Origin of the sequence: Psychrobacter sp. R86515, assembly GCF_042466315.1 — a bacterium.
Taxonomy (GTDB): Bacteria; Pseudomonadota; Gammaproteobacteria; order Pseudomonadales; family Moraxellaceae; genus Psychrobacter.
In genome coordinates this window covers 3,114,259-3,171,929 of record NZ_JAXHCC010000001.1, presented here as the reverse complement: position 1 = coordinate 3,171,929, position 57,671 = coordinate 3,114,259, and the positions used below count along the sequence as shown (strand labels likewise).

The 57,671-nt window shown below is 43.0% G+C and carries 51 protein-coding genes and 3 tRNA genes (2 of these 54 only partly in view); 35 read left to right on the top strand and 19 right to left on the bottom strand.

Translation table 11 applies throughout. The features are described 5' to 3' along the window. The 3 genes from fba to ruvB form a co-directional block, all read left to right on the top strand. On the top strand, positions 1 to 629 hold the 3' portion of the coding sequence (gene fba, locus SJY28_RS13000) for a class II fructose-bisphosphate aldolase (RefSeq protein WP_057760953.1). It extends 409 nt beyond the left edge of the window; the window shows 629 of its 1,038 coding nt (coding positions 410-1,038); its start codon lies beyond the left edge, outside the window; it ends in the stop codon at positions 627 to 629. Between the two features lie 78 nt (positions 630 to 707). Beyond that, positions 708 to 1,328 (top strand): Holliday junction branch migration protein RuvA, encoded by a 621-nt coding sequence (ruvA, locus tag SJY28_RS12995; RefSeq protein ID WP_191113941.1) that lies wholly within the window; start codon positions 708 to 710, stop codon positions 1,326 to 1,328. Between the two features lie 175 nt (positions 1,329 to 1,503). Then, the gene (ruvB, locus tag SJY28_RS12990) at positions 1,504 to 2,487 is read left to right on the top strand and encodes a Holliday junction branch migration DNA helicase RuvB (RefSeq protein WP_057760949.1); all 984 of its coding nucleotides are present in this window, start codon (positions 1,504 to 1,506) and stop codon (positions 2,485 to 2,487) included. Between the two features lie 112 nt (positions 2,488 to 2,599). Here the strand turns inward: ruvB and SJY28_RS12985 are convergent, their stop codons facing one another. The 4 genes from SJY28_RS12985 to SJY28_RS12970 form a co-directional block, all read right to left on the bottom strand. Further along, a complete protein-coding gene (locus SJY28_RS12985) occupies positions 2,600 to 4,261 on the bottom strand; it encodes an ABC1 kinase family protein (protein ID WP_379544791.1) in 1,662 nt (553 codons plus the stop codon). 102 nt (positions 4,262 to 4,363) lie between these two features. Then, positions 4,364 to 5,068 carry an SCP2 domain-containing protein gene (locus SJY28_RS12980; RefSeq protein WP_379544790.1) on the bottom strand — a complete coding sequence of 235 codons (705 nt, stop codon included), beginning with the start codon at positions 5,066 to 5,068 and terminating at the stop codon, positions 4,364 to 4,366. 118 nt (positions 5,069 to 5,186) lie between these two features. Then, a complete protein-coding gene (ubiE, locus tag SJY28_RS12975; protein WP_379544789.1) occupies positions 5,187 to 6,287 on the bottom strand; it encodes a bifunctional demethylmenaquinone methyltransferase/2-methoxy-6-polyprenyl-1,4-benzoquinol methylase UbiE in 1,101 nt (366 codons plus the stop codon). Between the two features lie 90 nt (positions 6,288 to 6,377). Then, a complete protein-coding gene (locus SJY28_RS12970; RefSeq protein WP_379544788.1) occupies positions 6,378 to 7,091 on the bottom strand; it encodes a hypothetical protein in 714 nt (237 codons plus the stop codon). A 318-nt stretch (positions 7,092 to 7,409) separates the two neighbouring features. On the opposite strand from SJY28_RS12970, the gene SJY28_RS12965 reads away from it, so the two are divergent. Both SJY28_RS12965 and SJY28_RS12960 read left to right on the top strand, forming a co-directional pair. Beyond that, positions 7,410 to 9,101: an ATPase gene (locus tag SJY28_RS12965; RefSeq protein ID WP_379544786.1), complete on the top strand. Its 1,692-nt coding sequence runs from the start codon at positions 7,410 to 7,412 to the stop codon at positions 9,099 to 9,101. Between the two features lie 569 nt (positions 9,102 to 9,670). After that, a complete protein-coding gene (locus SJY28_RS12960; RefSeq protein ID WP_101206393.1) occupies positions 9,671 to 11,278 on the top strand; it encodes an inorganic phosphate transporter in 1,608 nt (535 codons plus the stop codon). Between the two features lie 116 nt (positions 11,279 to 11,394). Here SJY28_RS12960 and SJY28_RS12955 read toward each other — a convergent pair whose 3' ends face one another. Continuing rightward, positions 11,395 to 13,047, bottom strand: coding sequence for an aminotransferase class I/II-fold pyridoxal phosphate-dependent enzyme (locus SJY28_RS12955; protein ID WP_379544785.1), 1,653 nt, complete (start codon positions 13,045 to 13,047; stop codon positions 11,395 to 11,397). Positions 13,048 to 13,491: 444 nt separating this feature from the next. On the opposite strand from SJY28_RS12955, the gene msrB reads away from it, so the two are divergent. The 4 genes from msrB to SJY28_RS12935 all read left to right on the top strand — a co-directional run bounded on the left by msrB (position 13,492) and on the right by SJY28_RS12935 (position 14,954). Continuing rightward, complete coding sequence (msrB, locus tag SJY28_RS12950; protein ID WP_057760931.1) at positions 13,492 to 13,917, top strand: peptide-methionine (R)-S-oxide reductase MsrB; 426 nt, start codon at positions 13,492 to 13,494, stop codon at positions 13,915 to 13,917. A 137-nt stretch (positions 13,918 to 14,054) separates the two neighbouring features. Beyond that, positions 14,055 to 14,540: a glutathione peroxidase gene (locus tag SJY28_RS12945; RefSeq protein WP_341609663.1), complete on the top strand. Its 486-nt coding sequence runs from the start codon at positions 14,055 to 14,057 to the stop codon at positions 14,538 to 14,540. 224 nt (positions 14,541 to 14,764) lie between these two features. After that, positions 14,765 to 14,840, top strand: a tRNA-Val gene (locus SJY28_RS12940). A gap of 37 nt (positions 14,841 to 14,877) precedes the next feature. After that, positions 14,878 to 14,954 (top strand) — tRNA-Asp (locus SJY28_RS12935). Between the two features lie 267 nt (positions 14,955 to 15,221). Here SJY28_RS12935 and SJY28_RS12930 read toward each other — a convergent pair. Further along, positions 15,222 to 16,571 (bottom strand): rhodanese-like domain-containing protein, encoded by a 1,350-nt coding sequence (locus tag SJY28_RS12930; protein ID WP_379544784.1) that lies wholly within the window; start codon positions 16,569 to 16,571, stop codon positions 15,222 to 15,224. Between the two features lie 356 nt (positions 16,572 to 16,927). On the opposite strand from SJY28_RS12930, the gene SJY28_RS12925 reads away from it, so the two are divergent. From SJY28_RS12925 to SJY28_RS12910, 4 genes are all read left to right on the top strand, one after another. After that, positions 16,928 to 17,278, top strand: a complete 351-nt coding sequence (locus tag SJY28_RS12925; protein WP_379544783.1) for an ArsR/SmtB family transcription factor — start codon at positions 16,928 to 16,930, stop codon at positions 17,276 to 17,278. A 56-nt stretch (positions 17,279 to 17,334) separates the two neighbouring features. Further along, complete coding sequence (gene arsC, locus SJY28_RS12920; RefSeq protein WP_101206398.1) at positions 17,335 to 17,742, top strand: arsenate reductase (glutaredoxin); 408 nt, start codon at positions 17,335 to 17,337, stop codon at positions 17,740 to 17,742. Next, positions 17,729 to 18,502, top strand: a complete 774-nt coding sequence (arsH, locus tag SJY28_RS12915; protein WP_379544782.1) for an arsenical resistance protein ArsH — start codon at positions 17,729 to 17,731, stop codon at positions 18,500 to 18,502. Before arsC ends, arsH begins: the two co-directional genes overlap by 14 nt. Positions 18,503 to 18,586: 84 nt before the next feature. Beyond that, positions 18,587 to 19,894: an arsenic transporter gene (locus tag SJY28_RS12910; RefSeq protein WP_379544780.1), complete on the top strand. Its 1,308-nt coding sequence runs from the start codon at positions 18,587 to 18,589 to the stop codon at positions 19,892 to 19,894. A 563-nt stretch (positions 19,895 to 20,457) separates the two neighbouring features. On the opposite strand, the gene SJY28_RS12905 is transcribed toward SJY28_RS12910, so the two are convergent. Next, positions 20,458 to 20,533: transfer RNA gene (locus tag SJY28_RS12905), tRNA-Asn, on the bottom strand. A 256-nt stretch (positions 20,534 to 20,789) separates the two neighbouring features. Next, positions 20,790 to 21,992 carry a pyridoxal phosphate-dependent aminotransferase gene (locus tag SJY28_RS12900; RefSeq protein ID WP_057760918.1) on the bottom strand — a complete coding sequence of 401 codons (1,203 nt, stop codon included), beginning with the start codon at positions 21,990 to 21,992 and terminating at the stop codon, positions 20,790 to 20,792. Positions 21,993 to 22,543: 551 nt separating this feature from the next. On the opposite strand from SJY28_RS12900, the gene SJY28_RS12895 reads away from it, so the two are divergent. The 4 genes from SJY28_RS12895 (at position 22,544) to SJY28_RS12880 (ending at position 27,746) form a co-directional block, all read left to right on the top strand. Next, positions 22,544 to 23,281 (top strand): SDR family NAD(P)-dependent oxidoreductase, encoded by a 738-nt coding sequence (locus SJY28_RS12895; RefSeq protein ID WP_379544778.1) that lies wholly within the window; start codon positions 22,544 to 22,546, stop codon positions 23,279 to 23,281. Positions 23,282 to 23,359: 78 nt separating this feature from the next. Next, the gene (locus tag SJY28_RS12890) at positions 23,360 to 25,078 is read left to right on the top strand and encodes an NAD(P)/FAD-dependent oxidoreductase (protein ID WP_379544777.1); all 1,719 of its coding nucleotides are present in this window, start codon (positions 23,360 to 23,362) and stop codon (positions 25,076 to 25,078) included. Between the two features lie 84 nt (positions 25,079 to 25,162). Further along, positions 25,163 to 26,176, top strand: a complete 1,014-nt coding sequence (locus SJY28_RS12885) for a DUF1365 domain-containing protein (protein ID WP_379544775.1) — start codon at positions 25,163 to 25,165, stop codon at positions 26,174 to 26,176. 115 nt (positions 26,177 to 26,291) lie between these two features. Continuing rightward, positions 26,292 to 27,746, top strand: coding sequence for a class I SAM-dependent methyltransferase (locus tag SJY28_RS12880; protein WP_379544774.1), 1,455 nt, complete (start codon positions 26,292 to 26,294; stop codon positions 27,744 to 27,746). 125 nt (positions 27,747 to 27,871) lie between these two features. Here the strand turns inward: SJY28_RS12880 and SJY28_RS12875 are convergent, their stop codons facing one another. Beyond that, positions 27,872 to 29,035 (bottom strand): MFS transporter, encoded by a 1,164-nt coding sequence (locus SJY28_RS12875; protein WP_379544772.1) that lies wholly within the window; start codon positions 29,033 to 29,035, stop codon positions 27,872 to 27,874. Between the two features lie 108 nt (positions 29,036 to 29,143). Between SJY28_RS12875 and SJY28_RS12870 the strand changes: the two genes are divergently transcribed. The 4 genes from SJY28_RS12870 (at position 29,144) to SJY28_RS12855 (ending at position 32,484) form a co-directional block, all read left to right on the top strand. Continuing rightward, positions 29,144 to 30,046, top strand: a complete 903-nt coding sequence (locus SJY28_RS12870) for a LysR substrate-binding domain-containing protein (protein ID WP_379544771.1) — start codon at positions 29,144 to 29,146, stop codon at positions 30,044 to 30,046. Positions 30,047 to 30,085: 39 nt separating this feature from the next. Then, positions 30,086 to 30,496, top strand: a complete 411-nt coding sequence (locus SJY28_RS12865) for a DUF2177 family protein (RefSeq protein ID WP_379544770.1) — start codon at positions 30,086 to 30,088, stop codon at positions 30,494 to 30,496. Between the two features lie 151 nt (positions 30,497 to 30,647). Beyond that, the gene (locus SJY28_RS12860) at positions 30,648 to 31,208 is read left to right on the top strand and encodes an acyl-CoA thioesterase (protein ID WP_379544768.1); all 561 of its coding nucleotides are present in this window, start codon (positions 30,648 to 30,650) and stop codon (positions 31,206 to 31,208) included. 187 nt (positions 31,209 to 31,395) lie between these two features. Next, the gene (locus SJY28_RS12855; protein ID WP_379544766.1) at positions 31,396 to 32,484 is read left to right on the top strand and encodes a cation diffusion facilitator family transporter; all 1,089 of its coding nucleotides are present in this window, start codon (positions 31,396 to 31,398) and stop codon (positions 32,482 to 32,484) included. A 158-nt stretch (positions 32,485 to 32,642) separates the two neighbouring features. On the opposite strand, the gene dps is transcribed toward SJY28_RS12855, so the two are convergent. Further along, positions 32,643 to 33,125 (bottom strand): DNA starvation/stationary phase protection protein Dps, encoded by a 483-nt coding sequence (gene dps, locus SJY28_RS12850; protein ID WP_379544764.1) that lies wholly within the window; start codon positions 33,123 to 33,125, stop codon positions 32,643 to 32,645. A gap of 482 nt (positions 33,126 to 33,607) precedes the next feature. Between dps and uvrB the strand changes: the two genes are divergently transcribed. The 3 genes from uvrB to SJY28_RS12835 all read left to right on the top strand — a co-directional run bounded on the left by uvrB (position 33,608) and on the right by SJY28_RS12835 (position 37,759). Then, positions 33,608 to 35,719 (top strand): excinuclease ABC subunit UvrB, encoded by a 2,112-nt coding sequence (gene uvrB / locus SJY28_RS12845; protein WP_101206411.1) that lies wholly within the window; start codon positions 33,608 to 33,610, stop codon positions 35,717 to 35,719. Positions 35,720 to 36,030: 311 nt separating this feature from the next. Further along, positions 36,031 to 37,083 (top strand): pyridoxal phosphate-dependent aminotransferase, encoded by a 1,053-nt coding sequence (locus SJY28_RS12840; protein WP_379544763.1) that lies wholly within the window; start codon positions 36,031 to 36,033, stop codon positions 37,081 to 37,083. A gap of 298 nt (positions 37,084 to 37,381) precedes the next feature. Then, complete coding sequence (locus tag SJY28_RS12835; protein ID WP_379544762.1) at positions 37,382 to 37,759, top strand: hypothetical protein; 378 nt, start codon at positions 37,382 to 37,384, stop codon at positions 37,757 to 37,759. A gap of 97 nt (positions 37,760 to 37,856) precedes the next feature. Here the strand turns inward: SJY28_RS12835 and SJY28_RS12830 are convergent, their stop codons facing one another. After that, complete coding sequence (locus SJY28_RS12830; protein ID WP_201567403.1) at positions 37,857 to 38,246, bottom strand: hypothetical protein; 390 nt, start codon at positions 38,244 to 38,246, stop codon at positions 37,857 to 37,859. Positions 38,247 to 38,430: 184 nt separating this feature from the next. Then, positions 38,431 to 38,946 carry a hypothetical protein gene (locus SJY28_RS12825; RefSeq protein WP_057760892.1) on the bottom strand — a complete coding sequence of 172 codons (516 nt, stop codon included), beginning with the start codon at positions 38,944 to 38,946 and terminating at the stop codon, positions 38,431 to 38,433. A gap of 317 nt (positions 38,947 to 39,263) precedes the next feature. On the opposite strand from SJY28_RS12825, the gene recJ reads away from it, so the two are divergent. After that, positions 39,264 to 41,102, top strand: coding sequence for a single-stranded-DNA-specific exonuclease RecJ (gene recJ, locus SJY28_RS12820; protein ID WP_379544760.1), 1,839 nt, complete (start codon positions 39,264 to 39,266; stop codon positions 41,100 to 41,102). 82 nt (positions 41,103 to 41,184) lie between these two features. Here recJ and SJY28_RS12815 read toward each other — a convergent pair whose 3' ends face one another. From SJY28_RS12815 to SJY28_RS12790, 6 genes are all read right to left on the bottom strand, one after another. Next, the gene (locus SJY28_RS12815; RefSeq protein ID WP_057760888.1) at positions 41,185 to 41,850 is read right to left on the bottom strand and encodes a trimeric intracellular cation channel family protein; all 666 of its coding nucleotides are present in this window, start codon (positions 41,848 to 41,850) and stop codon (positions 41,185 to 41,187) included. 71 nt (positions 41,851 to 41,921) lie between these two features. Continuing rightward, a complete protein-coding gene (locus tag SJY28_RS12810; protein ID WP_379544758.1) occupies positions 41,922 to 42,557 on the bottom strand; it encodes a trimeric intracellular cation channel family protein in 636 nt (211 codons plus the stop codon). Between the two features lie 100 nt (positions 42,558 to 42,657). Beyond that, entirely contained in the window at positions 42,658 to 43,809 is a 1,152-nt protein-coding gene (locus SJY28_RS12805; RefSeq protein ID WP_379544757.1) for a multidrug resistance efflux transporter family protein, read from the bottom strand. A gap of 61 nt (positions 43,810 to 43,870) precedes the next feature. Continuing rightward, positions 43,871 to 44,602: a 7-carboxy-7-deazaguanine synthase QueE gene (gene queE / locus SJY28_RS12800; RefSeq protein ID WP_379544756.1), complete on the bottom strand. Its 732-nt coding sequence runs from the start codon at positions 44,600 to 44,602 to the stop codon at positions 43,871 to 43,873. Positions 44,603 to 44,827: 225 nt separating this feature from the next. Next, complete coding sequence (gene dapD, locus SJY28_RS12795) at positions 44,828 to 45,649, bottom strand: 2,3,4,5-tetrahydropyridine-2,6-dicarboxylate N-succinyltransferase (RefSeq protein ID WP_057760881.1); 822 nt, start codon at positions 45,647 to 45,649, stop codon at positions 44,828 to 44,830. 224 nt (positions 45,650 to 45,873) lie between these two features. Next, the gene (locus SJY28_RS12790; protein ID WP_379544754.1) at positions 45,874 to 46,830 is read right to left on the bottom strand and encodes an alpha/beta fold hydrolase; all 957 of its coding nucleotides are present in this window, start codon (positions 46,828 to 46,830) and stop codon (positions 45,874 to 45,876) included. A gap of 377 nt (positions 46,831 to 47,207) precedes the next feature. Here SJY28_RS12790 and SJY28_RS12785 point away from each other — a divergent pair, with 377 nt between their 5' ends. The 7 genes from SJY28_RS12785 (at position 47,208) to SJY28_RS12755 (ending at position 53,196) form a co-directional block, all read left to right on the top strand. Next, positions 47,208 to 48,410, top strand: a complete 1,203-nt coding sequence (locus tag SJY28_RS12785) for an FAD-dependent oxidoreductase (RefSeq protein WP_379544753.1) — start codon at positions 47,208 to 47,210, stop codon at positions 48,408 to 48,410. Positions 48,411 to 48,641: 231 nt separating this feature from the next. Beyond that, the gene (gene arsS / locus SJY28_RS12780; RefSeq protein ID WP_379544752.1) at positions 48,642 to 49,634 is read left to right on the top strand and encodes an arsenosugar biosynthesis radical SAM (seleno)protein ArsS; all 993 of its coding nucleotides are present in this window, start codon (positions 48,642 to 48,644) and stop codon (positions 49,632 to 49,634) included. A 90-nt stretch (positions 49,635 to 49,724) separates the two neighbouring features. Further along, positions 49,725 to 50,546 carry a DUF547 domain-containing protein gene (locus SJY28_RS12775; protein ID WP_379544751.1) on the top strand — a complete coding sequence of 274 codons (822 nt, stop codon included), beginning with the start codon at positions 49,725 to 49,727 and terminating at the stop codon, positions 50,544 to 50,546. Between the two features lie 30 nt (positions 50,547 to 50,576). Further along, positions 50,577 to 51,296, top strand: a complete 720-nt coding sequence (locus SJY28_RS12770) for a TIGR04283 family arsenosugar biosynthesis glycosyltransferase (protein ID WP_379544750.1) — start codon at positions 50,577 to 50,579, stop codon at positions 51,294 to 51,296. An 84-nt stretch (positions 51,297 to 51,380) separates the two neighbouring features. Next, on the top strand, positions 51,381 to 51,614 hold the full coding sequence (locus SJY28_RS12765; RefSeq protein ID WP_379544749.1) for a hypothetical protein: 234 nt from the start codon (positions 51,381 to 51,383) through the stop codon (positions 51,612 to 51,614). Further along, on the top strand, positions 51,574 to 52,044 hold the full coding sequence (locus SJY28_RS12760) for a TIGR04282 family arsenosugar biosynthesis glycosyltransferase (protein ID WP_379544748.1): 471 nt from the start codon (positions 51,574 to 51,576) through the stop codon (positions 52,042 to 52,044). Before SJY28_RS12765 ends, SJY28_RS12760 begins: the two co-directional genes overlap by 41 nt. Positions 52,045 to 52,152: 108 nt before the next feature. After that, the gene (locus tag SJY28_RS12755) at positions 52,153 to 53,196 is read left to right on the top strand and encodes a methyltransferase domain-containing protein (protein ID WP_379544747.1); all 1,044 of its coding nucleotides are present in this window, start codon (positions 52,153 to 52,155) and stop codon (positions 53,194 to 53,196) included. A 156-nt stretch (positions 53,197 to 53,352) separates the two neighbouring features. On the opposite strand, the gene mtnP is transcribed toward SJY28_RS12755, so the two are convergent. Continuing rightward, entirely contained in the window at positions 53,353 to 54,246 is an 894-nt protein-coding gene (gene mtnP, locus SJY28_RS12750) for an S-methyl-5'-thioadenosine phosphorylase (protein WP_379544746.1), read from the bottom strand. Between the two features lie 482 nt (positions 54,247 to 54,728). On the opposite strand from mtnP, the gene SJY28_RS12745 reads away from it, so the two are divergent. The 3 genes in view from SJY28_RS12745 to SJY28_RS12735 are tightly spaced (at most 10 nt apart) and all read left to right on the top strand, a layout consistent with a single transcriptional unit that may run on beyond the window. After that, complete coding sequence (locus SJY28_RS12745; protein WP_057760864.1) at positions 54,729 to 55,748, top strand: TAXI family TRAP transporter solute-binding subunit; 1,020 nt, start codon at positions 54,729 to 54,731, stop codon at positions 55,746 to 55,748. After that, positions 55,726 to 56,304, top strand: coding sequence for a DUF1850 domain-containing protein (locus tag SJY28_RS12740; protein WP_379544744.1), 579 nt, complete (start codon positions 55,726 to 55,728; stop codon positions 56,302 to 56,304). The genes SJY28_RS12745 and SJY28_RS12740 overlap by 23 nt, the downstream gene beginning before the upstream one ends. Positions 56,305 to 56,314: 10 nt before the next feature. After that, positions 56,315 to 57,671 carry the 5' portion of a TRAP transporter permease gene (locus tag SJY28_RS12735; RefSeq protein WP_238050775.1) on the top strand. 647 nt of this gene lie beyond the right edge of the window, so 1,357 of the gene's 2,004 nt are visible here — the first part of the coding sequence; its start codon is at positions 56,315 to 56,317; its stop codon lies beyond the right edge, outside the window.

Genomic DNA, 57,671 nt, shown 5'->3' with positions numbered 1-57,671 from the left:
TCTCTGTAGAAGGCGAAATCGGTTGCTTGGGCAGTCTTGAAACTGGTATGGCAGGCGAAGAAGACGGCTCTGGTGCAGAAGGCGTATTGGATCATGAGCAGCTCTTGACCAGTGCTGATGAAGCTGAGCAGTTTGTAAAAGATACCAATGTCGATGCGTTAGCAATTGCTATCGGTACGAGTCACGGTGCCTATAAGTTCACACGTCCACCGACAGGCGATATTTTATCTATTGAGCGCGTAAAAGAGATTCATGCTCGTATTCCTAATACTCACCTTGTCATGCATGGTTCTTCATCAGTGCCACAAGAATGGCTGAAAGTTATTAATGAAAATGGCGGTGATATTGGCGAAACTTATGGCGTGCCAGTTGAGCAAATCGTTGAAGCGATTAAGCATGGTGTGCGTAAAGTAAACATCGATACGGATTTACGTCTGGCATCAACTGGTGCTATCCGCGAATTCCTTGCAAAAAATCCAAGTGAATTTGATCCACGCAAATACTTTAAAGCGTCTATGGTAGCGATGTCAGATATCTGTACCAATCGTTTTGAAGCGTTCGGCTCTGCAGGTCAAGCACACAAAATTCGCCCAACCAGTCTTGAAGGTATGGTGAACTTTTACCAATAAGACTGTGTTGGAGAACGTAGTTGTTAATCATGAAGTAGCAGCTTATTTTATAATATTCCACATAAGAGGTCGTAAATAATGATTGGATTGATTACCGGACAGGTGCAGTATTTGATGGCACCGACGGCTTGTATCATGACGACCTCTGGTGTGGGTTATGATATCGAACTGCCATTGCCTTCGTTTTGTCAGTTACAGCTGAATGAACAAGCTAGCATTTGGACACATTTCCATGTTCGCGAAGATGCCCAATTGCTATACGGCTTTATCGATCGAAAAGAACGTGATGTCTTTCGCCAGTTAATTAAAATTAACGGGGTTGGGGCAAAAATGGCCTTGGCTATGCTGTCTGCAATGTCAGCAGCTGAGCTAAAGATGCACGTCGAGCAAGAGTCGGAGACGGCATTAACTCGTATCCCAGGCATCGGTAAAAAGACGGCGCAACGTTTATTGATTGAGCTAAAAGACAAGTTAAAGAATATCGACGTTGATAATGGTGCGTTTGAATTGACGCCTCAGGAAACTACGATTTCTCACGAAGGTAGTATCATCGCTGAAGTAGAAGGCGCATTGATTAGCTTGGGTTACAAAGAAAAAGAAGCTCAGCTAGCGATCAAGGCTGCTAAGAGTAAAGGAGATACTTTTGCTGATACTCAAGGCTTATTAAAAGCCACTTTACAGCAATTATCTGGCTTTTAATTCATATTAATTAGCCGTCTATCGATGACAACCACATAATGTATTAAATTAATAAGCGACATTAAATGTCGCTTATTTTCGTTTTAGTGCTCGCTTAATAAGGTTTTACATGACTTATGCGCAGCGTTTGGTTATGCTATTTGTTAACTAATTTTTTAATATAATGATAAATTCTATGACGCAAGATCGTTTAATTAATCCGCTAGAAGGCGCAAGTGATGCTCCTGATGCCAATATCCGACCAGCATTATTGGCCGAGTATATTGGTCAGCCGGTGGTACGTGAGCAGATGGAAGTGTTCATCGGTGCTGCTCGTGGCCGTGACGAAGCGCTAGATCACACACTTATATTTGGTCCACCGGGTCTGGGCAAGACGACCCTTGCCAATATCATCGCTCGTGAGATGGGTGGTAATCTGCGTTCTACTTCAGGGCCTGTGCTTGAGCGCCCAGGAGATTTGGCAGCCATGCTGACCAACCTAGAAGCGGGTGATGTGCTGTTTATTGATGAAATTCACCGTCTAAGCTCGGTTATTGAAGAAATCCTTTATCCAGCAATGGAAGATTTCCAATTAGATATTATGATTGGTGAAGGGCCTGCTGCGCGTTCTATCAAGCTTGATTTGCCACCGTTTACCTTGGTAGCAGCAACAACTAGAGCAGGGCTATTGACGTCACCGCTACGTGACCGTTTTGGGATTGTACAGCGACTCGAATTTTATAATATCGCTGATCTAACGACGATTGTTAGTCGCGCAGCACGTCTAATGCGTGTACCAATGAGTGAAGATGGCGCTGTAGAGATTGCCCGCCGTGCACGTGGTACACCAAGGATTGCTAACCGCCTATTACGCCGCGTACGTGACTATGCCGAGGTAAGAGGCGATGGTAGTATTAATGGTGCGATTGCTGGTAGCGCTTTAGATATGTTGGCAGTGGATAGACGCGGTCTTGATCATCTAGACAGACGCTATATCGAAATATTGCACGAGCGCTTCGATGGTGGTCCTGCTGGTGTTGAAGCGGTGGCAGCAGCGATGGCTGAAGATCGTGGAACCCTTGAAGATGTGATTGAGCCGTATCTGATTCAACAAGGTTATGTGCTGCGTACTGCTCGTGGCCGCGTACTGACACAGATGGCAATCGATCAGATGCTATAGTATTCAGCGTAAAAAATGCGCCTACTTTTGATTGAAAGTAGGCGCATTTTTTGTTTAAGTCTAAAATTGTGAAAAATTTTCTGAACTGATTGATTAAAAATAAATCTGATTTCTAAGCTAAAATTCGCCAAACAACTACCAAGACCGCCAGTATATAAAATATAGGTGATAGCCAGCCGATAACTTGCGTAGCGATAGCAATAAAAATAGCAAACCCTGCGAGTGCTAACCAGTCACGACGTCGGTCATTTAGCATGTCAGCGCGAATCTGCTGTATTTCACGTAATTGACTGTCCTGACGAGAACCCTGTGAGGCAATGCTTTGTAGACCTTGATCTAATAGTTTAGGAATATCAGTAGTAGACAAAAGCATTTCAGGCAGTTGTTGACGCAGTTGCTGTAGATTACGCATAGGATCTAATTGCTCTTTAATCCAACTGCTTAGAATTGGCTTGGCAAGTGACCAAATGTCTAGATCAGGATATAAATCACGACCGAGTCCTTCCACATGGACCAAGGTTTTTAGCAAAAGCATCAGCTGCGGCGGGATACTCATATGATGTCTACGCGCAATGTCCAAAATCTGCATCAGTACGCCAGCAAAGTCGATATCATCGATTGACTTCTGTAGCATAGGGCCGACGGTACGTTTCATATCACGCATCAGGGCATGCTTATCAGCATTTGGTGGTATCCAACCTGCACGACTGACGATATCAACCACAGCGGTAAAGTTATTGTTCATTACGGCAAGTAACATCCGTGCCACGATGAGCTGATCGTCTTTTGATAAAGTGCCCATGATGGCGCAATCAAGCCCGATATAACGTGGTTCATGACCTAAATCAACTGCTGCCATACCTGCATGTAGAGTTTGCACAGGTGGCGTCTCTACAAAGACATTGCCTGGATGCATATCAGCATGAAAGAAGTTATCACGGAAGACCTGAGTAAAAAATATCGTTAGGCCTTTTTCTGCAAGCGCTGCACGGTCATAGCCTAACTGATCAAACACCTCAACTTGTGAGATAGGGACACCTTGGATACGCTCCATGACCATCACGTTTTTGGCAGAGTCGTAAACTTCAGGCACATACATCAATGCTGAACCCAAGAAGTTATTACGCATCTGAGTAGTATTATCAGCCTCAAGTGTCAAATCAAGCTCGTTGAGCATGACTTGCCGATAGTCTTCGACAATATCGATGATATGAATGGCACGTGCCGCTTCAATACGAGCAGATGCCCAACTTGCCAATTCCCGCAGTAGTTCAAAGTCAGAAACAATCACAGTGCGAATATCGGGGCGAACCACTTTTACCACGACTTCACGCCCATCATGTAGAGCAGCAGTATGAACTTGGGCGATAGAAGCGGCCGCTAACGGTTTAATATCGAATCGTGCAAACAAGGTTTCAATAGACTGGCCAAGACCATGTTTAGGATGCTGAATTTGAGCGACAGCGATATCAGCGTCAAAAGGCTTAACTTTGTCCTGCAATTGAATCAATTGAGCGATAATCTCAGGCGGTACCAAGTCGCGACGCGTTGAGAGTAACTGGCCCAGTTTCAAAAACAGCGTACCCATGTCCTCAAGCGCATACTTAATCGCATTTGGTTGGTGCTTCTTGCCCCATGCTGCTGGATGCATGCGAATTAATCGCGCCAAAGGCTGCAGCTGCGGTGCTTCTTCGATAGAAAAATGGGTATCAAGGCGATACATTGCGGCGATACGCCAAAGCTCAAGTAGACGAGCGCGGTGCGATAATAGCATGAGGTTAGGTACTCTAAACAAAGACGAAAATGGGGTAAGCGCTGTGCTTAATCATAAATAGTGCCATCGGTAATAGCGCTTATTTATGATTGATGCAATCGGCTATTGATGAAACGAGTTATTAAGAAACTGCGCTTGCTCTTCTTTGATAGCAGCAAGTTTGGCTTCTTCCCGTTCGACGTCAGCACGTAATTTTAACAGTTGCTGTTTTAGATCATTTACTTCAGCCACCTCGATAGGGTCAGGTATGCTATTGCCAGCCACTTCATTGGCCCAATCACTAACGTCATCAAAAGCACGTTTGGCACTATGACGCCAGCTACCTTTGAGCTGAGAGATAAGAAGATGTAATTGGCTAGCCATTGGTTTACCGATAAATGGTTCAAGCTGTCCAGCCACGTCAGGATCAAATCCTGCAACCAGTTGCTTGAGCTGCATTAGCACTTTGTAATCGCCAGCGATTGGCAGGTTACCTTCCGCACCGCGCATTAGATTGAGTAGTTGAGCGGCATTATCTACAGTGATAGTACAGTCTGGACGACTGTGACCAAAACGTGCGCGCTCCATGCTGGCTTTTTGGCGCTCACTCATTTGGCCACTTGGCTCAAATATGCTCTCTGTCGTGACCGGCTCAAAGCGCAAACGCTCTTGAGTAAACAAGATATCTAAATGAATCTCAGGTAGTCCCATATTAAGACGTAACACCTTACCTGCAAGCGGCGCTAAACCTGCTTTGGTAATCTCATCACTAGCAATGGCAATGTTAATTAGCTTTTCGGCACCAGCTAATAGAAGGACAGTCAGCATAAGGCTCTCGCATCGTTAAGTGAGCGCCTTTGCATTAGATACATCAGCGCATCGTGTGTTCGTGTTAGGTTCAATAGGGTCTGTTAAACGTAATAGTCTTGCCAATCGTACTTTAGCGTTACGCTTTAAAGCCGCGATGGACAGCCACTATACCAGCAGTCAGGTTATGATAATCACAGTTCTCGAACCCAGCTTGTTGCATCATCTGCTTAAGTGTCTGCTGATCAGGATGCATACGAATTGACTCAGCCAAGTACTGATAACTTTCAGCATCATTAGCAATCAGTTTACCCATCACTGGCAACGCGGTAAATGAATACAAGTCATAAGCTTTAGATAGTGGCTCAAATACTGGCTTTGAGAACTCTAGAATCAATAGACGACCACCTGGCTTTAGGACGCGATACATAGATTTTAGCGCGGCATCTTTGTCAGTGACGTTACGCAGACCAAAGCTAATGGTGACCAAATCAAAGCTTTCGTCATCAAAAGGGGCTAATGTCTCAGCGTTTGCTAATACAAAATCGACGTTATTACAACCAGCATTGATTAGGCGCTCACGGCCCACTTCTAGCATCGCAGCATTGATATCAGATAGTACCACGTGGCCATTTCTACCGACTTCACGGCTAAATACTTTGGCCAAATCGCCTGTACCACCAGCGATATCAAGTACATGCTGACCAGCACGCACGCCTGATAGACTAATCGCATAGCGTTTCCACAGACGATGAATACCAAATGACATCAAATCATTCATGATGTCGTATTTTTTGGCAACAGAGGTAAATACGTCAGCCACACGTGCTTGTTTTTCTGCTTTATTGACGGTCTTATAACCGAAATGCGTCTGCTCGTTGCCGTCTGTTTCAGGCGTGTGCGGATTATTGATATCATCACGCTGATTGAATAGCGTTTGTTTTATTGTTTGCTTTGAAGTGTTTGTGCGAGTCGTTTGATCGTTATTTGGCATAGTAGTTTGTTGGCCTTGCGGCGTCCCAGTTGGTAAATCTTGAACTTTAGTAAAATCGCTATTGTCATCACTAGCAACGCTATTATTCTTGCTCGGCACGACATTGGTTGTTTGGTTACGTAATATCTGCGCGCTAATCTGCTGATTATGAGCAATACTGTCTTTTACCAGTTTGTCTTGCAAATGACCATTGGTCGTTGTGGCTTGATTAGAAAGAGCGCTGCTATCTTTTGAATTATCAGTCATCATGTTGTCCTGGAATTTATTTTTATGATTGTCTTTATCGGAGAAAATCGTTAAATAATAAGCGTCAATTAACTATTTAGCATATTGAGCTTATGATACACCAAACGCTACCGGCTTACTGCCATTATCCGTATCATGAACCTGATCGATAATGGACAGTTCACGCTTGCAGAACGGCTCGATAAAATCGCTGACGCTGGTCAGAGGTTTCATGGCCTTAAAACCTGTATCAATAAAATCATAAAGCGGCTGGTAGCCATGACGATAGGCTGTACTTTTTGCTAGTGCAAAGGCTTTTTTGAGCATAAACGAATTTAGATGTTTGTCCGTGCGATAGCAGACGTCTTTTAGATTGGCAATCTGAACTCGGCGCTCGTCTTCTTCGTCGACAGTACGATAGGCGGCTAGCATATTCTCTTCATTCACTGGTAAATCCTGAGCGAGTAACCACTGGGCTAAATGCAGATCTAGCTCAATGGCAAAAATCGCCGCTTGGATGCCCATGCTACCAGCCTCTAGGGCTGACTCTTTGGCAAGACGTTCTAGCTTTTTCGCTTTTGGCAGGATACGTGCCAACTGCTCTGCTAATAATTTGAACTCTTCGCCGCCATACAGCTGGGTGAGAAAGTAATCTGCCATTAATTGGTTTTTGGGTTGTTCAAATAGCTCGCGATGCGTCTGCTGGAGACGTGTTTGTTGCCATGATTGTACTTCTTTGAGCTTAGCATTTAATTCATCATTTTGGTGATGAGGCATCACCCAAAAACGTGTCAAATGCTGTTGTAAATCAGCTAAAGCGGTCATGGCAGTGAATCCTGTAGAATTAAAGGGTAATCAAATTTGAGTATGGTTGTTTTAAATATAGTGGATTAGGGTTATAAGGTTTTCAACAACTGTTTTATCCTATACCCAAAATTGTGTTCACCTTAAAAGAAAATAATTAAGAATACAAATACCAATCTGTTACACAGCAATATTATTTACTCAATTGGTGCAGTGCTATGATTAAATGAGATAAAAATGAGCGATGAGATAGAAATGTTGAGAGTTATCCTATTAATAGCTACCCCATAAGTCACTCAACGGTAAAGCAACCCAATAACAATAATAGCGAGTGTAATCATGTCTCAAAAAAATGATACTACTGAACCAAAAGCACCACAAGCGGTAAGTACACAATTTAGTGAGCAAGTTGTGAAACAGCGTCTAAAGCCCAATCCTTTAAGTCAGTTCTCATTGGATGAGGATTCGCTTAGATTGGCATTGGTAACAGCTCAGTATGCTTTAAAAGCCACTCGCCAGCAAACGCCGCCGACCCTCAATAAACCAACAGGTCTATTGGTGCTAGTTAATGGAATGGAGCAGGCGGGTAAAGGTACCGCCGTTAAGCAGTTAAGGCAATGGGTGGATCCAAGGCTGCTTAAAGTTGAGGCAACCATTGGTCATTCGCCATTGAACTATCAACCCATTTGGCAAGCGCATACTAGTGCCATGCCGCGCCATGGTGATGTCATGGTGTATTTCGGCAACTGGTATGCTGATTTATTATACAATGTCATGCGACTGGCGACATCAGATAGTGAGAACCTTGAAGCATTATCAAATGATAAAGGTCAGACAGATAAAAATTCGCTTCCTATCGCTCAGTGGCAAGACTATCTACAGCAGCAGTTAGACACGCTAAAGGCATTTGAAAACGACCTCATTGCCAATCAAACCAAATTATTAAAATGTTGGTTTCATGTCGATATTGAAACGTTGCACAGTCGCTTAAAGGATGATGAGGCAGATCCGCAGTTTTTGTATCAAATTGACTGGAACAACAAGCAAGTCATCGAGAAGTTTAATGAGGTGGCTGTGACCTTGCTGCGTCAACAGGATGATTGGGTCATCATTGATGGTGACGATAAATTAGAGGCCGCTGATAACTTTTGTCACTTGGTTCTACATGCTATGCAAACCGCGCTGGCGAGTAGTCGGACAGATAGCAATGACGATGACGATGAAACGTCAGAAAATCATCCTCAGTCCGAGACACTGGAACTTAACTCAGCTACTAAGCAAAAACAGTTTGAGCCTGTACCGATACCTAAGCAGCTGACGTCTATTAAAAATAAAAAAATCAGTAAGTCCGACTATCGTGAGGCGTTGGCGGAGAAGCAAGCAAAACTAGCTGAGTTGCTACGTGCACGCCAAGGTCGGCATGTTGTGTTTGCTTTTGAAGGAATGGACGCTGCGGGAAAGGGCGGTGCAATCAAAAGATTGGTCGCCCCACTAGATCCTCGTGAGTATCAAATCTATAATATTGGCGCACCGATGTTATATGAGACCCAGCATCCTTACTTGTGGCGATTCTGGACGAGATTGCCTGACGAGCAAACCAATCGTATTAGCCGTATCGCCATTTTTGATCGTACGTGGTATGGGCGCGTGTTGGTTGAGCGCATCGAAGGATTTGCGTCTCCTAATGAATGGCAACGAGCATATGATGAAATTAATCGTTTCGAGGCAGATTTGGTAGCAGCAGGAACGTTGGTTATCAAGTATTGGTTAGCGATTGATAAAAAAGAGCAGCTTAAACGGTTTGAAGATCGTCAAGAAACACCGCATAAGCAATTTAAACTGACAGATGATGACTGGCGTAACCGTGATAAATGGTCAGACTATGTGCAGTCTGCAGCAGATATGCTGGCACGCACGGATACAACGACAGCGCCATGGTGTGTTATTGCGACCAATGAAAAGCGCCAAGCACGATTGGACGTGCTAGATCATGCGATTGAGCAGTTGTCTGCACTGACTGAAAGCAAATAGTTGTCAAAGATGCCTGAAGTTTAAGGACTATTATAGATTTATATAATTGTATTTTCTAAGTATTTTCTAAGTAGGATGGCTCGAACCATATTCGAGCTATCCTGTCTTTTATAGAGTGTGGTCTTGTCCGTATACACTCGCAGTTACAAATCTCGCAATATCATTATGCATTATGTGCTCATATTTAATATAATAGAGCGCGAAACAGCTTCTGCTAAATAATAATTTTAATTTAGCAAATAACGTGTTTTGGTTATTTAGTATAGATAACTTAATAATTACGACAAAAATTGTTACAATAGCTGTTAGTAGTACCACAAATATCGCTAAGAAATATATAAGCCGCAAGATGCTGTAATCAGACGATTTGGCAATATCACTTGCGGCTTTGTGACATGTTGAGAGATGTATTATTTACTTTCGCTCTAGTCGGTTTAAGACCTTCTAACCGCATGTTATATATTTTATATATGCTACTTCATTAGATGCCGTAACAAGTACTGTGAGTAGCAGCGCAATATTATCAACCTCATATAATTTTAATCAGCTTACGCAGGACGTACTAACGTATGGGTATTAGCAGCAGTTCTACAGAGTCAGTCAAGCCAGTTGGCTCTATGAGAATAAATCTATTTTTTGCCATTTTACTGATTGCGATGACTTCCTACTTTTTGTGGTGGGGTTTAGATTACACCATGCGTCAGCAAACGACGCTATTCATCGTGGCGACCGCTTTTGGTGTCTTTATGGCATTCAATATCGGTGGTAACGATGTCGCCAACTCCTTTGGTACTTCGGTGGGTGCAGGGACGTTGACTATCCCGCAAGCATTGGGTATTGCCGCGATATTTGAAGTATCGGGGGCAGTCCTTGCAGGCGGGGAGGTGACTGATACGATTCGAAGCGGCATCGTCGATCTAGATGGTCTATCAGTGACGCCCAATCAGTTCATTTATGTCATGCTCTCCGCATTGGTTGCAGCAGCATTTTGGCTGTTATTTGCGACCAAAAAAGGTCTGCCTGTTTCGACCACTCACTCCATTATTGGCGGTGTGATTGGTAGCTCCATTGTTTTAGGTATCACGTTAGGTGGTACGGACATGGCGCTATCAACGGTAGACTGGGGAACGGTTGGAACTATCGCTATTTCTTGGGTGCTGTCACCGCTACTAGGTGGCGTGTTGTCTTATCTTTTATATGGACAAATCAAGAAAAACATCATTGAATATAATGATAAAACCGAAGCCTATATTGCGACGCTAAAAGGCAATAAAAAAGTCTTAAAGCAAAACCATAAAGAGTTTTTGGATGGTTTGACAGAGTCTGAGCAATTGGCCTATACGTCAGCGATGTTACGTGATCAGGAAATCTATAAAGATGACGATTGTATCGTTGAAGACCTAGAAACTGATTACTACAAAAAGCTTTATGATATTGAAAATGAGCGCAGTAGCCTTGATACTCTAAAAGCACTTAAGCAATGGGTACCTATCATTGCTGCCGCAGGTGGTGCGGTGATGACTTCTCTAGTCGTCTTTAAAGGTCTAAAAAATGTTAATAGCGGCCTGACCACACTACAGGGCTTCTTGATTATGGGTATGATAGCGGCGCTAGTATGGTTAGCGACCTATATCTATACCAAGAGTATCCGCGGTAAGCATAAAGAAGATTTGACCAAAGCGACGTTCATTATGTTTAGCTGGATGCAGGTCTTTACCGCGTCAGCTTTTGCCTTTAGCCATGGCTCAAACGATATCGCCAACGCCGTTGGTCCTTTCGCCGCCATTATGGATGTGATTCGTACCAATAGTATCGCTACGGAAGCTGCTGTGCCACCTGCTGTCATGCTGACTTTTGGTGTAGCATTAATCGTTGGTCTTTGGTTCATTGGTAAAGAAGTGATTCAAACCGTTGGTACCAATCTAGCAAAAATGCATCCAGCTTCAGGCTTCTCAGCTGAGTTGGCAGCAGCAGCTGTTGTGATGGGTGCATCGACGATGGGTCTGCCTGTATCAAGTACTCACACGCTAGTAGGTGCGGTACTGGGTATCGGTATCGTCAACAGAGATACTAACTGGAAGCTTATGAAGCCGATTGGCTTGGCTTGGATTGTGACACTGCCTGCAGCGGCTACTATGTCAGCTATCAGTTATCTCGTATTGAGCAATATTTTTTAATGTGCTGTTTTTATCAGTGAATTATCATAATTGAGTTTGAATAATTAGGTTCAACGCAATAAAAAACGCTTATCAGCATCATGCCGATAAGCGTTTTTTTAATGATGTATGACGATTTACTCGGTACCAAATTGCTTACGTTTTTTGGCAAAAAATCTGTCTAATCTATCCATCGCATTCTCTAGGTCAAGCAAGTTAGGTAAGAACACCAGACGGAAATGGTTGGGTCTGTCCCAGTTAAACCCAGTACCTTGAACCATCAATACGTTTTCTTCAACGAGCAAGTCCATCATAAAATCCATATCATCGGTGATAGGGTAAACCTCTGGATCCATTTTTGGAAAACAGTAAAACGCGCCTTGAGGCATGGTACAAGAAATGCCTTTAATAGCATTAAGACGTGAGACTGCCATTTCACGTTGCTTATATAGGCGACCCTTTTCAGAAGTCAGGTCTTGCATGCTCTGATGCCCACCCATCGCGGTTTGAATAGCATATTGTCCTTGCACGTTAGAGCAAAGACGCATAGATGCGAGCATATCTAAGCCTTCAATAAAGTCAGCTGCGTGCTGCTTACGGCCTGATACCATCATCCAACCTGAGCGAAAACCTGCGATACGATGTGACTTTGACAAGCCATTATAAGAAAGTACCAGCACGTCGTCAGTTAAGGTGCTCATTGGAGTATGGACATTATCATCATAGAGAATACGGTCGTAAATCTCATCAGCCATGATGATTAAATCATGCTCTTTAGCAACTTCGATGATTTGCTTTAATAGCTCATCACTATAAAGTGAACCTGTCGGGTTATTTGGGTTAATAACCACGATGCCCTTTGTTTTGCTCGTGATTTTAGACTTAATATCTTCAATATCAGGATGCCAGTTGTCTTCTTCATTGCAGCGATAGTGAACGGCAGTACCGCCAGCGAGGTTAGCCGCGGCAGTCCAAAGCGGGTAGTCTGGCATCGGAATTAGGACTTCATCACCATCGTTCATCAATGCCTGCATGGTCATGACGATAAGCTCAGAAACCCCATTGCCCAAATACACATCACGCACATCAACGGCCGATAACAAACCTTTAGATTGGTAATATTGCAAAATGGCTTTACGCGCTGAGAAAATCCCCTGTGAGTCTGAATAACCAGTCGCCTCAGATAAGTTCATAGCGACATCGCGCAAAATCTCATGCGGGGCTTCTAAACCAAAAGGCGCTGGATTGCCCACGTTTAATTTTAATATGCGTTTGCCTTCTGCTTCCATCTTATTGGCAGTTTGCAATAGAGGACCACGAATGTCATAGCAAACGTTTTGTAATTTATCAGATTTTTTTATAGTGTTCATAGCATGACCGTTTTTCGGGTTGGTTGTCGAATTGGTTTTTGAGTCTTTACCAGCAGTAGGAGTTGTCGGCGATTGAGCCTCAGTTGTCTTAATATCTGACTGGGTATGTGAAGCCTTGCCTATTTCTTGATGTTCATTGCGCTCTACAGATGATGTCGACTCGTCTGAATCAATAGCCTCATTGTTGAGGTCGCCGCGCAACAGATATCCCTCACTACAGCCCAAAATACGCGCGAGCGTAGGCAGCTTGGATGAGACAATGCCGTTGGTACCGCGCTCCCAGTTTGAAATAGCACCACGACTCACTTTTGCACCAGCGGCTGTCATGGCTTGTGCTAGCTGCTCAGCAGTAAATCCTTTGTCACGGCGCAACTGTACCAGTCGTTCCGCTTGCGTACTTTTGCTATTGTCGTCAGACATTGTCGTTTGAGCCTTTGTTAATCAGTAAATATTCTGTGCAGAGATATATTAAACATTTTAGTTAAACACTAATGCAAGATATTATTGCATTGATAGTTAATTTGCAAATGATTTTATAATCAGCCCTATTAGTATTTGCAAGTATATCTTGCAATTGGCATTTGGCTTATATTTATATGGCTCTAAATCTCTTATATAGACTATAAAATGTATAGGTATCAAAATTACATCTTTACCCATCATTATCTAAAATTAATTTGGTATATTTAGCTTAGTTAATCTCCTCAATCATGTTGTCTATCTCACAATATAGAGAGTGCTTTTCTTATATATGCCTTGAATAGTGCGTCGATAACCAACAGATAGAGCACGTCGTTTTCATAATTATATGGCGATAAAATAGTTACCAAGATTAGATAATAAATACTCGAATAAGGATAAATTATGCAAGACAATCAACTAAGCAAAGAAGAGATCAGCCAGTTGACTGAAGCTGACTGGAAAGAGCGTTTAACCGCTGATGAGTATCATATTATGCGTGAGAAGGGCACTGAACGCCCATTTACAGGTGTATATAATGATGCGACCGACGATGGCGTTTACCGTTGTAAAGGCTGCGGTGCAAGCTTATTTGACTCAAGCAATAAATTTGATGCGAGCTGTGGCTGGCCAAGTTTTGATCAAGGTATCGATAACAGCGCGATTGAAGAGCACGTAGATAACTCGCTAGGCATGACTCGCACCGAAGTCACTTGTAGCAACTGCGGCGCACATTTAGGCCATGTATTCCCTGATGGTCCTACTGAGACAACAGGCATGCGCTATTGCATTAACTCAGTATCTATCGATTTAGATAAGTCTGAGAAATAAGTAGCTTAGGTAGTATTAGAAACGTGAAAGGGAAGTACAGGGTGCTTCCTTTTCAATAGTTTTATTATGTGTATGATAGAAAAAGAAGTAGTGCATAAACACCCAAAACAATAAAAACCTCAATTTAAGGATAAATGATGAGTACAATTTATGATTTTACGGTTGAGCGCATGGATGGTAGCTCGCAAGCATTTTCAGATTACCAAGATAAAGTATTATTAATCGTCAATACCGCAAGCAAATGTGGATTTACGCCGCAGTTCGAAGGTTTAGAGTCGCTATATCAACAGTATAAAGATCAAGGACTGGTCGTCGTCGGTTTTCCTTGTAACCAATTTGGTAGCCAAGACCCAGGTAGCAATGACGAGATTGGTGCGTTTTGCCAAAAGAACTATGGAGTCAGCTTTCCGATGATGGCAAAGACTGATGTCAATGGCGCAGATGCTCATCCTATCTATCAATGGCTCAAGGAACAAAAGGGTGGCGTACTGACAGATGGTATCAAGTGGAATTTCACCAAGTTCCTAGTCGATAGTAAAGGTCAGGTGATTGACCGTTATGCACCAACGACCAAGCCAGAAGCCATCAAAAATGACATCGAGCAAGCATTAGCTAACAAATAAGCATTAAATCTAAGAAATATTGGTTTTGTGTGAAAATATAAAATCAATAAAAACAAATGCTTGCTGGGTATTCTAATAAAAATCGAAAAAATATCTAAAAAAGTGGTAAATACTGTTTGACACCCAACTGTAAATCTATATAATACACACCCACAGCAGCAGAGCTTAGTGACAAACTTAAGAGCTCAGTTGATGTTGAATAAATTGCCTAGCAATTGTTCGAAGGGTGATTAGCTCAGTTGGTAGAGCGTCTGCCTTACACGCAGAATGTCGGCGGTTCGAATCCGTCATCACCCACCACTTCTTAGCAAGTGGCTAAACAAGCTAAGAGACCTAAGCAGCGGTAGTTCAGTTGGTTAGAATACCGGCCTGTCACGCCGGGGGTCGCGGGTTCGAGTCCCGTCCGCTGCGCCATATTTAAAACGAATTTAAACTATTAAGTTTAAGCAAGTTTCGCCTCAAGCATTAGATTGTTTGAGGTTTTTTTGTGTCTGTTTTTTATGAGTGATAAGTCAGGTAAGGAAGTACAGTAAGAGTTAGAATCTAGAACTATGACTTATATTTACTTAAGTCATATCACTTAAAAGTTAGCTAAAAAGTAAACCCTTCTTTTATATCAGGCTTATATTGATTAAAAGAAGGATCATCGTATTTATCTTAGTTACAGCACTTTAAAAAGAGTTACTCACGCGTTGCTTGCCATGCACCCATTGACCCTAGATAGATATCAATGTGCTCAAAACCTCGACTAGAAAGCCATCCTGCTGCTATTGTTGCCCGAGCACCACTAGCACACATCAAGGTATAGTGGCGACTTTGGTCAAGCTCATGCCAACGCTCATTCAGGTGACCAACATAAATATGCTGTGACCCTTCGATTGCATTGATATTCCTCTCATCGATATCGCGTACATCGAGCAATGTCCAGTTCTGAGCATTATTAAGACGACTCTCTACCTCGGTTGTATCGACCATAGGGGTTTGCTGCATCTGTTCCCCTTTGGCAGCGGTAGGGACGACACCCACATACCCACCGACAATATTATCAAAAGCAATACGTACCAGATGCTCCATCGCAGTCGCAAGTTGCTTTTCATCAGAGGCAATCAGTGCCAAGCTTTGTCCTTCTTCGATAAACCATCCAGCAAACGCAGGTAGCATGTTGACAGGTAAGCTCATAGAACCGGGCAAGTGTCCTGACGCATATGCCATTGGTTCACGAATATCGATGAGATGATCAGCATCGCAGTCATGCAGCTGTTTAAGCGAAAGGTTACGCGGACGCATAACGACTGGAGGCGCTTCACCACCTTCCATATTAAGGCGCTCCATCAATCTGAAATAAGGCGGCTGATAATGGTTTTCGCTCGTCTTGAAGTCAATAAATGTCTCACGATCGGTAATCTGTAAACGTGGGTTGTTCATCCTTTCATGACCGACGGTAGAAAACTCTCGCTCAGCCATACCTGAACCACAGACTGAGCCTGCACCATGAGCTGGATAAATAATCGCCTGATCACCAAGCGCTAAAATGTCTTGTAATGAGTCATAAAGTAGACCTGCAACCTCTCTACGACGCTCAGGATAGAAGTCAGTACGACCGACATCACCTACAAAAAGCGCATCGCCAGTAAAAACGCCAACTGCTTCCTTTGGGTACGCCGTGTCAAACAGCGCATAAGCAAGATGATCGTCGGTATGACCAGGCGTTTCTAGGACGTGAATTTCTAATTGGCCAATTGAAAAGCAGTCACCATTACGTACTGTCTCAGCATAGACAACAGGTTGTTCTGGATTGGGTCCATGCAAAACTGTTGCTCCTGTCATTGCAGCCAAGATAGGTGCGCCAGAAACCAAATCTTCATTACGATGTGTCTCAAAAATATGAGTAATCTCAAGTCCTGCTGCGCGCGCTTTTTCTACATATATCGCACAGTCACGACGTGGGTCAATTACCGCTGCATGACCGCCAGAGCCTACCAAGTAGGATAGGTGCGAAAGTCCAGGTGTCTTAATTTTCTCTAGTAGCATGATCATTTCCTTATTGTTGTTTTAATCATAATAGTTATTTTAATCAGGTTTACTGGCAGTACAGAGCGAGAGCTACCAGCCAAATCTAGTTTTACTGTTGCATAAACTCTTATTCAATCTAGCATGAACTTATAAGTATCATCAATATACAATAACATATATTAAACTTGTTATTTACATAAGGCCAAACGTAGAGAGTTTTAGGTTGAAAAGGGGTAGTGAACATTATTTTCACTATTTAATTAATCGCTTTTACTTGTTGATATATATAGGTTAATTACACAGATATATCTTTTTTAGAATAAAAATATCTGTAAAACATTGAATTATTTTAATATGTCTGTATTATTGGACATATGGAAATAACTAATGCTATCGCAAGCTTTGCTGCGCTCTCTCAAGATACTCGTTTAAAGGCTTTTAAGCTGCTAGTCAGCCATGAGCCTGAAGGCCTACCTGCGGGCGAAATAGCCCGTCAGCTCTCTGTCCCTCATAACACAATGTCAGCCCACTTATCGGTGCTGGCGCGAGCAGGATGGGTGGTCTCACAGCGTCATAGCCGACAGATTATCTATCGTGCTTCGCTATCACATATGGATAACGTCATTCAGTTCCTGTTGCAAGATTGCTGTGCGGGACATCCAGAATTGTGTGCGTCACTTATGGATAGCCTGAGTGGCTGCAGCGTAAATGAGTCTGCTGAGTAAGGTAATGAGTAAACCAATTATCATTTCAATAAATACATAAAATAGGTGTAAAAACTATGAAGCCATTAATCTTTCATAATCCTAAATGCGGTACATCTCGTAACACGCTTGCCATTATTAAAGCATCAGGTGAAGAGCCAGAAGTGGTGGAATATCTGAAAAATACACCAACGCGCGACCGCTTAGTGGAGCTGTTGGCACAGATGCAGATTTCGCCTAGAGAGCTATTAAGAAGCAAAGAAGCTATTAATGATGAGCTTGGTCTGGATAATCCTGAGTTGTCTGACGATCAAATTATCGATGCCATGATTGCGCATCCTATTTTAATCAACCGTCCTATCGTAGTGACTGATAAAGGCGCTGCTCTATGTCGTCCTTCAGAGCGTGTGTTTGAATTGCTAGCCAATCCAGTAAGTAGCTTCACAAAAGAAGACGGCGAGGTTATTACTCATGACAAACACTGAGGTTGACCAAGTATTAGAAGCCGAATCTACTGTTTCGCCAAAATTTAGCTTAGAAGATTTGCCCAATATTGATATAGATAATCTTCAACCTATCGACATTGAGTCTTTGGTTGCACCGAATGACTCACGTCATCCACCGAAAATATTAGTGCTATACGGTTCTGTCCGTGCACGCTCGTTTTCTAGATTGGCCGCTGAAGAGTCTAGCCGATTGCTACGTTGGTATGGTTGTGAAGTAAAAATGTTTGATCCATCCGGCTTGCCGTTGCCTGACGATGTAGACTCAGACCATCCCAAAGTGCAAGAATTGCGGGAGCTGGCGCAGTGGTCAGAAGGCATGCTGTGGGTGAGTCCAGAGCGTCACGGTAGTATTACCAGTATTATGAAAGCGCAAATCGACTGGATACCGCTGTCCTTAGGTGGCGTACGTCCAACTCAAGGTAAAACCCTAGCACTGATGCAAGTCAGTGGTGGTAGTCAGAGCTTTAATACGGTTAATCAGATGCGTATTCTCGGGCGCTGGATGCGGATGATTACTATCCCTAATCAATCTTCGATACCCAAAGCGTTCTTAGAGTTCAACGACGACAATCGCATGGATATGTCTCCATTATATCTGCGCCTTGTCGATGTTTGTGAAGAGCTAGTGAAGTTTACTTGGCTCACACGCGGACGTTCAGATTATCTCACTGATCGTTATTCAGAACGCGTTGAGAGTGCTGAAGAACTATCGAGCCGCGTCAATCAAAAATCGATCTAGCCTCCTAATCGATCTAATTTCCTAATCGACCTAATTCCCTATATTAAATCGGCTGAATAAAGTCAGCTTAAGTAAGGTTGTACAATGCTTGCATTTGCTATTTTTGTGGTTACTTTAGTCTTAGTTATCTGGCAACCTAAAGGATTGGGTATCGGCTGGAGCGCCATGGGTGGTGCCTTAGTCGCGTTAGCGCTTGGCGTCGTGCGGCTATCAGATGTGGGTATCGTCTGGGATATTGTCTGGGATGCGACCTTTACTTTTGTGGCGCTGATTATCATCTCCCTTATCTTAGATAGGGCAGGGTTCTTTGGCTGGGCCGCATTACACGTGGCACGCCTTGGCAATGGACAAGGGCGCTTGTTGTTTCCGATGATTGTCGTGCTTGGCGCCTTTATTTCTGCATTTTTTGCCAATGATGGTGCTGCGCTACTACTGACTCCGATCGTCATCGCTATCTTGCTACGTCTGAAATTTTCGCCACCATCAGCTCTGGCATTTATTATAGCGACTGGTTTTATCGCTGATACGGCAAGTCTGCCATTGGTCACCTCAAATTTAGTCAATATCGTCAGTGCCAATTATTTTGACATAGGCTTTGGTCGTTATGCAGCGGTGATGGTACCGGTCAATATAGTGTCTGTATTAGCGACGCTACTGGTATTGTGGGTTGTCTATGCACGCCATATTCCAAAAACCTACTCGACTAGTGAGCTAAGCGCTCCAGAGTCTGCTATTACCGATCCATTGGTCTTTCGAGCTGCTTTTCCACTATTAGGTTTGCTACTGGTCGCCTACTTTGCAACAGAGCCGTTGGGGCTGCCTATTTCACTGGTCACGGGCATCGCTGCTGTTGCACTAATGGCAATCGCTGGTCGTATATGGCAAGGCGGGCGTGATGCCGTGGTCTCGATAAGTGATGTAGTACGTAAAGCACCTTGGCAAATCGTACTATTTTCAATCGGTATGTATCTGGTGGTATATGGTCTGGGTAATGCAGGGCTTACGGCCTATGGGGCGCAAGTATTAAACTGGTTAGGACAACAAGGTGCAGTCATTGCTACGGTTGGAACTGGGTTCTTGTCCGCCATCGTTGCTTCTGTTATGAATAATATGCCAGCGACCTTAGTCGGCGCGCTTGCTATTGATCAAGCACAAGTGCCTGCCGCAACGCGAGAGCTAATGATTTATGCCAATGTCATCGGTAATGATTTGGGCCCTAAATTTACGCCGATTGGTAGTCTTGCTACTTTACTATGGCTACATGTATTGGCAGAGAAGGACTACAAAATCAGCTGGGGACAGTATATAAAGATTGGTCTATTGATCACGCCACCTGTGTTGTTAGTGACACTGTTAGCATTGGTATTCTGGTTGCCAATGCTGCCAAGCTAAGCTAGATAACAAAGAACTTACTACGCTAATATTCTATCGTGACAATGATATTCATTTTTAAATATCATGGTCATAATCAAATAGGAGATAAAGTAGTGATTAGCGCTTATCAAAGTGGCAAAATAGATAACCAATATTAGGGTCTGTTGAACATCCAAATATTAGGACTGCTGATCGCTAAAATCGCATCAAACTAGGCGTAAACCGACGATAATGTCGAGACCTTAACTAGGCTTGCAACAACGTTTGAGGTGATTTTAGCATCAGCCTTGAGAACGGATCGAGTAAAGCACTGCTTTGCCCGTTTGCAAGACGAGAGCTGTGCTCGAGTGGAGGGCAGGGCTATTTTTTGCCAATACATGGCGAAATTGTCTAACCTAGAACGACTAGGCGTCAAAAATTTCACTGCGTATTGTCTAAAAAATAGTCACTGCCAGTACCACATTTGAATGTTCAACAGACCCTAAATGATACGCATAAAAAAACCCTCATCAAATTGATGAGGGTTTTGGCAAATGCCATAATTGAATCAAAGTTGACTCAAGAAATTTACTACTAAAATGTGGCTCTCCAACCTGGGCTCGAACCAGGGACACACGGATTAACAGTCCGTTGCTCTACCAACTGAGCTATTGGAGAATAGGCTGTAAGTGTTTAATCGCTTACAACGAGCCTTAGAAGTCTCTAACGAGTTCTTGCTAAGTGGGGCGTATTCTAGCAAAGTTAAAAAATACGTCAAGCCTTTTTTTGCATAATTAGTAAAAATTGTCATTTTAATGATGAGATAGCGTGTTTTTCCTAGTTATGCTCAAGACTCTCGCAAAAAAAGACGCCCTATAAAGTGTATAGGGCGTCTTTTTTATGGACAGCGGTAAGACTCATTGCTATTTACGTTTTATTCAGCAACGTCTAAGTCAGCCACTGCTTTTTCGATACGTGATAGCGCATCTTTTAATGTTGCCTCATCAGTAGCGTATGAGATACGCATATAGCCGCCAAGACCGAACGCATCACCAGGTACGACTGCCACGCCAACTTTGTCCAATAACCATGCTGAGAATTCAGTACATGATGACAGGCCAGCTGCTTTGATGAGCGGTACGATATTTGGATACACATAGAATGCGCCATCAGGACGCAGGCAGGTAATACCTTTAATAGCATTTAGACCATCTACGACTAGGTCACAGCGCTTCTCAAAAGCGGCTACCATCGGCTCTAGTACGCTCTGATCACCACTGATAGCAACTTCGGCAGCCACTTGACTGATTGACGTCGGGCATGAGGTAGATTGTGACTGTACTTTTTTCATCGCGCCGATTAGCTTAGCAGGGCCACCCGCATAGCCGATACGCCAGCCTGTCATCGCATACGCTTTAGACACACCGTTCAAGATGATAGCGCGATCTTTTAGTTCAGGTGCCGCGTTTAAGATATTGTAGAACTTATCGCCTGTCCAGCGAATGTGCTCGTACATATCGTCTGAAGCTACATAGACTTGTGGATGCTTTTTCAATACTTCAGCGATGGCCTTTAGCTCATCTAACGTATAAATCATACCCGTTGGGTTAGATGGGCTGTTTAATACCAATAGTTTAGTCTTGTCAGTGATCGCTTCTTCTAGCTGCTCAGGAGTAATTTTGAAATCTTGCTCAGCTGGGCATTTGACGATGACTGGCACACCTTCTGCGATGATAACCATGTCAGGATAGCTGACCCAGTATGGCGCTGGAATGATGACTTCGTCGCCAGGATTGATAAACGCTTGGGCAAGGTTAAAGAATGACTGCTTACCACCGACCGATACTAGGATTTCGTTTGGCTCATAGCTGATGTCGTTGTCACGCTTGAATTTCTCGATGATAGCTGTTTTTAGCTCTGGCGTACCATCGACAGCCGTATATTTAGTAAAGCCATCATTGATCGCATCGATAGCTGCTTTTTTGATGTGTTCAGGGGTATCAAAATCAGGTTCACCAGCGCCCAAACCGATAATATCTTTACCAGCTGCTTTTAGCTCTTTGGCTTTATTGGTAATCGCTAGCGTAGGTGATGGTTGGATGTTGTTGACGCGGTCAGACAGTTGCAACTCGCTCATGAGAGATCCTTTTTTATATGAGGGTGGGGTTGGTGGAAATCTGATATTAATTATATAACGTTTTCATTGCTATCAGGACAAGATGTCAGATAGTTTTAAAAAAGATAGCATCATCTTACCGTAATACGGCGGTCATTCAATTATAGATGATGGTGATGATGCTTCGGCAAACGACGCGATTGCTAGTTTTTGCATTGTAACATGCTGATATTGAGCTGTCTTATGACGCTAGTAACAGAATATTGTGTCGTTGCTTGTGATAGCAGCATCCTTGTGAAAGTAGTAAACAACACGCTTATATTAAGCTTGAGCCCAGACGATTGCGAAGACACAACAATAAACCTGTAGCCGACCACTATAATTATTTAGATTTGTTAAATAAAATGGCCTATAGCTTAATAAAATGCGACCAATGATATCTGCCAAGAATAACGATAATAGATAGCTGTTATCAAAGGTTTGAGTTTTCATTAAGCAATCAGTTCAAGAGCATTAATTCCATATTATGAAAATACTTAAAAAGATAAGAATACTCAAAAAGGATATTTACAATGACAGATTCTACTGAAAAATTACATATTCTCATTACTGGGGCGACGTCAGGCATTGGTAAACAGTTGGCAAAAGACTATCTGTTAGCAGATCATCACGTATATGCAGTTGGCCGTGACGACGAAGCGTTGGCTGAACTTCAGGCGTTAGGCGCAGAAACGATTGATTTAGACCTCATGGATCGAGAAAAGGTCATCCAAGCTTTTGAAAAAATCGACAATGTCGATCTAGCAATTTGTGGTGCTGGCATGTGCGAGTACTTAGATATGCCGAACTTTGACAGCAGTGTATTTATGAAAGTCATGTCGGTAAATATGGGTACCTTGTCCCATGCGATCGAAGGAGTGCTGCCAAAGCTAATCGCTTCAAAAGGTCGCTTGGTCGGTATCGGTTCAGCGTCTGCTTATGTGCCTTTTGCACGAGCTGAGGCCTATGGTAGCTCAAAAGCTGCTATCCATTATTTAATGAAGACCCTACAGATTAGCCTGGCTCCGCATGATGTGTCAGTTAGCTTAGTCGTGCCTGGTTTTGTTGAGACACCGATGACCAAGCAGAATGACTTTCCAATGCCATTTATCCAAACGCCAGCGCAGGCCAGTCAAGCCATACGCGATGGTATCGAAAGCGGGCATGATGTGATTGAATTCCCAAAAAAACTAACTATGCCATTAAAGGCATTGGGTACGTTGCCTGATTTGGTCTGGCAGCAAGTTAGTGAAAAGCTCAATAAAAAGTAATCTACTATTAATAGAGCTCTTAGCTAATAGAACTCTTAGCCATCATACCGACAGAAAAATACAGAAGGGAATGCTTTTATGCCGTTTACTCGTTTCAAGCGTGCAAGTAACCAAAAAATTGCTACCAATGCTGCAACAGACTCTGACCATCAGACTACCCCAAAACGTATTGCTATCATCGGCTCAGGTGTATCAGGACTGACATGCGCCCATTATCTAGGTACGCAACATGATGTGACGGTATTTGAAGCCAATGATTATATTGGCGGGCATGTAAATACGATTGATGTGGCATTACAAGACGGTAAAAAAGCAAAAAGTAGCAATGTAGAGAGTAGTGCGATAGATACAGGGTTTATTGTTTTTAACGAGCGCACATACCCGAACTTTTTTCGTTTGCTTCATGAGTTGCAAGTGCCTTTTCAGGCAACGGATATGAGCTTTTCTGTCAAAAATACTGCACGTCATTTTGAATACAATGGTCATACGCTCAACACTTTACTGTCACAGCGTAAAAATGTACTCAATCCTAGGTTCTGGCAATTTATCAAAGATATCTTGCAGTTTAATAAGCATATCAAACAGCTGCGCCAAGATTATGATAGCGCGCGCGTTCAAGGGCAAGATGTCAGTAGCTTTGCAGAACAAACACTTGGCGGTTATTTGACGCAAAAGAAATACGGTCAGCTATTTACCGATAACTATCTACTACCAATGGTCTCAGCTATTTGGTCAACCAGTCTAGATGAAGTACAAGATTTCCCACTGGTGTTCTTTGCACAGTTCTTTGACAACCATGGTTTGCTCGACGTGGTCAATCGTCCGCAGTGGTTTACGATAAAAGGTGGCTCAAAACAATACATCAATAAACTGATTCCACGTTTTATCAAAGCGGGTGGCAAAATACGAGTCAATAGCCCAGTACAGTCTGTAATTCGTGATGGCGATCAAGTGACTTTGACAGTGCAGGACAAAGATAGCACTGACAATCGTAGCGAAAATCTTGTATTCGATGAGGTTGTTTTTGCTTGTCATGCAGATACCGCACTAAAGATTTTGAAAGATGCGAGCACCGATGAATCTGAAGTATTAGGTCATTTCCGCTTTACCAAAAACACAGCTGTACTGCACACTGATACTAGTGTGTTACCTAAGAAACCACTGGCATGGGCAAGCTGGAATTACTTAATAGATGAGACAGTTCCAGGCAATGCTAAGGATGAGCAGGCGGCTGAAAAAGCACAGATACCTACAAAGCCAGTGCTGACTTATCACATGAATATCCTGCAACGCTTGACCAAAAAACACAATTATTTGGTCACATTAAATCCAGCTGTAGACAACAAAAGCGTCGATGATAAGCAGATAATTAAGAGCATTGATTACAGTCATCCAGTATTCGATCTTGCGATGATTGAGGCGCAGACTAAATGGTCGAGTATCTCGGGTAACGGTTCGCACACACATTTCTGCGGGGCTTATTGGTTTAATGGCTTTCATGAAGATGGCGTACGCAGTGGATTACGCGTCTGTCAGGCGCTTGGTCTTGATATTGATATAAAAGACGAGGTTGACCCAGCCCATTTACCTGATGCTGATAGCGCGCATACGCCGTTTCGTTATAAAGACTTGCCTATAAAAGCGGATACCAAATTACGTAGACTGAACAAGCGCGAAGTAACCACAGCGACGACCAATCAGGAGCTGGTTGAGTATGCTAATCGTTTGCAGAATGTAGCTGCTAATACGAGCCAATACAAGAAACGTGGCTTATTCGGTCGCCGTAAAGCCAAATAATATGACGATTAACGCCATTATGTATTCTAAGTGTTTTGAAAGATTTGCCATACGAGAAGCACACCGTTACACAAGAGACTATTTATGACCACGTCCGCTCAAGATGCCAATGTTACGCCAAATCATGGGTCTTCTTATGATACAAATGCATTGCCGCATCAGCTGTTTGAGGGTACGACATGGCACAGTCGGCTGCTACCTAGTGTGAATAAATTCGTTTACCCTTATCGTTATTGGGGCGTCAATATTAGCGCACTAGCGAAGGGACAAGAACTTCCTGAAATTAGTACGGCAGCATTTGATGATAGTAAGTTTTTAGAAAAACTCCCATTACGTAAAGTATTACCGAAAAAGCTACTAGTAAAAGGTCTGCCTCTATTTTCAACAAAGAAAAAGGCGCTACAACGATTCTGTCCTAATGATTATCTACAGCATACTGACCTACAGAGTAATAATAGCCTAAGCAATGATAAAAGTCTTGATAACCATATACAGTCTATTCAAGCACTAGAAAAACGCCTAATTCAAGCATTTGAAAAACATGCAGGGAGCGCGCCTGAAGGCGATATTTTGGGATTACTTGTCTGCCGTAATGTGGGCATGTACTTTAGCCCAGTTAACTTTTACTTGGGGTTTGATGCACAGCAGACGCCAACTCATCTGCTGGCTGAAGTGTCTAATACGCCATGGGACAAGCGTCATTACTACGGGTTTTTGTTAGAAGGAGAGGATACTGAGTTCTGTCATGACAAGGACTTTCACGTATCACCTTTTAACCCTATCGATCAGCTGTACCGCTGGCAGGTTACGGTAAAACGTATAAAGACAGACAAGCAACTTAATACTGGCCTACAAGTGCGTATCGCTATCAACATTAGCGATGAGCGCGGTGAAGTGCTAAAAACTGGTATAAAGATATCAGGGGTGCTAATGACAGAAGATGCTGTTCGTCATAGCTTGCGAAAAAACCCATTGATGAATATAACGTCCTTAACCCGTATTTATTGGCACGCGTTTAAGCTCTATGCGATTAAAAAGGTGCCATATATCAACTACGATGAAAAATTGGCCGACAGTCAACAGAAAGATAATGGTTAAAAAGACTTCTTATCGTTCCAGCAATTTTTAAATATCAACAATCCAAAAATCTCATCAATGTAATACTAAAAATGAACCACTAAAAATAAAGCATTTAAACAAGGATAAATACACGATGCCAGCACGACCGACCGATCGAGCACCAGTCACAAAATTAGAAAAATTAACTGCTCGTGTGAGCAAAGTAGTTAATGAAAGTGCTGTACTACAGCCAGTCAGCAATAGTGTGAATCACTTAGCGAGAAAGCTTATCTTTCGTGCGTTACAGCACGTTCAGTTTGGTAGTCTCACGCTGATTGAAACATTTAACGAGCAGGAACCTAAGACAAGTAGTTTTGGTAAAGTAGCTACCAATGACGCTAGTAGCTCGGCGGTTGGTCGCCATTCGCTACATGTGACGCTACAGATTCATGATCCTGCTGTCTATCGTCAGCTATTACTTGGCGGCTCTATCGCGCTAGCAGACAGTTATATCGATGGTGAGTGGGATACGGATGATCTGACAGGTTTGATTCGCTTGGCAGCTCGTAACTTAGCCGTACTCAATAAACTAGAGAATCGTTTTGCAGGTATTAGTAAAGCATTTGAAAAAGCGAAGCATCAGCTACGTAGCAATGACAAATCTGGCTCCAAATCCAATATCCTAGCGCATTATGATTTGGGCAATGACATGTATGAGCGATTTTTAGACGATACTATGATGTACTCATCAGCAGTCTATCCGACGCCTGATGTGACGCTTAGCGATGCTCAGCAGCACAAATTATCGCTTATATGCCAACGTTTACAGCTTAGTGTTGATGATAATGTGATTGAAATCGGTACAGGGTGGGGCGGTTTTGCTATCTTTGCGGCCAAGCATTACGGTTGCCATGTGACCACCACGACTATCTCTGATGCTCAGTATGATGAAGCACAGCGACGAGTCGAGGCGGCAGGACTGTCTGACAAAATCACACTGCTCAAGCAAGATTACCGCGAGCTGACAGGTCAATATGACAAATTAGTCAGTATCGAGATGATTGAAGCGGTAGGACATGAGTATTTACCGACTTTCTTTGCCAAGTGTAATAGCTTGCTCAAGCCGACAGGTCTTATGGTGTTGCAGGCCATCACTTTTAATGATCAAAATTATCAAGACTATATCGATTCGGTTGATTTTATCCAAACGCATATTTTCCCAGGTGGTTGTCTGCTCTCAAACCAAGAGCTGACGACACAATTCACTGAGCAAACCGACATGGTCGTCAAGCAATTGCATGATTATGGTTTTGATTATGCGTACACGCTACGTGACTGGCGTGCTGCATTTATGGCGCAGCGTGCAGAGATTCAAGCGCTTGGCTATGACGATGCCTTTATCCGCCTGTGGGAGTTTTACTTTTGCTATTGCGAAGGTGGTTTTTTGGAGCGCACGATCGGTGTGGTGCAAGTTACTGCGGTGAAGCCTAATAATATTGATACGCTGCATTTTTCTGATCTGCCATCTGCCGTCTTAAATCATAAAACAGTTTCGAACGACGAGACTGCCTTTAGTGAAGAAGATAGGACAGACACCGCGTCGGTATAAGTTAGGTGATATAGATAGGGTTTGTTCGTAACATTCATAGGATCTCATACTGCATGAACAGTTTGAGACCTATGTATTGAACAGTTCTACATTGAAAGGTTGTACATTGAAAATTTCTATGATGCTTACAGGGCACGCTTATCACGCAGACCTGAATAGCGTGTGACCGCTAATGCCATTAAAGAGATAACAGCGCCGATCCAAGCTGTGTCTTGCAATGACATATTTTCAACCACGCTACCACCGATGATTGAGCCTAGTGCAATACCGATATTGAAGGCAGCAATGTTTAAGCCAGAAGCGACATCGACAGCGTTCGGCGTATATTTTTCAGCTTGCTTGACTACGTAGATCTGTAGACCCGGTACATTACCAAAGGCGAAAGCACCCCATACCAAAATAGTCAGCACAGCAGCAATCTTGGACTGCATAGTAAAGGTGAACAATAAAAGAATGACACTTAAGGCGCTAAATATAATGCTAAGCGCACTAATAGGGCCGCGTTTATCTGCAAGTTTTCCGCCCCAGATATTACCGATAGCAACGGACACGCCATATACGAGCATGATGAGCCCAATGGCTGATGGTGCAAATTTGGTTTGCTGCTCTAAGATAGGTGCTAGGTAGGTAAACGCCGTAAACGTACCGCCATAACCAAGGATAGTCATTAGATAAACCAGTAGTAGCTGTGGTTTTACAATGACTTGCAATTGCTCTTTGAACGTTGCAGGGATAGATTTCTTAAGGTTTTTTGGTACTAATATTGCGCTACCAATTAAAGCGATTAAACCCAGTACTGAGACGACCAAAAAAGTAGCGCGCCAGCCAAAATGTTGTCCAATCCATGTACCAAGAGGTACGCCAGTGACGAGCGCCACGGTAAGCCCAGTAAACATAATGGCAATTGCGCTGGCTTCTTTTTCTTTACTGACAAGGCTAGTAGCAATCATGGAACCAATAGAGAAAAACACACCATGCGCTAGACCGGTCAAGATACGGGCAAGTATTAAGGTTTCATAACTGGGTGCTTGCCAAGCCAGTAAGTTGCCGATGACAAACAGACCCATTAGGCTCATCAGTACGATTTTGCGGTTCCAGCGGCCAGTGAGTGCGGTAAGTATAGGGGCACCGATAGCAACACCGACAGCATATAGGCTGACGAGTAACCCTGCTGAAGGTAAGCTCACGCCCAGATCAGCAGCAATAGTTGGTACCAATCCAACGATGACAAATTCGGTTGTCCCAATTGCAAATGCGCTTAGAGTAAGCGCCCATAAAGCGAGTGGCATAACGACATCCTAATAATTAAATGATGCGCGTAGTTTGACCGATTTATAGTTTGCAAAAAACAGCACAAATGACAAAATACCTTTGTCAATTTTGTAAAGGTAATCATGATGATGGGACATGCTAAAACAGAAGACATAGAGATATTTTTGACGGTAGTAGACACGGGCAGCTTTACTGGCGCTGCCAACCTACTGAATCAGCAAGTAGCTAAGGTATCTCGTGCTGTGTCCAGACTCGAAGATACGCTGCAATGCACGCTGCTAAATAGAACGACAAGGCGCTTAGAGCTGACGGAGGAAGGGCATGTCTTTATTAGATATGCGCGTGAGAGTTTAAATACGTTATATACCGGTGAAGAGGCGATCAAGCTGTTAAAACAAGCGCCGAGTGGGCATCTAAGAATTGATGCCGCGAGCCCGTTCGTCTTTCATCAACTGACACCTTTAGTTGGTGGTTTTGTGGCGCAATATCCACATATCACTCTCGACCTTACCTCGCATGACAATATTATTGATTTGCTTGAGCACAAGACAGATCTGGCTATCAGAATTGGCGATTTAAAAGACTCAAATTTGCATGCACGTCTATTAGGTAAAAGTAAGCTGCGGCTAGTAGCTAGTCCTGAATATTTACATCAGTATAATGAAGTAGCTCATATGGATGATTTGGATGTTGATGATTTAAGCATTCACAAATTGATTGGCTTTAACGATGCGTCAAAACTAAATAGCTGGCCACTAAAAACACCGGTTAAATTGAATTTTCATATGACTGGCAGTAGCGGCGAGACCTTACGTCAGCTATGTTTAAATCATCAGGGGATCGCTTTATTGTCACACTTTATGATTGGTGAAGATTTAGAATCTGGACGATTGGTTGAGGTGTTGCCTGAGGCGATAGTCAGACCAAACAACCGTGAAGCCATACAGGCGGTCTATTACAAAAACAGTGCCGTATCTTCGCGTATTCTGGCATTTTTAGACTTTATCCAACCACGACTGACATTATAACTTTCATACGTTTTTATTCATTTTATAAGAGGTAATATCATGGGTTACGTTTTTATTTATCTCGCTGCTGTGGTTATCTTTTTGGGTGTCGATGCTGTTTGGCTAACGACCATGAAAGGGGCTTTTTATGAGTCACGTATCGGGCATCTATTGGCTGATGAGCCAAACATGATGGCAGCTGGCGTGTTCTATATGTTTTATATATTGGCGCTTTGTATTTTGGTTCTATATCCACAAATCAAAGCAGGCGCATCCGTTGGTCATATCTTCTTACTCGGCGGGCTGATTGGCTTGATGGCTTATGGAACATACGACTTTACCAATTTAGCATTATATAAAGGGTTTACCTTAGATACTGCGTTAGTAGACTTTGCTTGGGGTGGGATTTTGACGGGTTCAGTTAGCGCCATCGTCGCTTGGCTCGCTTATCGCTTCCATTGGTTAAGCTAGCGATTATATCTTGGCCTATATAACGCTGTCTGAATAGTCCCAATTTACACAATTCAGACTGTCTAATGACAGAGGTCTGTTTGTGCTATATGGCGACCTGCTGTATAAATGGTAGACATAATAAATAAGTGTTAACCCATTAAGGAATATTATGCCGCAATACAATACCAGCTCCACTGCTAAAAAAGCCCCGTTAAACCACGAGCTATACATGTCAGTACTTATGACGCCTGATATGGCGAATTTCATTGGCAATGTGCATGGTGGGGATTTGCTCAAGATGCTTGATCAGGTCGCTTATGCTTGTGCCAGTCGCTATAGTGGTAACTATGTGGTGACACTGTCTGTCGATCAGGTAATGTTCCGTGAGCCGATATATGTGGGCGAGTTGGTTACTTTTGCAGCCAGTGTCAATTATGTTGGTAATACCTCAATGGAAGTAGGTATCCGCGTCGAAGCAGAAGATGTGCGTGGTCGTACTGTTCGTCATACTAACAGCTGTTACTTTACGATGGTGGCTATCGATGACAATGGTAAACCGACATCCGCACCACCACTCGATATCAAAAACAAGATGCAGCAATGTCGAGCTGATGCAGCAAAAGAACGAAAAAAGCTGCGTATGGAAAGCTCGCATCGTCCTAGTTGCGACTTCGAAGAAATTAATAAGCAGTTTGGCGAGAACGAAGAGTATAACGAGATAGAAAAATAGTCCGAGTTATTTAAAGCTATCTAAAATTGTATAAAATTATCTATTTTTATTGAATTAATAATTCATACAACGACTCACTAAAAAGACACTGATATCGTAGAACGCTTATTTTAAGCTGATATATATTTCAAGCCATTTATCTACGGCAAAAATTCTACTATCAATAGCTTATTTCAGTGAGTCTAGCATGAGTCTAAAGCCATCTATTGCTAATCCCCAGCGCCATCTACCAGCCTCTCCTAAAGCGCAAACACCTCGCGCGCGTGGGGCAGGTACTCCTAAAATTCTAAATGACCCTGAACTAAAACATACCCTTAATCAAAGCCCTGAAACTAATGATGAGCATTCAGGCTCACTGATCACTGTGTTGATTGCGGTCGGGGCCAATCTCGTTATTGCGATTGCAAAAACAGTTGCCGCTTTTATGACAGGCTCAGCCTCTATGATTGCGGAAGCAGCTCATTCATGGGCGGATGCTGGTAATGGTACTTTGCTCATCGTCGCAGAAAAAAAATCCATCAAACCTGCTGATAAAAGCCATCCGTTAGGCTACGGCAAAGAGTCTTATGTTTGGTCGATGATTGCTGCTTTTGGTGTATTTACGGCAGGTTCGATTGTCTCTATCTATACGGGTATCAAAGAATGGAACGCTACTGAGTCTGAGACTAACTATACGATTGGCTTTATCGTATTGGCAGTGGCGTTTGTGCTCGAAGGGATCTCGTTGGTTCAGGCATACAGACAAAGTAAAAAACATGGTGAAGCACTCGATATCAGTGCACTTGGCTATGTTGTAGATACTTCTAACCCAACGTTGCGCGGTGTGTTCTTTGAAGATTTAGCAGCAGTCATCGGTTTGGTGATTGCCGCTGCTGCTATGGGGATGCACGCTTATACGGGTGAACCATATTGGGATGCGTTAGGGTCTATCATTGTTGGTCTACTACTAGGTGTCGTCGCCATATTCTTGATCAGTCGTAATCGAGACTTCTTAGTCGGGCATAGAGTCACTGACCGTATGCACGAATACGTTTTGAGCGAACTGCTAAATCATCCAGATATCGATAGTGTGTCCTATCTACACCTAGAATGGGTCGGCCCAAAAAAGATATTTATGGTGGCGGCAGTAGATATCGCAGGGAATCAAAAAGAAGAACATATCGCTCAGAAGTTTGAAGAGATTGAAAATTTATTCAGAGGTAACCCAGTCTTTCAAGAGGCTATCTTGACGCTGTCAGAACCTAACGCTGAACTGCTAAGTTTAGAAAGTATTTAATCTGGGGGTTTGATGGATTGAATGTGTAATATGTGGGTTTTATCGAATGCTTTTAAGTATTCTTTTTAAATTAACAAAACGCCAAACACAAAAAAGCCGTCAATCATGACGGCTTTTTTATAACTCTAGTACTTAATAACTAGTCAAATTAAATGCTATTAGTTCTTTGGAGCGTTTGCGCCGATGAACCATGCATCTTTATCGATGATACGGCTAGCTTCTGTAAATAAGTCAGCGGTGTCTTCATCACCTGCGTCGCCAGCAGTAGCAATCGCTTCGCGCAATGTCTCTGCAACTTTCTTATAACGGCTGGTTAGCTCACGAACATGCTGATCTACTTCAGTGATATTGGTTGGGTAATCATCTAGAATAGACTCTTTGACTACGCGACTTGCCAAACCGTTTGGTTGCCCACCTAGGATTACAATGCGCTCTGCGATAGTATCTGATACTTCAAGGATACGATCTGATGTCTCATCTAACAATTGATGCACACCGATAAAACCAGTGCCTTGTAGATTCCAATGACACTGTTTGCCATCTAAGGTCAAATCAATAACGTTTGCTAGGTTAGCGTTTAACAAATCAATCATTTTTTTCGCAGTTTCGTCTGAAATACCACTTGCGTAACGTTCTCTCATATTTTACTCCGTCATTTATTTAAAATTATTATATTGAATGAAAGTTCAATGTATTTTTATTGGTCTTCTATTCGATGACAATCAAGTTAAAGCTAATGATACTAATTGCTATAAAGCTATCCATTCATTAGTACTGACTACTAATACTTAGAAGTCATCAACTTGTTAATTCAAGAACGATAATAGCAGCTTAATTCAGTGTTGGAACCCTTGAGTGTTAGGCTTTGTTAGGTGGTCGTGTAACGAGTCTGTTAACCGTGAAAAGCTTTGTAAATTTATCGAATACTGTGTGCGTTTTTTATAACGATGTAAGTTTTATCCGCTACTATTAAACCTTAACTTTTAATAAACCTTACCTTTATATACTTATATTTTGGGCAGCGAGAGAGCGTTTCGGCTATAGGATAAGACTCCTTATTCTCCTTTAAAAACCGCTGCTCAGACCCCATATTGTTATAAACCTTAAGAAGAAGAAAGCCATTATGCGAATGCCTGAACCGCGCTCATCGCGTCAGTTAAATCAATTGGCCACTCAGCTCCAAGGCGAAGCTGAAATTAGTGGTGTTAATGCGTCAGGGACGCAAATATCAAGTCGTGCCTTTGAGATGGTTACTGACTTTGAGCCAGCGGGCGACCAGCCGCAAGCCATCAAAAAGCTAGTTAATGGCATCAATTCGGACATGGACGAGCAGTTGCTATTGGGTGTGACTGGTTCTGGTAAGACCTATACCATGGCGAAGGTCATCGCTGAAACTCAGCGTCCGACCATTATTATGGCGCATAATAAAACGCTAGCGGCTCAGCTATATGGTGAGTTCAAATCGTTCTTCCCTAATAATGCGGTCGAATATTTCGTCAGCTATTATGATTACTATCAGCCAGAAGCGTATGTCGCTGCTAGTGATACCTTTATTGAAAAAGACAGCGCTATTAACGATCATATTGATCAGATGCGCCTGTCCGCCACGCGTGCCTTGTTAGAGCGACGTGATGCGATTATCGTCGCTTCTGTATCATGCATTTATGGTTTGGGTGATCCAGAGAGCTATCTGAAAATGCTACTGCATGTCGTTGTGGGCGATAACATTGACCGTACGGCAACCATTAAGCGTTTGGTTGAGATGCAGTACACGCGTAACGAGCTAGATTTTGGTCGTGGTACGTATCGCTTGCGTGGAGAGCTATTAGATATCTATCCTGCTGAGTCTGAGCAGCTGGCCGTACGTGTGCATTTATTTGATAACGAAGTTGAGAAGATTACGTGGTTTGATCCCTTGACGGGTAAGACGGTGCGCAGTGTGCCACGTATTACCATTTATCCGAAGTCGCACTATGTGACGCCGCGCAATAAGCTAGAAGCTGCCAGCCATACGATTCGTGCTGAGTTAGAGCCGCGTTTAGAGTACTTCCGTGATAACAACAAACTGATTGAAGCACAGCGTCTCAAAGAGCGTACTCAGTATGACTTGGAGATGATTCAGCAGTTAGGCTATTGTAACGGTATCGAAAACTACTCGCAGCATCTATCTGGGCGTCCATCAGGGGAAGCGCCGCCGACGTTGTTTGATTATATTCCAGAAGATGCCTTGTTGTTCCTTGATGAATCACATGTGACGGTTTCGCAGATTGGCGCGATGTATAAAGGCGATAGATCACGTAAAGAAAACTTGGTCAATTATGGTTTTAGATTACCCAGTGCGATGAATAACCGCCCGATGAAGTTTGAAGAGTGGGAACGTATCAAGCCCAAAACCATTTATGTCAGTGCCACGCCAGCGCTATATGAGCTTGAACACAGCGAGCAAGTCGTTGAGCAGGTCGTTCGTCCTACAGGTTTGATTGATCCTGAGATTGAGATACGTCCAGTCTTGACGCAAGTCGATGATGTACTATCAGAGATTACTAAACGCCGCGAAAAGGACGAGCGTGTACTGATTACCACATTGACCAAGCGTATGTCGGAAGATCTGACCAGCTATCTTAAAGAGTATGATGTAAAGGTCGCCTATCTACATTCCGACATTGATACTGTGGAGCGTATGCAGATTATTCATGAGCTCCGTACTGGCGTGCATGATGTGCTGGTCGGTATCAACTTATTACGTGAAGGCTTGGATATGCCTGAGGTATCACTGGTAGCGATATTCGATGCTGATAAAGAAGGTTTCTTGCGTTCTGAGCGTTCGCTTATTCAGACCATTGGTCGTGCAGCGCGTCACTTGAATGGTAAAGCCATTCTCTATGCTGATCGCATTACACCTAGTATGCAAAAGGCGATAGATGAGACGGATCGCCGCCGTGATAAGCAGATTGCCTTTAACCTTGAGCATAACATCACGCCAAAAGGTGCTCGTCGTAGTATCACGGACAAGATTGATACGGGTGAAAGCTTGGATGCCAATGACAATCAAGCTATCCCAGTTAAGAGTAACCTGCCAGATGTCGATATCAATATCTTGCGTAGTCCTGATCTGCTTGCCAAAGAAATCAAACGATTAGAGAAGCAAATGCAGCAAATGTCGCGTGATTTGAAGTTTGAAGAAGCAGCAAAAACGCGTGACAAAGTGCTTGAGTTAAAAGCACATTTAATCTGATAGATTGCGTCGAATATTGAGGTTAAAAAGAGGCTAAACAATAGCGAAAGTGAGGTGCTTGTTGAGTACCTCACTTTTTTGTGGTTTATTCAATATCGGAATGTGCAGAATACTTGTAATACAACGCATTGCCACTTACCATATCCGCATAAACCTCACCATCCATATAATATTTCAAAAATTTAAGACACAAGCTAATAAGCCGAGTACGTGTAATGTTCATGGTAGGCTAGGCTTACTGTTTTAATAGCTCACATTATCAACACAGGCTAAATTTTTGGAATGGACATAATCTAGGCGTATTATTCACTGTGCTTACCAACAACTTAATAGAATTAAACTCTAACGAAAACTCACTCGGCATGTCAGATGCGGCCAAACAAGCGGTTATCGACTCTTTAGACATCGGTTTTCGTTATCCCGATGACCAACGTGCGGCGCTGATTACCAAAGTCGCTGAGATAAATGGTGTGACAGAGAGTCAAATCTCACTGGGCAGTGGCTCTAGTGAAAATATTCGTACTGTCGTTCAAATGCTACAAAATCAAGCATTAGTAGAAGGCAAAAAATTCCAAGTTATCGTGCCGCATCCAACCTTTGCCTATGCTGAGTTATATGCGACGTCTATTGATGTGCCTGTGGTAAAAGTACCGCTGACGACTGAAAATTACGCCTTTGACTTGCAAGGTATGCAAAAAGTGGCTGATGACTTTGACGGTATTAGTTTGTTTTATCTGTGCAATCCAAATAACCCAACGTCGACTATTACTGACACAGTAAAGCTAAAAGAATGGGTAGGGCATGCACCAAGTAACCATTACTTTTTATTAGATGAAGCTTATTCAGAGTATGTGACTGATCCAAGTTTTGAGAGTGGTGTTGCATGGATACGAGAGGAGTACTCAGAAAACATCGTTGTAGTGCGTACTTTCTCAAAGCTATGTGCACTCGCTGGCATGCGCGTCGGCTATGCAGTGGCTAGCCCGCAAATGATAGCTAGATTAGAAGCCTTTATCTCGATTGATAATACCAACTTGGCAGGTGCCATGGCTGCATTAGCGACTCTCGATGATGAAGCGTTTCTAGCATTGAGCTTGTGTACGGCCAATCAATCGCGTCAGCTGGTTGAGCAAACATTAGATGAGCTTGGCTTACGCTACTTGCCATCGCAGGCAAGCTTTATATTCCATGAGATACAAGGCGATGTGCAAACCTATATCGATAGAATGCGCGAACATGGTATTGCGGTCGGGCGTGAGTTTGCACCTATCAATGGCTTTAATCGATTAACGCTTGGCAGACCTGATGAGATGGCAGTATTTGTAGGGGTACTCAAATCATTTCGTGAAAAAGGCTGGGTCTAATTGAGTCAGTTAATGTAGTTCGATAATAAAAAAGGAAGCTGCTTATTGGTCGCTTCCTTTTTTGTTGGGTCTATTTTCTGGTTCTGTTTTATTGGGTCTATATCACAGCCAAAATGAATCGCACATTTTTACCAACATCAAACGCAGTTTTACATATCGCACCTTAAATAATCTAACGCTATCTTATAGGATAACTGAGTAAAGCATGACCCGTTAATCACGCAGATGAATACTGGGTAACAGTCACAGTGCTCGGCATGCTCACGTATCTTATAATTATAAAGTTAGGGATGTACCTATGTTCGATATCAAATCATTTTTTAAACGAGAAGTAGAAAAAAAGCTTATCAATGTAGATGACTATATTTTTATGCCAGAACGCGTAGAGATGGAAATTGAAGGCGGACTATTAAATTGTGTGTTAAATAGTGATGGTCGCGTAGATATTTTTTATAGTAAAGACGGTGTCACTGAAGTGGGTTCAGCCTCGCGCAAGCACCCATTTACAGCATTTGAAAAAGAGCTATATCATGGTATTTATGATGATGTGATTAATGATTTAATTAAGGAAGTAGATAAAATTATTGATAGTACTTCGAAGTATTTCCGTCGTAGCCAATCGTTGCCTTTTACGGCTTCTATAACGTCTCAAGCAGCTGACACAAATAAATTTTAGGCTAAGAACTGAACTAATCTATTAGCAATAAAAAGGGTGCGTTATGTATAACGCACCCTTTTTATTATTTTTTACTCTAATGAATAACTTAATTGTTCTATTGAACAAAGCTTGTATAGCAGCTCTGTAGAGATTTGGCGACGACTTGTGCGACTAACTGAGTACGGTACTGAGAGTCAATCGCAGCATTGCCCAGCTCAACAATCGTCACTTGCTGCGGTGCTTGCTCACTGACGCAGCCACAAACATTGGTTTTAACAGATTCTTGCTGTGCTTCTGTCATGGCGACGCTTGCAACACGCCACGCGTTTTGTTTTTCAATTTGGCTACGGCATTGGTTGTCGATCGCAGCTCTAAAAACATTCATGCCGATCTCATTTGCAGTACCGATTGCTGTACCTGTACCATTGTTTGTCGCACCTGTTGTGGTACATCCCGCCAAGGCAAAAGTCGCTAGCATCATCGTTGAAGCCAAGATTTTTTTCATAAGTTAGTCCTTTAAGGTGTCTGTTATAAATAAAGCTGTATATTATCAGTAAAACCTAGTAATGACATCATTAACCACAAGCGCATGTTATTTTAGAGCTCTATGAGTTATTTGTATTAACCACAAAAAAGCCAGCTAAGTAATCACTTAACTGGCTTGATATAGACTAAACTATTCCGCTTATTTATACGTTTTTGCCATGTTCTTTTTGCTGAATATCTTTTGCTAACTTATAGCATTCGTTGATATGGTCATTAGCGATTTTCTTAAAAATCGTATAACCCATTGTTGCAGCAACTAATTGGCCGCCAAGTGGAATAAACTTAGTTACTTGTTTGGCAGCGATACGACCACCGAAACCTTGGATGGTTTTTTTGACGATACCGCGTGTTGCCATGAGCCCAGCGAAATCTACAGTACGATCTTTTACTGCGCTCCAATGGACTTCGCGAGATTCTAAGTTGATGGCTGATTGACGGTCTTCAATGAGACCAAAACGCTCACTAATCTCTGGAATCAACTGCGTCAACATCCCCGCATCAACTGCCACATCAAAAAATGGTACTGGCACAACTGCTACACCAGCAGAAACTCTAGCGCGTCTTTTTACCATTCCCTGACATTCTTTTTTAACCTTATCAAGGTCTAGGTTAGGGTCGATAGTATTTGGAAGTTTTTCAGCAAGTGGCGTGGTTTTCATAAAGTGTCCTTATAAATAATTAAAATATAAATGATAAAAAGTTCAATGAATAACAAATCTTTCAGTTGCTTACTATTTTATGGATTTATGCGTGGCTTACAATCATTGCTTTGTAGCAAAATGAATGAAATTACTCACACTATGCACCTTTTTTGTAAGTGATTAAATGCAGGTGGTTTGTATAAGCTATAAAAATGGCAGTATCAATTATTGCTAGTTCACAGGCATTATTCATCAGGTTGCACAATGCCCAATGATATACAGAGGTAGTATAAATTGTCATTGTGAGCCTCTACTAAAGCCAGTAGAATACCCTCATGCTAAATTTAACCCCCCGTTATACCAGCACTCGCATCGACGAGTTGCCCACCGCGCTGCAACCATTTGCCGCTCAGTCATTCACGCTGGCCCGTCTGTATGCAGGGCGAGGTATCACTGCGCCTGATGAGCTGGAGACTAGCCTATCAGGTCTATTGCCTGCTGAGGCCCTACACGGTGTCACTGAAGCCGTGCGCTTATTAGATGTGGCCATTGATGAGCGTCAGCGCATCTTGATCGTTGGTGACTTTGACTGTGATGGTGCCACCAGTACAGCCTTAATGATGCGTGCGCTCACAAAGATGGGTGCGGTCGTTGATTTCCTAGTACCAGATCGTTTTAAGTACGGTTATGGCCTGACGCCAGAGATTGTCGAGTTAGGTATTGAGACTTTTCAGCCAGATATGATAGTGACGGTTGATAATGGCATCTCAAGTCACGAAGGGGTAGCGCGAGCCCAAGCTGATGGTATCACGGTGATTATTACTGACCATCATCTCACGACCAAAGAGACGCCACCTGCGGAAGCGGTAGTCAATCCCAATCAGCTAGGTTGTGACTTTGCTAGTAAAGCACTGGTCGGAGTAGGCGTAGCATTTTATGTGCTCGGACGATTAGCAAAGCTACGCCGCGAAGCTGGCAAGTCTACCGTACAGGTGAGCCAATATTTAGATTTGGTCGCACTTGGGACGATTGCAGACGTTGGGGTACTGGATAAAAACAACCGTATCTTGGTACATCACGGATTGTCAGCTATTCGTCAAGGCCGCTGCTGTATGGGAATATTGGCATTGCTTGAGCAAGCGGGCCGCGATCCCAAGCAGCTTCATGCTCAGGATTTTGGTTTTGTATTAGGCCCACGTATCAATGCAGCTGGGCGCATGGACAATATGCGCATCGGTATTGAATGCTTATTGACTGAAGACTGGAGCACTGCACAACGTTTGGCACAAGAGCTTGAGCAGTTGAACCGTACGCGTCGTCATGTAGAGGGTGAGATGCGTGCGCAAGCTGATAGTATCGTACAAGCACTGGCTAATGAAGATAATAGCGATGCGAGTGTGAGTGGGGGTAGTGATGATAATGGCAGTAACAATGACACAATTATTCAAGCTGTCTCTACTGCTAAAGCCAGCAATTCAGGTGCGCGTAGTATTATTCTATACCAAGATGACTGGCATCAAGGGGTCATCGGCATTGTTGCTGGTCGCCTAAAAGAAAGCCATTATTTACCCAGTATCGTTTTTGCACCAGCAGATACTGAACAAACAGATGAAGATAGTGCTATTAAAGGTTCTGCGCGTTCTATCGCTGGCGTACATATTCGTGATGCGATTGAACAAGTTGCGGAGCGTTATCCAGACTTAATCAGTCACTTCGGTGGGCATGCGATGGCAGCAGGTCTGACCCTCAAGCGCCGCAACTTTGAGGCATTTGTCACAGCTTTTAATGAAGTGATGGCTCAGATGGATGATGAGGTATTTGCAGAGCAAAAATTCACCGATGGACCTTTGCAAGCGAGTGACTTTAGCCTATGGTTTGCCGAGCATTTAGCCGATGCCAGTATCTGGGGTCATGGATTTGCGCCACCGATATTTGACGGTGTGTTTGAGGTATTGAGCTTCAAGATTTTAAAAGATAAACATCTTAAGTTATCGCTGCGCTATCCAGACGTTCAATATCCGATAGAGGCAATTTGCTTTAACTTCGATAATGACGCGTGGGATTACCGTGCTAAGCAAGTCCATTTGTTATTTCAGCTAGATATCAATGAATGGAATGGCAAGCAAAGCTTACAGCTGATGGTCAAAGATTTGGCTGTGGTAGAGCAAGGCTAAAGCGACAATGTCAAACCGATAATACTAAACGCGCTCAAATATGGGCGCGTTCGTATTTTTGAAATGAAGGCACGCCCTAGTATCAGTATTTCCACTCTAGTGTGGGGAACTGCCAATCGTAACGAATAGCAAGCATACGCAAAGTAAAAATCGTACTCATCGTAGAGATGTCAGCTACCCAATCTGTCACGCCTAAATTCTTTAGAGCAAAGTACAGAACCCCACCGGTCAACGCTGCTGTGATATAAATCTCTTGCTGTAGTACCAATGGAATCTCATTGCAAATCATATCGCGAATGATGCCACCAACCACGATGGTAATCACACCTAATAACAGCGCTACAGGTACATTGGCACCCATACTATCAGCGACTTTGATGCCGATCAGTGTAAATGCTGACAGACCAATAGTGTCGGAAAGTTTGAGGAACTTATCCACTCGTCTTGAGTTTGGATGAAAAAATATCTGCATCGCTAGTGATGAAATCGTAATAAGGGTCAGATAGCTCATATCTACCATCCAAAATAACGGATGGCGATCCAGAATGACATCACGTACCGTGCCGCCACCGATAGCGGTGACAATAGACACGAGCAGACAGCCGAAGACATCGAAGTTTTTGTGCTTAGCAAGTATCGTGCCTGAGACGCTACAAGCGATGATGCCAATCATATCAAAGAAATATATCAAAGAGCGCGGGTCAAAAGTAGTGATCAGTACGGTAGGATCCAATACGATAGCCAACATGGGCAGTTCTCACTATTTTCAATTATTGTCAGTCAAACAAAGGCTATCTAAGTAGAGTCTTGCTCAATCAATCAGTCTACGAGCCGAATAGAAGGCAGATGCCAGTCGAATCTGAGCGCGAGCATACGAACTGCAAAGATCACAAACAGCATAATAAATTCGTTGAGACTGGCACCCACTCCGAAATACTGTAAGCATAAATAGGTCACCGACCCTGCGATACTGGCAGTAATATAAATCTCACGCTGTAGTACCAGCGGAATCTCATTACAGATGATATCGCGTAGTAAACCACCGATAATTGCAGTCCAGACACCCATCATAATGGCAATCAGGGGAGACATGTCTAGGGTTAAGGCTACCTTAAAACCAATGACACTAAAAGCGGCCAGCCCAATGGCATCAAAGAACTTCAACGCATTATCAATCTTATGATAAAGGTGAAAGAAGATTTGTAAGATAAGAGAGGTCACCGTGATAACGATCACGTAATTAAGATCAGTCATCCAAAATAGAGGGTGACGGTCGAGAGCCATATCACGTAAAGTACCACCGCCGATGGCATTGACCATCGCTACCAGAATACAACCAGCGATATCAAAGCCTTTATGCTGCGCGAGTAAAGTCCCTGCAATCGCGCAGGCAACGATGCCAACCATGTCCAATAAATATAATAGAATATCAGGAAAAATCAAAGCATTACCCATGGTTATAGTGCCAAATCGTGATCATCAAAGTGATAGGTGTTTTTTAGGCGGTTATTCAATGCATAAATTTGACGAAATAGGCATAGTGTTGTAGTGCCATTTAGCCGTCTTTTGCAAAAAATATCAGCCCTACAATAATTAGCCCTATACCGACCAGTCCCATCGCCGAAGGTATGGCGTTATCTAACAATAATATACCCCCGATCAAAGCAAAGATAACTTCACTGGCTTGGGTTGAGTCAACGCCTGCAACCTCGCTTGAAGTAACAGCTTGCTCGCGCGCATACAAAAATATAGTGGTCGCTGCCACGCCTGCTAATAGGGCAACGAGCAACGTATTGATTATTTGTGAGGGGTGAGGTTGGTCAGGGCGCACTATAATGCCCAAAAACAGCCAAAATGGCAAACACCCAAGAGTCATTAGCCACACTTTGTTAAAGGCATTTTGCAGTAGCGTGGTTTCGATAGAAGGAATACGAGCAATTAGATTTTTTAGGGAGGAGGTGGCCGCAGTGTTGTCACTTTGCAGTACGCTATCGAGGTCGGTAGCATCATATGTCGTAGCTGGCAAATCATAAGCTTCGGATATAAGTGGTTCACTCTGCTCATTAATATCAATACCAATACTAGCTTTTTGAGCGTTCAGCTCTGCTGCTTTCTGTAATTCGGTATTGCGCTGGCGAGCATTATGAGAAGCTTGCCAAACCAGCTGGTTACCAATTGGGTAACTAAAAGCAGCGATAAGAGCGGGTAGCGCACCATAGAGCAGCATGTCAGACATGGGGACGGCATCGGTTATAGAAGCAGCATGCAGACCTTCGCTGATATTGACGAGCGCCACACCGACAAAGACAATGACAGCATATACGATGAATTTTTTATCAAAACGTTGACCAAATGCCAATAGTACAAGCAAACTGGCGACGACGGTAAACATAAAGGTAGCCGCTACCACCCATCCCGCAACATGATCTGCGGCATAGCAAATACCAGTATAAAACAGTCCAAATCCGATACTGCCAGTGATGCACCAAAAGCCCCAATGCTGTAGAAAAATTCTCATTAGCGCTTTAATATGACCAAAACCATGTTGTATCGTAATAACGGCGGTGATAATCAACAGCATAAAGACATAGCGCAGACTCGCTGACCAAAACCAATGTCCACCTGCGCTACTCATAAGCTCATTTAAGATAAATGTCGAGCTAAAAAACGCACCCGCTAGCAAGCCCAATAAAATGAGTTTGATCATACCGCTACCTTATCCATGGCACTCAACGTGTTCACACTTTTTGTTTGTTACTTGCTGATAGTTACTTGCCTTTGGCATCTGCCCAAATGATCTTATGCAATTGCAGCTGAAAACGAACTGGCAAAGCATCAGCCAACATCCATTCTGCTAGCTCGCGCGCCAATACAGGTACTTCAGGGCTAAGCTGTTCATCGACATCATCTGCGACATTAAACATCGGAGAGAACCACACCGTACCGACCAATTCGTTTAGCTTATACTCGGTCAATTTAGCTTTTGCCCAATCGTAATCTGTACGATTCATAATGACAAACTTGATTTGATCGTGCTGAGTGAGATGGTTGAGGTTTGACCATAGATTTTTATCGACCTCACCTGAGCTTGGCGTTTTGAGATCCATTACCTTACTGACTGCTGCTGGCACGTTTTCTACCGTGAGCGCGCCTGCGGTCTCAAGGGATATCTCATACCCATCGCTCAGCAAACGTTTCATCAATTCAATGGCATTTGGCTGTGCTAATGGTTCACCACCAGTCAGACAGATGCGCTTGCACGGATAACCTTTGATGGTTTCTATGATGGTTTCCAATGATTGACGTTCGCCGCCAGTAAAAGCATATTCGGTATCACAATAGACACAGCGCAGCGGACAGCCTGTTAGACGTACAAATATCGTCGGCAAGCCTGAAGTGATTGCCTCACCTTGTAAGGAATAAAAAATCTCAGTCAGACGTAACCCTGCTTCAGGGTCAGTGACAGGGATAGCGGCGGTGCGTAATGATGATTCACTCATAATATTTCAAATACAGTTAAAGGTCGATAAGGCGATGAAGCGCTTATCAATCGTAATAAAAAGGCAGGGGATGGTACGAATGATTTTGTGTTTGTATAAAGACAAACTAAAAGAGGATTATAACGTAACGCGTTATATTAAGCTGCAAAAAAGATGCTGGAGTCATCCTCCAGCATCTTCATATAAAACAATATTGTTTAATAAACAACGGTACTTGCCAAATATTTAGGCTAAGCGTAATAGCTCATTTACTGATGTTTTTGCACGAGTTTGCGCATCAACTTTTTTCACGATGATAGCAGCGTACAAGCTGTGAGTGCCGTCTTCTGACGGTAAGCTACCTGGTACAACAACAGAACCTGCTGGTACACGGCCACGATGAATCTCGCCAGTCTCGCGATCATAGATGCGCGTTGATTGACCGATGTAGACACCCATAGAGATGACCGCGCCTTCTTCAACGATAACACCTTCAACGATTTCAGAGCGCGCACCGATGAAGCAGTTGTCTTCGATGATAGTAGGGTTTGCTTGCAATGGCTCTAATACGCCGCCGATGCCAACGCCGCCTGATAGATGTACGTTTTTACCGATTTGAGCACATGAACCAACAGTCGCCCATGTATCAACCATCGCGCCTTGATCGACATAGGCGCCGATGTTGACGTATGACGGCATCAATACTGCGCCTGCTGCGATGAATGAACCTCTACGCGCGACAGCTGGTGGTACAACGCGTACGCCTGCTTCTTTAAACTGTGCTTCGGTCCAGTTAGCAAACTTAGTCGGTACTTTGTCATAGAACTGTACGTGTTCGCCAGCGGCTTGGACGTAGTTGTCGTTTAGACGGAAAGATAATAGTACGGCTTTTTTGGCCCACTGATTGACAACCCATTCGCCATCTTTCTTTTCTGCTACGCGCAGGCTACCGTTATCTAGTTGCTCAAGTACTTGATTGATAGCATCGCGCACGTCTTGTGGCATATTAGCTGGGCTGTATTCGTTACGGTTTTCAAAGGCTTGTTCGATGGTTTGTTGTAATGACATAAAGGTTCCTAAAATGAATGAAAGGGAGGGTGATCTTAATGTTATGGTTAAAGACTTATATGACCCAGCCTAAAGAAAATTCAAGGTATGGCTTGGTCCAAAAACTTGCTTGCCGTATTGTCGCTAATTTGACCACTTTTAGCAAACGCGTTGAGGGTCTTATTGTGACAATATTAAAGGAATTGTTTTCAGGTATCCTCTCAAAACAACTCCTTTATCATGATTTAATCGTCTGTCGTGTTGGTCTCTATCCACTCTAAAATATCTTGGTAAACGGTCTGTTTATCCTTTTCGTGCAGTACTTCATGACGCATATTAGGATACAGCTGAATATCGACATGACTGAAATGACGCTTGTCCAGACGCGTGACAACCCTACGTATACCGCGACCCATTTCACCAATCGGATCATCTTCACCGCTGATAAACAGCATCGGGAAGTTTTTGGCAATAGTGGTAGCCCAATTTTTACTTAGTCCAGTATCCATGAGCGTAAACAATGTCATAAAGCCATTATTGGTAAAGTCAAAACCAGTCTTAGGATCGGCTTCATAGGCTTCAATGTTTGCGGTATTTTCACTGAGCCATGAAAACTGTGAGGACGAATTGCGATCAGATAGTTGGCTGTTAAGGACTTTATTCATCACCTTGGCGAAAACTGTATTCGGTTGTCTTGGGGCGACTCTGGCCAGTAGCTTGTTAATAGGTAATAAAACCTTGGCCAGTGGGTTGGCGTCTGCGGAACCCATTAGGATAGCACCTGTGAAATTATGCGCATGATGCTTGAGTACATTGCGCACGATAAACGACCCCATCGAGTGACCCATCACAAAATGCGGAACGTCTGGATGACGGTCTTTTAGGCTATCGGCCATGACAATCACGTCTTTCAAAAGCGACTGTACCGGATGCTCTTCACCGAAAAACCCAAGATCGGCCTCAGTCTTGATAGTCTGTCCATGACCCAAATGGTCATAAGTCGCCACAGCGATACCATTGTCTGCTAAAAACTGTGCAAAATCACTATAGCGTCCGCTGTGCTCTGCCATGCCATGCACAATCAGTAAAGTCGCGCTAATCTCGACGTCTTTGCTACTTGGTTCAAAAAAGTCATGATGCAAGTAGTGAATATTGTCAGAAGACAAAATGTGATCGTTACTGGTATCGATATTGGTACTCATGTAATGTTCCTTGATTACTTATAATTTTCATTAACGGTTTTGACGATGTTTCTCAAGTAATGGGTCAAGCAGCGCAATTTATCATGCGGCTCTTATAATGTCCTATTGTACTGGGCGATGATAAATAATTTCACCTTATTTTATGATTTTAATTCAGTTATACAAAATATCATTCTACTAATAACGGTTGATGCAGTGACTATGGTTGAATATGTATAAGTCACATGAATCGAATGAGCCATTTACGCTCTTACTGTTTGCCCGCAACAGACTGGTCTTATTGATATGATACTTTTAAATGAGTTTTTAAAGTCATTTATATCAATCAATATTCGATCAAATACTAACAGCAACTAACCACCTTGATAAAATCATCTATGACGAAATTTTTACCGAAAAAGACACTACTATTGGCAGGCGCAGGTCACGCTCACATTGGTATATTACGCCGACTTAGCGCCGCGCGTTTAAAGGATGCCGATACGATAGAGGCAGACATTCACTTAATTAGTGAGCAACCGCAAACCATCTATTCTGGCATGTTACCGGGTTGGATGGCAGGGCATTATCAGCTGCATGATATCAGTATCGATATCAAATCGCTCTGTGTGCGAGCAGGTGTGCGCTTTATTCAGCAGTCGCTTGTACAAGTAAACGCAGCGTCAAACAAGGTGGTTACGACTGGCGATGAACAAACGAATTTTGATTACGATGTCTTGTCTTTAAATACGGGCGCAGATACAGACATGCGTTGGCTACGTGACCACAATGGCTACAACGAGCATAAAAGCGATAGTGATGATAGTGATGTTGGCGCTGTTAATACCTATGCTAATACTGACGTGATTGCTATACGACCGTTATCAACATTTATCACTCAATGGCAGCAGATTCTAAAAGATACTCAACAGTCTGAAAGGTATCAATTGGCTATTATTGGGGCAGGCGCTGCGGCCATAGAGTTGGTCATGGCAGCCCAAGTCGCGCTACGGAACATCAACCGTAACCATCAGGTGACATTAGTATGCGGCGAGAATCTATTGTCAGGGTTTAACTCAAACTTTCGTCACCGAGTTGTTAAGCAGCTAGATCGTCATGGTATTACGGTAATTCGAGAACGAGCAACGGATTATCGCGATGGTAAATTATCGACCACCCATAAATTATTGCCAATGAATGCTGTCATCGCTGCGACTGGCGTCATAGGCTCGGCATGGACGGCTTCTACGGATTTGGAGATAGAAGGTAATGGGTTTGTCGCGGTAAACGATAAGCAACAGAGCGTCTCTCATTCTAATGTGTTTGCGGTTGGTGATGTGGCGACACGAGTCGATAAATATGTGGCGCACTCAGGGGTTCACTCGGTGCATGGTGGTGCTGTCGAAGCCGATAATTTATTGGCCTATTTGAAAGATAGCATAATGAAGAGCTATCAGCCAAAGTCACGCACGCTATATCTGCTGTCTTGCGGTGATAAATACGCCATTGGTAGTTGGGGTAATGTAAACCTACAAGGTCGCTGGGTATGGCATCTCAAGAAGTATATCGATAAGCGTTTCATTGAAGCCGATAAGAACTAACCAAGGTTAATGCTCATTTGGAATAAACCATAAAATCCATATGATTAGTTGTCAATGCTTATTGATAATCAGGTATGATTGATTAGGTAAACCGTAAAGTGAGCGAGTAGGTTTTACATTGTAAATCTTAAAAATAAACAGTAAAAGCAATGCGCTAACTTTGTTTTCTACTCTTTAATGTCACGTTGCTATCCTTTTTTAGTTGTACTGCTAACAGGATTTTAGACCACCATGAAATCAACTATCGAGCTACTTGAGCATACTGATTTTCCAGCGATAAAACGACGTCAATTGACGATATTGCAAGTCAATATGGGCTACTTATGCAATATGTCCTGCGTGCATTGTCATGTGGCTGCCAGCCCTTATCGTACTGAAATGATGTCACGTGAGTTGGTTGAGCTGATACCAGAGGTATTGCAAGCACAAAACATCGATACGCTTGATTTGACGGGCGGTGCGCCTGAAATGCATGAGGATTTCAAGTATTTGGTCAAGGCCGCTCGGGCATTAGGCGTCAAAGTAATAGACCGCTGTAACCTGACCATTCTTATGGAAGAGGGTTATGAGGATATGGCGCAGTTTTTAGCAGACAACCAAGTTGAAGTGGTGGCGTCTTTGCCTTGTTATTCTTTAGAAAACGTGGATAAACAGCGCGGTAAAGGTGCGTTCGATGACAGTATATTGGGATTGCAAAAGCTCAATCAGTTGGGGTATGGCAAGCCTAATTCAGATTTGACATTAAACTTGGTTTTCAATCCGCAAGGTGCGACGTTACCGCCCAATCAACAACAGCTTGAAGCAGATTATAAGCGTGAGTTAAAAGCGCACTTTGATATCGAATTTAATCATCTATTTGCCCTAACAAATATGCCGATTCAGCGTTTTGGTGCGGTGCTATTAGCAAAAAACCAGTTCCACCCGTATATGGATTTGCTCAAAGCTAATTATATGGCTGCTAATTTGGCCGAGGTTATGTGCCGTTCGACCATTAGTGTCAATTGGTTGGGTGAGTTATTTGATTGTGATTTCAATCAGCAGTTAGAGATTCCTGTCCCAAACAAGTCACGGCGACACCTAAGTGATTTGTTGACGCAAAACCCTTCTGGTGATGACATCGCCATTGCTGACCACTGCTATGGCTGTACAGCAGGACAGGGCAGTAGTTGTGGCGGCGCGTTAGAAGAAGAGGCAGTAGAACCAGCGTTAGTAGACACGCCTTAGTCGTTCTAATATAAGTACGTTCAATATAAGTACTAAGGCATAGATAAAAAACATAGATAAAAAACAATCAGTGTAAACGGAGTAAGCCTTATGTCGGTATTTAATTTTTCAGCGAAAACGTTGTTCGCCCAACCAGTGATTGCCACGACTATTTTATTAGCAAGCGTGGCCGCTCATGCTGACTTTAATCATCAAAGTTGGGATAGTTTATTAAATAAGCATGTGACCATGACCAACGGTGGTAAAGCTTCAGTGGTCAATTATGCTGGCATGAAGGCAGATCAAAGTAAGCTGACAAGCTATCTGGAAGCGACAAGCAAGGTATCTCAATCAGAGTTCAATCGTTGGAGTAAAAATGAGCAGTTGGCTTTTTTAATCAACGTTTATAACGCTGGTACGGTAGATTTGGTATTGACGAAATATCCAAACGTTAAATCTATCAAAGATATTGGCGGACTGTTTGGGTCACCATGGAAGCAAGAGTTTGTTTCGCTACTCGGTAAAACGCGCTCACTGGATGATATCGAGCACAACCTGATTCGTGGTTCTAAACGTTACAACGATCCGCGCATTCACTTTGCGGTCAATTGTGCCAGTATCGGTTGCCCTGCATTGCAAGATGATGCCTTTACTGGCAAGCGTTTAGACAGTCAGTTGGAGCAGGCGACGTCTAAGTTTTTAGCAGACAGTAGTCGCAACAGTCTCAAAGGCGATACGCTAAGAGTGTCACCAATTTTTAAATGGTATAAAGAAGATTTTGCAACCAACTGGCGCGGTACAAAAGATTTGGCAGGGTTTCTAGGTCGTTATAGCTCGTCACTAGGATTGAGTAAAGCTCAGACAGCGGATATCAAACAAGGCAAGATAAAAATCAGCTATACCGACTACAACTGGAATTTGAATAAAAAATAAGCCAGTTTTTAATCTTACTAGTTGATTAACGTGACGGTATATCCATTGAACCTATCAATTATTGTTCCGATATTAAATGAAGCGGATAACTTGCCTAAGCTTATAGCTCATATTGTCAGTCTCGATCCGGCACCGCAGCAAGTGATATTGGTCGATGGTGGTTCAGTAGATGGTTCGATTGCTATCGCCAAAGAAATGCTCAAAAGTACAGAGATTGCTCAATCAGTTATTGATTGGCATATTATCGAATCTACCGTAGGACGCGCACAGCAAATGAATGCGGGCGCTATATTGGCAACAGGTGACGTGCTGCTATTTTTACATGCTGATACCGAGCTGCCAGTTGACGCGATAGATAACGTTCAGCAGGCAATAGCTCAGTACGATTGGGGACGTTTTGATGTCCGTTTAGATTGTCATGAGCCATTGTTAAAAATCGTCGGGTTAATGATAAACCAACGCTCGCGCTTAATGGGTATAGCCACTGGTGATCAAGCAATATTTATCAAAAAGTCCGTGTTTGAGCAGATTGGTGGCTATCCTGATCAGCCATTGATGGAAGATATAGAACTGTGTAAACGGCTAAAGAAAATTGCTCGACCAGCTTGTCTAAAAAGCACAGTGACGACCTCAGCAAGGCGTTGGCAGCAGCATGGTACATGGCGGACGATTTTTTTGATGTGGCATTTGCGCTTTGATTATTGGCGCGGCGTATCGCCTAATGTTTTAAAGCAACGTTATTATAAGTAATGAAGTTGTTTGATTTATAAACATGATAGACAAGATAAGAAAGAGTTCACCCTCGTGCATTTGACTAATTGAGAGACCGTTATAGTGACAGCTGATTTATCTGCAAGACAGCAAGATACCTGTATCATTCTGTTTGCAAAATATCCAGCGCCCAATAAGGCAAAAACCCGTTTACAGCCAGCACTGGGTATAGATGGCGCTGCACGTATGGCAAGGCAGCTATTACTGCATAGTATTGAGCAGGCTATTGATACGGGCTTTTCCGTTCGAGCTATGTGTGAGTCCAGCACCAACAGATCCATGCTGGCAAGCATTTGATTTGTCTGACTCGTTGCGCTGGTCTGCGCAGGCCGAGGGTGATTTGGGTTTGCGTATGTTGATAGCCAGTCAGCTCGCATTGCAACGTTTTGACAAGGTTGTATTAATTGGTACGGACTGTCCTAGTCTTACGTCAGCATGTATTCAGACAGCGGTACAGCAGCTAAATCAACATGATGCGGTTATGATTCCAGCAGCTGATGGTGGTTATGTGTTGTTAGGGTTTAGAGAGGTTGATGACAGCCTGTTTTCGGACATTGTTTGGAGTACACCTAGTGTTGCTGCTGTTACTAAGCAGCGCATAGCCGCATTAGGCTGGACACTTACACTATTTGACCCTTTACATGATATTGATGAGCCTACAGATCTAAAGCATTTGCCATCAGGCTGGCTAGATTCTTACATCAATATTAAGGTCGATAATAGCTGATAACGCATAATTAATAACTAGGTCAATAAACTCACTAACGTAGTTGTATATTCTAAAATGATTTACTAAGACTTTTAACTGGATGGCACATTCAATAAGGATATTGTTATGCATGACGTCGTGCAAAATTACTATGGGAAAGAGTTACAGAGTACCGATGATTTAAAGACTTCGGCTTGTTGTGATATTAGTAATATGCCTGAGTGGCTCAAGCCATTACTCGCGAATATTCACGATGAAGTATTGAATCGCTATTATGGCTGCGGTCTGGTATGTCCAGCACTGCTCGAAGGCTGCCGAATTTTAGATTTGGGCAGTGGCTCAGGCCGAGATGTCTACGCATTGGCGCAATTGGTTGGTGAGAGTGGGCACGTAGTCGGTGTTGATATGACCGATGAACAGCTAGCCGTTGCCAGACAGCATCAAGCCTATCATATCGAGAATTTTGGCTATGATAATGTGACATTTTTACATGGCTATATCGAGAAACTAGATGAGCTAGACCTTGAAGCTAATAGCTTCGATATCATCGTCTCAAACTGCGTTATCAATCTATCACCAGACAAAGCCGCGGTCATGGCCAGTGTGCAGCGTTTGCTGAAACCTGGTGGAGAGTTCTATTTTTCTGACGTCTATGCCGATCGCCGTATCCCGCAACACTTAATCGATGACCCAGTCTTATATGGAGAGTGTTTAAGCGGCGCGTTGTATTGGAAGGATTTTAACCGTTTGTCACGAGATGCAGGATTCTTAGACGTACGTTTGGTTGAAGATCGCCCACTTGAGATTACAGATCCTGCTTTGGCGGCTAAAATTGGTGATATTCAGTTTTTCTCTGCAACTTACCGCTTATTTAAAATTGACTCGCTTGAGGATGCTTGCGAAGATCACGGACAAGCGGTGATATATAAAGGAACTATCGAGCAGTCCCCGCATCGTTTTGATCTCGATAAACATCATGCTATCGAAGCTGGTCGGGTATTTCCAGTATGTGGCAATACGTTTCGCATGCTGCAAGAGTCGCGCTTTGCGCCGCATTTTGAGTTTATCGGTGATGACAGTCGCCACTACGGTATTTTTGCGGGCTGCGGTGAGCTAATGCCATTTACTCAACCTATGATGTTAGTATCTGGTGCAGGTGGTTGTTGTTAACATTAAAGTAATGTATTTAGCATAAATTTAAATATACATGCTTAATTATAAAAAGGCCATTATTTTACATAATGGCCTTTTTTGATTCAATTGAAATCAGATTAAGACTAAATCGATTAGCAGTAGTCAGTTAAAGATGGAAAAGACGCACTAAAATTACGCTAGCAAGGCGGCCAGTCTAATCTTGGTATGCTCGTCCATCGCATCTATAGGTGTGACTAGCGCTTGTGCGAGGGCATTGTGAGCGATTGAATCAGGCAGTTCAGCGGCAATCAAAGCCACGGCTTTCTGTATCACTTTTTGAGCATTGTCCGCATTTTTCATGAGGTTCTTTATCGCATAGTCGGCACTGACGGCTTCTTCCGTTGGATGCCAACAGTCGAAGTCTGTCACCAGAGCTAATGTGGCATAAGCAATACTGGCTTCACGAGCCAATTTGGCTTCTGGCATATTGGTCATACCAATGATATCTGCCTGCATCTGACGATACCATTCTGACTCTGCCCGAGTTGAGAATTGAGGCCCTTCGATACAAATATAAGTTGCTTTAGAATGACTGCTACCTTCTGCAATATCTGCTTGGTCATAAGCGCGCGTCAAGAGTTCTGCTAGAGCAGGACAAAGCGGGTCAGCTATAGATACATGAGCGACGGCACCCTCACCAAAGAAAGTACTTACTCGCTGCTTGGTCATATCGATCATTTGATCAGGCACGACCATATCTAATGGCTTAAGATGCGCTTGTAATGAGCCAACTGCTGATACGGATATAATATAACGTACCCCAAGCGTTTTTAGCGCATAGATATTGGCACGATAAGGCACTTCGGACGGGGTCAGTCTGTGGCCCTGACCATGCCGTGTCAGAAAAGCAACGGTCACTCCCTCAAGCTCACCTAAGACAATATCATCAGATGGACTGCCATAAGGCGTCTGTATCGTTACACTGCGTTTGTTGGTCAGTGATGACATTTGGTAGAGACCGCTGCCACCGATGATAGCAATATCAGCAGATAACGTTGCCAGTACTTCCGTGTGGGGTATTGTCATAAGGACTATCCGAGTAGATTAATAAAAGAGAGACACAGACTAGTGCCATGTAATATCCTGAACCAAAAAATAGCTCAGATAAAATATAGCAGAACTTTTGTCCTTATAGTTATAAATTGAGATAGTTATAAATAGAGAATTCTCATTAATTGCTATATCTAAAAATTCCCAAGAAATAATGCGATATGACAATATTTTCCAGATATCGATAAAGGTTTACAATAGCGACAATTTTTGTTTTAATATTTATTAAATGGAACTTTGTTTCGCATAGCAAAACATACGTATATGTTAGCTTAATTAATGAATGCCCTATATTTTCTCTGATAGCTTTAAATATAAGGTATTGAAAGAAAAAGAGAAAGTAAGCTAAGGTTTATTTATTGACAGAATTACTATATTATTACTCGTCTGTAACGTATTTATGTATAAATACGGATATTGTTAAACGTACAAAATCGACCATTTCAAGGATGAATTCAATGCTTAATTCTTTAAAATCCCCATTACTTTTGTCAGCTATGTTGAGTGCTGCGTTAGGTCTAACTGCATGCTCATCTCCAAGCTCAGAGGGCAGTGATACTGCATCTGCAGATAGCGCGGCAACGGATACTGCAGCAGATAAGCTTGATACTAAGTTTTTGACCATCGCTACTGGCGGTGCGTCTGGCCCTTACAACATTATTGGTACTTCGTTGTCGGAAGTCTATGTCAAAACCTTTGGCGTAAACTCAAAAACTCAAACCACTGGTGCATCGGTTGAAAACGTCAATCTATTGACCCAAGGCAAGGTCGACATGGTCTTGGCACTAAGTGACGTGGTTACGGATGCTGTCGAAGGTAAAAACAACTTTGAGCAGCCAATCACTAACATTCAGCAGATTGCTGTTTTGTACCCTAATGTGGTGCAAATCGTAACCTCGAAAAAATCTGGTATCAAAAACATTGAAGATTTACGAGGCAAGCGTATTGCGGTAGGCGATCAAGGTTCTGGTACAGAAGTCAATGCTCGTACTTTACTTGAAGGGTTTGGTATCACATATGATGACGTCACCGTTGATTATCTAGGCTTTGCTGAAGCCGCTGATGGTATGAAAGCAGGTAAGATCGAAGCGGCATTCTTTAGTAGCGGCCTACCAAACTCATCTTTGATGGAGTTAGAGCAGGGCTTAGATTTACAGATTGTCACTATCAACCAAGACAAGTTAAAAGAAATCATCGCGACCAAGCCTTACTTCAAAACCTTTGAGATTCCTGCTGGTACTTATGGCAACGAAACAGCCGTACCAACTGCAGCAATTATGAATGCACTATTGGTTAGCTCTGACCTATCTGAAGCGGATGGTTATAAACTAACCAAAGCATTGTTCGATAATTTAGATGGTCTAAAAACAGCTCACCAAGCGGCCAATGATATCAGTCTAGAAACCGCTCGTGATGGCATGGTAGCCCCAATCCATCCTGGAGCTAAAAAGTACTATGACGAACAAGCAGCCAAGTAATTTATTATGGTTATCAACTGGCGCGGCATTTATTGCAGCGCTGGTTTTTTTTACGCTATTTTTTTTTACGCTATGGTTAGGCTCTACGCTTCAGTCTGTCGTCGAAGTGCGAGTCGCAGGCGTAGACGGTGCTGATGATAAGGTTTGCTATTTCACTGAGCCTGACTTTCAGCTACGTTGGATACATTCTGTAGAAAAACAGTGGTGGGAAGAGCAGTATCAACGCATAGACGGCAGCAGCACAGAAGGTGCGGAGCTGTTACTGACCACGACCTATTTTGAAGCGTTCGGTGCGGGGACACCCTCCACCGAAATGCTCGCTCCTATACAAAAGCCTGGCTATCTGGGTTATCAAATCAACGAAAAACTGCCTCGCCTTAATTGGGTCGTATCTAGACTGACCAAAGGTGAAATGGATTATGGTGGTCATCGTTTCTTGATTCACCAGTGGGTGCCAGACTATTCTGAAGTGGTGATCATGCCTAAGACGTATGATTTAATTGATAGATTTAAAAAGGACTTTTGTCATGAACTCCCAAGTGACGGATCAAGGTAGTGTGACTACCATGCCAGATGCTCAAGTTGATAACGATGCTGAGGCGGATGCGGTCAACCGAGCAGTATTGGAAAAATATGACCGAGAGTCAATCACGCGTCATATCACTCAAGGACCAGTAAAATATTTTATTGCTGGCATTTGTATACTCTATTCACTGTTTCATTTATATATCACTTTTAATCCAATGCCAGCATTGCTACAGCGCTCTGTGCATGTAGGTGTTGGTTTTGCATTGATATTCCTAATTTTTCCAGCCAGCAAAAAAAGCAGTCGCAAACGAGTGGCATGGTATGACTGGATTTGGTTTGCCCTGTCTCTATCCGGTATGGGCTATCTCATCTATGAATATCAAGATATCGTGACCTCGCGTGGCGGTATGGCAAATCAGGTCGATGTGATATTTTCTTTGATTACAGTAGTCTGCGTACTAGAGGGCAGTCGCCGTATCACTGGGTGGATTTTGCCAATCTTGGCCGGCATATTTTTGGCCTATCCATTTGTCAGTCATCTAGACTTTATGCCTGACAGACTTTTGACTCGCCCTTATGATATGGGTGATATCTTTGGTCAATTATTCTTAAAAACAGAGGGTCTATATTCTGTTGCGATTGGTGCATCGGTCACCTTTATCTTCTTGTTCATTCTGTTCGGTGCATTCTTAGCACGTTCGGGAATGGGTCAGTTGTTTAATGATTTGGCATTGGCCATCGCTGGTCATAAAAAGGGTGGACCTGCAAAAGTAGCGGTTATCTCTAGTGGTTTTATGGGTAGTATCAATGGCTCAGCTTTATCAAATGTGGTTAGTACGGGTGCCTTTACCATTCCGTTGATGAAAAAGGTTGGCTATCATAAAGATTTCGCGGGTGCAGTTGAGGCCAGTGCTTCGGTTGGTGGACAGATTTTGCCACCGATTATGGGTGCCAGTGCCTTTATTATGGCTGAGACAACAGGCTTGCCGTATAGCACGATTGCCTTAGCAGCATTATTACCAGCGATATTGTACTATTTAGGCGTCATCGCGCAGGTGCATTTCCGAGCTGGACGTCGCGATCTAAAAGGTATCGCCAAAGAAAATTTACCAGCGGTCAAAGAAGTATTGAAAGCCCGCGGTCACATGCTATTGCCGATTGTCTTCTTGATTTTCTTATTAATCAGAAACGTACCTGTAGGATATGCAGCAGCTTATACCATTGGCTTTACCGTTGTGATTAGTATGCTACGTGCCGAAACGCGAATGAGCTTTTCTGATATTTTGGGTGCATTAGAAGATGGTGCGCGACAGTCGTTAGCGGTTATGGCTGCTTGTGCGGTCGTCGGTATTATCATTGGTGTTGTGAGTCTGACCAGTTTTGGTACGGTAATGA

Coding starts and splice junctions, on each gene's coding strand:
- ubiE (WP_379544789.1), bottom strand. CDS start 6,287: ATGACTGATAATTCAAAAGATAGCAGCGCTCTTTCTAATCAAGCCACA.
- dps (WP_379544764.1), bottom strand. CDS start 33,125: ATGAGAGAACGTTACGCAAGTGGTATTTCAGACGAAACTGCGAAAAAA.
- SJY28_RS12970 (WP_379544788.1), bottom strand. CDS start 7,091: ATGACCGCTTTAGCTGATTTACAACAGCATTTGACACGTTTTTGGGTG.
- recJ (WP_379544760.1), top strand. CDS start 39,264: ATGCTAAATTTAACCCCCCGTTATACCAGCACTCGCATCGACGAGTTG.
- SJY28_RS12810 (WP_379544758.1), bottom strand. CDS start 42,557: ATGGGTAATGCTTTGATTTTTCCTGATATTCTATTATATTTATTGGAC.
- uvrB (WP_101206411.1), top strand. CDS start 33,608: ATGCGAATGCCTGAACCGCGCTCATCGCGTCAGTTAAATCAATTGGCC.
- SJY28_RS12965 (WP_379544786.1), top strand. CDS start 7,410: ATGTCTCAAAAAAATGATACTACTGAACCAAAAGCACCACAAGCGGTA.
- SJY28_RS12985 (WP_379544791.1), bottom strand. CDS start 4,261: ATGCTATTATCGCACCGCGCTCGTCTACTTGAGCTTTGGCGTATCGCC.
- SJY28_RS12930 (WP_379544784.1), bottom strand. CDS start 16,571: ATGCTACTAGAGAAAATTAAGACACCTGGACTTTCGCACCTATCCTAC.
- SJY28_RS12740 (WP_379544744.1), top strand. CDS start 55,726: ATGACGAACAAGCAGCCAAGTAATTTATTATGGTTATCAACTGGCGCG.
- SJY28_RS12855 (WP_379544766.1), top strand. CDS start 31,396: ATGAGTCTAAAGCCATCTATTGCTAATCCCCAGCGCCATCTACCAGCC.
- SJY28_RS12910 (WP_379544780.1), top strand. CDS start 18,587: ATGCTTGCATTTGCTATTTTTGTGGTTACTTTAGTCTTAGTTATCTGG.
- arsS (WP_379544752.1), top strand. CDS start 48,642: ATGAAATCAACTATCGAGCTACTTGAGCATACTGATTTTCCAGCGATA.
- SJY28_RS12980 (WP_379544790.1), bottom strand. CDS start 5,068: ATGCTGACTGTCCTTCTATTAGCTGGTGCCGAAAAGCTAATTAACATT.
- arsC (WP_101206398.1), top strand. CDS start 17,335: ATGAAGCCATTAATCTTTCATAATCCTAAATGCGGTACATCTCGTAAC.
- SJY28_RS12755 (WP_379544747.1), top strand. CDS start 52,153: ATGCATGACGTCGTGCAAAATTACTATGGGAAAGAGTTACAGAGTACC.
- SJY28_RS12775 (WP_379544751.1), top strand. CDS start 49,725: ATGTCGGTATTTAATTTTTCAGCGAAAACGTTGTTCGCCCAACCAGTG.
- ruvB (WP_057760949.1), top strand. CDS start 1,504: ATGACGCAAGATCGTTTAATTAATCCGCTAGAAGGCGCAAGTGATGCT.
- SJY28_RS12835 (WP_379544762.1), top strand. CDS start 37,382: ATGTTCGATATCAAATCATTTTTTAAACGAGAAGTAGAAAAAAAGCTT.
- ruvA (WP_191113941.1), top strand. CDS start 708: ATGATTGGATTGATTACCGGACAGGTGCAGTATTTGATGGCACCGACG.
- SJY28_RS12790 (WP_379544754.1), bottom strand. CDS start 46,830: ATGAGTACCAATATCGATACCAGTAACGATCACATTTTGTCTTCTGAC.
- SJY28_RS12900 (WP_057760918.1), bottom strand. CDS start 21,992: ATGAGCGAGTTGCAACTGTCTGACCGCGTCAACAACATCCAACCATCA.
- SJY28_RS12830 (WP_201567403.1), bottom strand. CDS start 38,246: ATGAAAAAAATCTTGGCTTCAACGATGATGCTAGCGACTTTTGCCTTG.
- SJY28_RS12960 (WP_101206393.1), top strand. CDS start 9,671: ATGGGTATTAGCAGCAGTTCTACAGAGTCAGTCAAGCCAGTTGGCTCT.
- SJY28_RS12805 (WP_379544757.1), bottom strand. CDS start 43,809: ATGATCAAACTCATTTTATTGGGCTTGCTAGCGGGTGCGTTTTTTAGC.
- SJY28_RS12745 (WP_057760864.1), top strand. CDS start 54,729: ATGCTTAATTCTTTAAAATCCCCATTACTTTTGTCAGCTATGTTGAGT.
- SJY28_RS12865 (WP_379544770.1), top strand. CDS start 30,086: ATGGGTTACGTTTTTATTTATCTCGCTGCTGTGGTTATCTTTTTGGGT.
- arsH (WP_379544782.1), top strand. CDS start 17,729: ATGACAAACACTGAGGTTGACCAAGTATTAGAAGCCGAATCTACTGTT.
- msrB (WP_057760931.1), top strand. CDS start 13,492: ATGCAAGACAATCAACTAAGCAAAGAAGAGATCAGCCAGTTGACTGAA.
- SJY28_RS12925 (WP_379544783.1), top strand. CDS start 16,928: ATGGAAATAACTAATGCTATCGCAAGCTTTGCTGCGCTCTCTCAAGAT.
- SJY28_RS12815 (WP_057760888.1), bottom strand. CDS start 41,850: ATGTTGGCTATCGTATTGGATCCTACCGTACTGATCACTACTTTTGAC.
- SJY28_RS12890 (WP_379544777.1), top strand. CDS start 23,360: ATGCCGTTTACTCGTTTCAAGCGTGCAAGTAACCAAAAAATTGCTACC.
- mtnP (WP_379544746.1), bottom strand. CDS start 54,246: ATGACAATACCCCACACGGAAGTACTGGCAACGTTATCTGCTGATATT.
- SJY28_RS12875 (WP_379544772.1), bottom strand. CDS start 29,035: ATGCCACTCGCTTTATGGGCGCTTACTCTAAGCGCATTTGCAATTGGG.
- SJY28_RS12825 (WP_057760892.1), bottom strand. CDS start 38,946: ATGAAAACCACGCCACTTGCTGAAAAACTTCCAAATACTATCGACCCT.
- SJY28_RS12880 (WP_379544774.1), top strand. CDS start 26,292: ATGCCAGCACGACCGACCGATCGAGCACCAGTCACAAAATTAGAAAAA.
- dapD (WP_057760881.1), bottom strand. CDS start 45,649: ATGTCATTACAACAAACCATCGAACAAGCCTTTGAAAACCGTAACGAA.
- SJY28_RS12870 (WP_379544771.1), top strand. CDS start 29,144: ATGATGGGACATGCTAAAACAGAAGACATAGAGATATTTTTGACGGTA.
- queE (WP_379544756.1), bottom strand. CDS start 44,602: ATGAGTGAATCATCATTACGCACCGCCGCTATCCCTGTCACTGACCCT.
- SJY28_RS12785 (WP_379544753.1), top strand. CDS start 47,208: ATGACGAAATTTTTACCGAAAAAGACACTACTATTGGCAGGCGCAGGT.
- SJY28_RS12955 (WP_379544785.1), bottom strand. CDS start 13,047: ATGTCTGACGACAATAGCAAAAGTACGCAAGCGGAACGACTGGTACAG.
- SJY28_RS12895 (WP_379544778.1), top strand. CDS start 22,544: ATGACAGATTCTACTGAAAAATTACATATTCTCATTACTGGGGCGACG.
- SJY28_RS12885 (WP_379544775.1), top strand. CDS start 25,163: ATGACCACGTCCGCTCAAGATGCCAATGTTACGCCAAATCATGGGTCT.
- SJY28_RS12945 (WP_341609663.1), top strand. CDS start 14,055: ATGAGTACAATTTATGATTTTACGGTTGAGCGCATGGATGGTAGCTCG.
- SJY28_RS12860 (WP_379544768.1), top strand. CDS start 30,648: ATGCCGCAATACAATACCAGCTCCACTGCTAAAAAAGCCCCGTTAAAC.